General features: G+C 62.3%; 48 protein-coding genes and 1 pseudogene (1 of these 49 cut by a window edge). 23 read left to right on the top strand and 26 right to left on the bottom strand.

Features of this window, described 5'->3' with window-relative positions:
* On the bottom strand, positions 1–189 hold the 5' end (the start) of the coding sequence (locus ACQZ5H_RS31535; RefSeq protein ID WP_449100080.1) for a LacI family DNA-binding transcriptional regulator. The gene continues 831 nt to the left of window position 1, outside the view; the window shows 189 of its 1020 coding nt (coding positions 1–189); its start codon is at positions 187–189; its stop codon lies beyond the left edge, outside the window.
* 133 nt (positions 190–322) lie between these two features.
* Here ACQZ5H_RS31535 and ACQZ5H_RS31530 point away from each other — a divergent pair, with 133 nt between their 5' ends.
* The 6 genes from ACQZ5H_RS31530 to ACQZ5H_RS31505 all read left to right on the top strand — a co-directional run bounded on the left by ACQZ5H_RS31530 (position 323) and on the right by ACQZ5H_RS31505 (position 8002).
* On the top strand, positions 323–2644 hold the full coding sequence (locus ACQZ5H_RS31530; RefSeq protein WP_449100079.1) for a family 78 glycoside hydrolase catalytic domain: 2322 nt from the start codon (positions 323–325) through the stop codon (positions 2642–2644).
* Between the two features lie 67 nt (positions 2645–2711).
* Positions 2712–3986, top strand: a complete 1275-nt coding sequence (locus ACQZ5H_RS31525; RefSeq protein WP_449100078.1) for an ABC transporter substrate-binding protein — start codon at positions 2712–2714, stop codon at positions 3984–3986.
* 66 nt (positions 3987–4052) lie between these two features.
* A complete protein-coding gene (locus ACQZ5H_RS31520) occupies positions 4053–4916 on the top strand; it encodes a carbohydrate ABC transporter permease (RefSeq protein ID WP_112719968.1) in 864 nt (287 codons plus the stop codon).
* 32 nt (positions 4917–4948) lie between these two features.
* Positions 4949–5737 carry a carbohydrate ABC transporter permease gene (locus ACQZ5H_RS31515; RefSeq protein WP_199627788.1) on the top strand — a complete coding sequence of 263 codons (789 nt, stop codon included), beginning with the start codon at positions 4949–4951 and terminating at the stop codon, positions 5735–5737.
* A gap of 3 nt (positions 5738–5740) precedes the next feature.
* Entirely contained in the window at positions 5741–6721 is a 981-nt protein-coding gene (locus ACQZ5H_RS31510; RefSeq protein WP_449100077.1) for an ABC transporter ATP-binding protein, read from the top strand.
* A 312-nt stretch (positions 6722–7033) separates the two neighbouring features.
* Complete coding sequence (locus tag ACQZ5H_RS31505) at positions 7034–8002, top strand: MBL fold metallo-hydrolase (RefSeq protein ID WP_112719971.1); 969 nt, start codon at positions 7034–7036, stop codon at positions 8000–8002.
* A 57-nt stretch (positions 8003–8059) separates the two neighbouring features.
* Here the strand turns inward: ACQZ5H_RS31505 and ACQZ5H_RS31500 are convergent, their stop codons facing one another.
* The 5 genes and pseudogenes from ACQZ5H_RS31500 to ACQZ5H_RS31480 form a co-directional block, all read right to left on the bottom strand.
* Positions 8060–8692 carry a CatB-related O-acetyltransferase gene (locus ACQZ5H_RS31500; protein ID WP_449100076.1) on the bottom strand — a complete coding sequence of 211 codons (633 nt, stop codon included), beginning with the start codon at positions 8690–8692 and terminating at the stop codon, positions 8060–8062.
* 44 nt (positions 8693–8736) lie between these two features.
* A complete protein-coding gene (locus tag ACQZ5H_RS31495) occupies positions 8737–10524 on the bottom strand; it encodes a PAS domain-containing protein (protein WP_449100081.1) in 1788 nt (595 codons plus the stop codon).
* 207 nt (positions 10525–10731) lie between these two features.
* Positions 10732–11337: pseudogene (locus tag ACQZ5H_RS31490) on the bottom strand (PAS domain-containing protein); the annotation flags it as partial.
* A 189-nt stretch (positions 11338–11526) separates the two neighbouring features.
* Positions 11527–11733, bottom strand: coding sequence for a hypothetical protein (locus ACQZ5H_RS31485; protein WP_449100075.1), 207 nt, complete (start codon positions 11731–11733; stop codon positions 11527–11529).
* A 210-nt stretch (positions 11734–11943) separates the two neighbouring features.
* Entirely contained in the window at positions 11944–12387 is a 444-nt protein-coding gene (locus ACQZ5H_RS31480) for an EF-hand domain-containing protein (RefSeq protein ID WP_449100074.1), read from the bottom strand.
* A 232-nt stretch (positions 12388–12619) separates the two neighbouring features.
* On the opposite strand from ACQZ5H_RS31480, the gene ACQZ5H_RS31475 reads away from it, so the two are divergent.
* Both ACQZ5H_RS31475 and ACQZ5H_RS31470 read left to right on the top strand, forming a co-directional pair.
* On the top strand, positions 12620–13363 hold the full coding sequence (locus ACQZ5H_RS31475; RefSeq protein ID WP_112719975.1) for an SDR family oxidoreductase: 744 nt from the start codon (positions 12620–12622) through the stop codon (positions 13361–13363).
* A 90-nt stretch (positions 13364–13453) separates the two neighbouring features.
* Complete coding sequence (locus tag ACQZ5H_RS31470; protein ID WP_199627759.1) at positions 13454–13894, top strand: hypothetical protein; 441 nt, start codon at positions 13454–13456, stop codon at positions 13892–13894.
* 53 nt (positions 13895–13947) lie between these two features.
* Here ACQZ5H_RS31470 and ACQZ5H_RS31465 read toward each other — a convergent pair whose 3' ends face one another.
* Entirely contained in the window at positions 13948–14703 is a 756-nt protein-coding gene (locus ACQZ5H_RS31465; RefSeq protein ID WP_449100073.1) for an SDR family oxidoreductase, read from the bottom strand.
* A 230-nt stretch (positions 14704–14933) separates the two neighbouring features.
* On the opposite strand from ACQZ5H_RS31465, the gene ACQZ5H_RS31460 reads away from it, so the two are divergent.
* The gene (locus ACQZ5H_RS31460; protein ID WP_449100072.1) at positions 14934–15572 is read left to right on the top strand and encodes a response regulator transcription factor; all 639 of its coding nucleotides are present in this window, start codon (positions 14934–14936) and stop codon (positions 15570–15572) included.
* Between the two features lie 374 nt (positions 15573–15946).
* A complete protein-coding gene (locus ACQZ5H_RS31455; protein WP_449100071.1) occupies positions 15947–16711 on the top strand; it encodes an SDR family oxidoreductase in 765 nt (254 codons plus the stop codon).
* Positions 16712–16857: 146 nt separating this feature from the next.
* Here the strand turns inward: ACQZ5H_RS31455 and ACQZ5H_RS31450 are convergent, their stop codons facing one another.
* Positions 16858–17826, bottom strand: coding sequence for an alpha/beta fold hydrolase (locus tag ACQZ5H_RS31450; protein ID WP_449100070.1), 969 nt, complete (start codon positions 17824–17826; stop codon positions 16858–16860).
* Between the two features lie 316 nt (positions 17827–18142).
* Between ACQZ5H_RS31450 and ACQZ5H_RS31445 the strand changes: the two genes are divergently transcribed.
* Positions 18143–18859 (top strand): winged helix-turn-helix domain-containing protein, encoded by a 717-nt coding sequence (locus ACQZ5H_RS31445; protein WP_449100069.1) that lies wholly within the window; start codon positions 18143–18145, stop codon positions 18857–18859.
* A gap of 23 nt (positions 18860–18882) precedes the next feature.
* Here ACQZ5H_RS31445 and ACQZ5H_RS31440 read toward each other — a convergent pair whose 3' ends face one another.
* The 3 genes from ACQZ5H_RS31440 to ACQZ5H_RS31430 form a co-directional block, all read right to left on the bottom strand.
* On the bottom strand, positions 18883–19299 hold the full coding sequence (locus ACQZ5H_RS31440; protein ID WP_130284122.1) for a cupin domain-containing protein: 417 nt from the start codon (positions 19297–19299) through the stop codon (positions 18883–18885).
* 129 nt (positions 19300–19428) lie between these two features.
* Entirely contained in the window at positions 19429–19800 is a 372-nt protein-coding gene (locus tag ACQZ5H_RS31435) for a response regulator transcription factor (RefSeq protein ID WP_449100068.1), read from the bottom strand.
* A 46-nt stretch (positions 19801–19846) separates the two neighbouring features.
* Positions 19847–20485 carry a response regulator transcription factor gene (locus tag ACQZ5H_RS31430; RefSeq protein WP_449100067.1) on the bottom strand — a complete coding sequence of 213 codons (639 nt, stop codon included), beginning with the start codon at positions 20483–20485 and terminating at the stop codon, positions 19847–19849.
* A 492-nt stretch (positions 20486–20977) separates the two neighbouring features.
* Here ACQZ5H_RS31430 and ACQZ5H_RS31425 point away from each other — a divergent pair, with 492 nt between their 5' ends.
* Positions 20978–22444: a mechanosensitive ion channel family protein gene (locus tag ACQZ5H_RS31425; protein WP_112719985.1), complete on the top strand. Its 1467-nt coding sequence runs from the start codon at positions 20978–20980 to the stop codon at positions 22442–22444.
* A 35-nt stretch (positions 22445–22479) separates the two neighbouring features.
* Positions 22480–23367, top strand: coding sequence for a LysR family transcriptional regulator (locus ACQZ5H_RS31420; RefSeq protein WP_449100066.1), 888 nt, complete (start codon positions 22480–22482; stop codon positions 23365–23367).
* Between the two features lie 52 nt (positions 23368–23419).
* Here the strand turns inward: ACQZ5H_RS31420 and ACQZ5H_RS31415 are convergent, their stop codons facing one another.
* Complete coding sequence (locus ACQZ5H_RS31415) at positions 23420–24058, bottom strand: hypothetical protein (RefSeq protein WP_449100065.1); 639 nt, start codon at positions 24056–24058, stop codon at positions 23420–23422.
* A 505-nt stretch (positions 24059–24563) separates the two neighbouring features.
* Here ACQZ5H_RS31415 and ACQZ5H_RS31410 point away from each other — a divergent pair.
* Positions 24564–25043 (top strand): carboxymuconolactone decarboxylase family protein, encoded by a 480-nt coding sequence (locus tag ACQZ5H_RS31410; protein ID WP_449100064.1) that lies wholly within the window; start codon positions 24564–24566, stop codon positions 25041–25043.
* A gap of 63 nt (positions 25044–25106) precedes the next feature.
* Here the strand turns inward: ACQZ5H_RS31410 and ACQZ5H_RS31405 are convergent, their stop codons facing one another.
* From ACQZ5H_RS31405 to ACQZ5H_RS31390, 4 genes are all read right to left on the bottom strand, one after another.
* Complete coding sequence (locus tag ACQZ5H_RS31405; RefSeq protein WP_449100063.1) at positions 25107–26426, bottom strand: HlyD family type I secretion periplasmic adaptor subunit; 1320 nt, start codon at positions 26424–26426, stop codon at positions 25107–25109.
* An 18-nt stretch (positions 26427–26444) separates the two neighbouring features.
* Positions 26445–28922: a calcium-binding protein gene (locus tag ACQZ5H_RS31400; protein ID WP_449100062.1), complete on the bottom strand. Its 2478-nt coding sequence runs from the start codon at positions 28920–28922 to the stop codon at positions 26445–26447.
* The gene (locus ACQZ5H_RS31395; protein ID WP_449100061.1) at positions 28919–30682 is read right to left on the bottom strand and encodes a type I secretion system permease/ATPase; all 1764 of its coding nucleotides are present in this window, start codon (positions 30680–30682) and stop codon (positions 28919–28921) included. The genes ACQZ5H_RS31400 and ACQZ5H_RS31395 overlap by 4 nt, the downstream gene beginning before the upstream one ends.
* Before the next feature lie 70 nt (positions 30683–30752).
* On the bottom strand, positions 30753–39668 hold the full coding sequence (locus ACQZ5H_RS31390) for a peroxidase family protein (protein WP_449100060.1): 8916 nt from the start codon (positions 39666–39668) through the stop codon (positions 30753–30755).
* Positions 39669–39935: 267 nt separating this feature from the next.
* Here ACQZ5H_RS31390 and ACQZ5H_RS31385 point away from each other — a divergent pair, with 267 nt between their 5' ends.
* Positions 39936–41381 carry a sensor histidine kinase gene (locus ACQZ5H_RS31385; RefSeq protein WP_449100059.1) on the top strand — a complete coding sequence of 482 codons (1446 nt, stop codon included), beginning with the start codon at positions 39936–39938 and terminating at the stop codon, positions 41379–41381.
* A 5-nt stretch (positions 41382–41386) separates the two neighbouring features.
* On the opposite strand, the gene ACQZ5H_RS31380 is transcribed toward ACQZ5H_RS31385, so the two are convergent.
* The 7 genes from ACQZ5H_RS31380 to ACQZ5H_RS31350 all read right to left on the bottom strand — a co-directional run bounded on the left by ACQZ5H_RS31380 (position 41387) and on the right by ACQZ5H_RS31350 (position 48953).
* Entirely contained in the window at positions 41387–42046 is a 660-nt protein-coding gene (locus tag ACQZ5H_RS31380) for a response regulator (protein ID WP_112719993.1), read from the bottom strand.
* 350 nt (positions 42047–42396) lie between these two features.
* Positions 42397–43248, bottom strand: coding sequence for a phosphodiesterase (locus tag ACQZ5H_RS31375; protein ID WP_449100058.1), 852 nt, complete (start codon positions 43246–43248; stop codon positions 42397–42399).
* Between the two features lie 34 nt (positions 43249–43282).
* The gene (gene ugpC, locus ACQZ5H_RS31370; protein ID WP_449100057.1) at positions 43283–44362 is read right to left on the bottom strand and encodes a sn-glycerol-3-phosphate ABC transporter ATP-binding protein UgpC; all 1080 of its coding nucleotides are present in this window, start codon (positions 44360–44362) and stop codon (positions 43283–43285) included.
* Between the two features lie 35 nt (positions 44363–44397).
* Positions 44398–45312 (bottom strand): ABC transporter permease subunit, encoded by a 915-nt coding sequence (locus ACQZ5H_RS31365; RefSeq protein WP_112719996.1) that lies wholly within the window; start codon positions 45310–45312, stop codon positions 44398–44400.
* Positions 45309–46220 carry an ABC transporter permease subunit gene (locus ACQZ5H_RS31360; protein ID WP_199627740.1) on the bottom strand — a complete coding sequence of 304 codons (912 nt, stop codon included), beginning with the start codon at positions 46218–46220 and terminating at the stop codon, positions 45309–45311. The genes ACQZ5H_RS31365 and ACQZ5H_RS31360 overlap by 4 nt, the downstream gene beginning before the upstream one ends.
* 85 nt (positions 46221–46305) lie before the next feature.
* Positions 46306–47637: an extracellular solute-binding protein gene (locus ACQZ5H_RS31355; protein WP_199627739.1), complete on the bottom strand. Its 1332-nt coding sequence runs from the start codon at positions 47635–47637 to the stop codon at positions 46306–46308.
* A gap of 134 nt (positions 47638–47771) precedes the next feature.
* Entirely contained in the window at positions 47772–48953 is a 1182-nt protein-coding gene (locus tag ACQZ5H_RS31350) for a PfkB family carbohydrate kinase (protein ID WP_203428137.1), read from the bottom strand.
* Positions 48954–49103: 150 nt separating this feature from the next.
* On the opposite strand from ACQZ5H_RS31350, the gene ACQZ5H_RS31345 reads away from it, so the two are divergent.
* Positions 49104–49985, top strand: coding sequence for an endonuclease/exonuclease/phosphatase family protein (locus ACQZ5H_RS31345; protein WP_449100056.1), 882 nt, complete (start codon positions 49104–49106; stop codon positions 49983–49985).
* Positions 49986–50030: 45 nt separating this feature from the next.
* Here the strand turns inward: ACQZ5H_RS31345 and ACQZ5H_RS31340 are convergent, their stop codons facing one another.
* The 3 genes from ACQZ5H_RS31340 to ACQZ5H_RS31330 form a co-directional block, all read right to left on the bottom strand.
* Positions 50031–50684, bottom strand: a complete 654-nt coding sequence (locus ACQZ5H_RS31340) for a methionine ABC transporter permease (protein WP_413710138.1) — start codon at positions 50682–50684, stop codon at positions 50031–50033.
* The gene (locus ACQZ5H_RS31335; protein ID WP_449100055.1) at positions 50665–51747 is read right to left on the bottom strand and encodes a methionine ABC transporter ATP-binding protein; all 1083 of its coding nucleotides are present in this window, start codon (positions 51745–51747) and stop codon (positions 50665–50667) included. Before ACQZ5H_RS31335 ends, ACQZ5H_RS31340 begins: the two co-directional genes overlap by 20 nt.
* Before the next feature lie 95 nt (positions 51748–51842).
* Positions 51843–52679 carry a MetQ/NlpA family lipoprotein gene (locus ACQZ5H_RS31330; protein WP_449100054.1) on the bottom strand — a complete coding sequence of 279 codons (837 nt, stop codon included), beginning with the start codon at positions 52677–52679 and terminating at the stop codon, positions 51843–51845.
* 236 nt (positions 52680–52915) lie between these two features.
* Between ACQZ5H_RS31330 and ACQZ5H_RS31325 the strand changes: the two genes are divergently transcribed.
* The 7 genes from ACQZ5H_RS31325 (at position 52916) to ACQZ5H_RS31295 (ending at position 56931) form a co-directional block, all read left to right on the top strand.
* Positions 52916–54319, top strand: coding sequence for an FAD/NAD(P)-binding protein (locus ACQZ5H_RS31325; RefSeq protein WP_449100053.1), 1404 nt, complete (start codon positions 52916–52918; stop codon positions 54317–54319).
* A 193-nt stretch (positions 54320–54512) separates the two neighbouring features.
* Positions 54513–55070, top strand: a complete 558-nt coding sequence (gene msuE / locus ACQZ5H_RS31320) for an FMN reductase (RefSeq protein ID WP_112720005.1) — start codon at positions 54513–54515, stop codon at positions 55068–55070.
* A gap of 5 nt (positions 55071–55075) precedes the next feature.
* On the top strand, positions 55076–55243 hold the full coding sequence (locus tag ACQZ5H_RS31315; protein WP_199627732.1) for a hypothetical protein: 168 nt from the start codon (positions 55076–55078) through the stop codon (positions 55241–55243).
* A 24-nt stretch (positions 55244–55267) separates the two neighbouring features.
* Entirely contained in the window at positions 55268–55423 is a 156-nt protein-coding gene (locus ACQZ5H_RS31310) for a hypothetical protein (protein ID WP_162708776.1), read from the top strand.
* Positions 55424–55434: 11 nt separating this feature from the next.
* Positions 55435–55575 carry a hypothetical protein gene (locus ACQZ5H_RS31305; RefSeq protein WP_413710133.1) on the top strand — a complete coding sequence of 47 codons (141 nt, stop codon included), beginning with the start codon at positions 55435–55437 and terminating at the stop codon, positions 55573–55575.
* A gap of 12 nt (positions 55576–55587) precedes the next feature.
* Positions 55588–56184 (top strand): RBBP9/YdeN family alpha/beta hydrolase, encoded by a 597-nt coding sequence (locus tag ACQZ5H_RS31300; RefSeq protein ID WP_413710132.1) that lies wholly within the window; start codon positions 55588–55590, stop codon positions 56182–56184.
* Positions 56185–56271: 87 nt separating this feature from the next.
* Positions 56272–56931 carry a peroxiredoxin gene (locus tag ACQZ5H_RS31295; protein WP_449100052.1) on the top strand — a complete coding sequence of 220 codons (660 nt, stop codon included), beginning with the start codon at positions 56272–56274 and terminating at the stop codon, positions 56929–56931.
* Positions 56932–57124: the final 193 nt, after the last annotated feature.

Raw genomic sequence — 57124 nt, 5'->3', positions numbered from 1 at the left:
GCGTGCGGCGACGGACGGGCGGTAATTCAGCTTCTCGATCGATGTCTCGACCTTCTGCCGCAAGCTTTCGCTGACGCCATAGGCGTTACGCAAAACCTTGGAGACCGCGGCCACCGAAACCCCGGCATCAACCGCCACATCACGGATGGTGATGCGATCCTTCGGTTTGTTAACGTCCTGAAAATCCATGCAGAAATGCTCTCTCTCCGGTGTCGCCGCCGATTATAGGGAAAAAGCCCTTGCCACGCAATTCGATTTGTAGAATGATATACATAGAACGATATACACACCGTGTGGGAGCGCGGTTGGAGGAGAGGTATCAATGAATATCGCGACGCAAGGCACTACCGTGTCCGCTTCAAACGACGTCCGGTCCGGCGCATCGATGATTGCGCCATCCTGCGACGCCGGTCAGGGAAAGGCGGGCAGCTTCGTCTCCGCAACCTTCAACATCGCCACCCTTCCGCGTACAGCTACGCTGCGCATATCGGCGCTCGGCCTCTACCGTGCCTTCATCAACGGCAAGCGGGTCGGTATCGACCTGCTCACGCCCGGCTGGACCTGCTATGACGACCGTATCGCTTACCAGACCTATGAAGTGTCCGATCTTTTGGTCGTCGGCGAAAACCGGATCGAGATCTGGCTTGGCGATGGCTGGTACCGCAGCCAGCTGATGTGGGCCTCCAACCCGATCGTCAATTGCTGGGGAGACCGGGTAGGGGCGCTTGCAGACCTTCGAAGTGGCGACGCCCTCCTTCTGCAGACGGACGCCAGCTGGCAAAGCGGCTTCACGCCTGTTCTTCGCAATGGCATCTATTTCGGTGAGGACTACGATGCGCGGATCAAGGTACGCGATATTGGCGGCGTCGAAATCCTGCCGTTCGACGAGACAAAACTTGTTCCGCACGAAACGGATGCGGTCCGTGAGCTCGCCGCCCGCCCGCCGCTTGACAGCTGTGTGGAGGCCGATGGCCGGACAGTCTATGACTTCGGCCAGAATGCCGGAGCCTATATCCGCATACGCGTGCAAGGCGAAGCCGGTGCGCAGATCCGTGTCGAGCATTCAGAAGTGCTCGGTCCCGACCGTCACTTCGACAATCGGAACTATCGCAGCGCCCGCGCCGAGCTTGTCTATACATTGAGCGGTGACGGAGAAGAATCCTATGCGCCGCTGTTCACCTTCATGGGCTTCCGCTACGCGCGCCTCAGCCTGACGGGACGCGTCGAGGTGCTGGCGATCGAGATGGTGCCGATTTCCTCGGTGCCTGTGGCAGCCGGCGGCTTCACCTGCGGGGTCGATGCTGTCAATCGGCTGGTCGAGAATACGATCTGGTCGCAGCGTTCCAATTTCATCGAGATTCCTACCGATTGCCCTCAACGCGATGAACGGCTTGGCTGGACTGGCGATGCACAGGTTTTCGCCGGAACCGCCTGTTGGCTTGCCGACAGCCAGTCCTTCCTGCGCAAGTATCTTCGCGATGTGATGCATGATCAGCGTCCAAATGGCGCCGTTCCGCACTTCTCCCCCGATCCGACGCGTCTTCACCCGATCACGGATCGCGGCGACTGGGCGGGCTCCACCGGCTGGGGGGATGCGATCGTCATCATTCCGTGGCAGCTCTATCTGCACTACGGCGACAAGGCTGCCCTGGAGGAATGCTTCCCGGCGATGCTGCGGTGGCTCGACTATCTCTGGAACATTTCTGACGGACCGGTCATTCGTCCACCTGCTGTGTGGGGCGAGCATGGATTTACCTTCGGCGACTGGCTGCAGCCGGTAGGCGATAACCGCAAGCCGCGGCCGACCGTCGCCGACGATTGCGCAGCGACACTCTATCACTTCATTTCGACCGAGATCGCGGCGCGGATTGCCCGTGTCATCGGCGAGAATAGTCAAGCGGAGCGGCTGGCGTTGCGGGCTGCCGAGATCAGGCAAGCTTTCAAGCACGAATTCTTCTCGTCATCGGGACGGATCGCCCACAATGATCAGACGTCGTGGGCGTTGGCGTTTCTCTATGGCCTGGTGCCGGCCGAATATGAGGAGGCTGGTCGCGCCTACTTCCGTAAGGTCGCTGAAGAGACCGATGGTGTCATCGGTACTGGCTTCATCGGCACGCCGGCGCTGCTGCCCGCGCTTACACGCCTCGGTATGCTCGACCTTGCTGAAAAGATGTTTCTCAACCGCAAGGTTCCGGGCTGGCTCTACCAGGTCGAGCGCGGCGCGACGACGATCTGGGAGCGCTGGGACGCGCTTGCCGAGGACGGCACGATCTATGATCCCGATATGAACAGTTACAATCACTATGCCTATGGCGCCGTATGCCAGTGGTTGTTCGAGGATGTCGCCGGTATCAAGCCGAGGGAGGAAACCCCGGCATTTCACGAGATACTGTTCGATCCAGCGATTTTGCCGGCGCTGTCACCGGTCTCGGCCTGGCACGACACGGCCCTTGGACGCGTGGAGGTGCAGTGGAGCCTCGAGGCAGGACAGGTCACCTGCAACCTCGCTCTACCCGCCGGCATGACCGCGCGAATGGATGCGACAGCGAAGCGCCGCGCACTGCGCATTGACGGACAGGCCGTCGCTCAGGGAACCTCGGCAACCATCGCCGCCGGCCGGCACGTCATCGAGTTTGCGATCTGACATCGGGTTTGGCCTTGCCACAACCAAAAGCGGAAATGATCCTGGTCTTCAAGAGGAGGAATTGACCATGAGAATGACGAGATACGGCATTGTTGCCGCAAGCATGCTGGGCTTGTCCGCCAGCGCCGCATGGGCCGACGTCACGCTCGGCATTATGATCGACACAAATCCCGAGTCGATCGCGTCCTTCGACGCCGTCTCAAAGGCCTATAGTGAAAAGCACCCGGATGTCACCTTCGACGTCGAGCAGAGAGCCGGCGGATCGGAAGGCGACAATATCGTCAAGACGCGGCTGGCAACCGGCGAGATGCCCGATATTTTCCAATACAATAGCGGCTCGCTGTTCCAGGCGTTGAAGCCGGAGCAGACGATCGCCGACCTATCGGATCTTCCTTCCGCAGCCGGCATATTGGATACGTTCAAGAAGGTCGTCAGCGCCTCCGATGGTCATGTTCGCGGTATTCCGTTCGGGCCGGCCATGGGTGGCGGCATCTTCTATAACAGGAAAATCTATGCCGAGCTTGGCCTTCAGCCGCCGAAGACCTGGGCCGATTTCATCGCCAACAATCAGAAGATCAAGGCGGCCGGCAAGGTTGCGCTGGCGCAGACTTACGGCACGACGTGGACGTCGCAGATCTTCGTGCTGGCAGATTTCTTCAATGTTCAATCCGAGGTTCCGAATTTCGCGACGGACTATACGGCGAACAAGGTGAAGTACGCGACCACGCCGGCCGCACTGCGTGGCTTTGAGCATGTAGAAGAAGTCGCCAAGGCCGGCTTCTTTAATGAGGACTTCGGCGCTGCGACCTTCGACGACGGCATGCGTATGGTATCGACCGGCGAAGCCGCACATTACCCGAGCCTCACCTTCGGCATCGGCAATATCCAGCAGAATTTCCCCGACAACCTGCAGGATGTCGGCTTCTTCGCAGTGCCGGGCAACGATGCAGCCAAGAACGGACTGACCATCTGGATGCCGGCGGCGCTCTATCTCTCGGCAAAGGCAGAACATCTCGAAGAGGCAAAGAAGTTTCTCGATTTCGTCGCCTCGAAGGAAGGCTGCGAGCTGATGGCCAAGGCCGTGCCGTCCGGTCCCTATCTGATCAAGGGCTGCGAACTGCCGAAGGACGTGCCGCAGGCAGTCAGCGATATGCTGCCCTATTTCGAAACCGAGGGCCGCGCGGGTCCGGCGCTCGAGTTCCTTTCGCCGGTAAAGGGCCCGGCGCTCGAACAGATCGCGGTCGAGGTCGGCACCGGAATTCGCTCGGCCAAGGATGCCGCCGCGCTTTATGACCAGGACGTGGAAAAGCAGGCAAAGCAACTCGGCCTGCCGAACTGGTAACGGCTGTAGCCCGCATCCCGCATGGCTTTCGCCGCGGGATGCGGGCCAGATGTTCAAGGAGCCGCCATGGTCGCGCGAAAATCCCCTTATCCGTACTGGTTCGTTCTGCCTGCGGCGGTTGTGTTCACCACGCTCTTTCTGGCGCCCACGATCGCATCCTTCTGGTTCAGCCTGACGCGCTGGGATCTCTTCACCACGCAGTTCATCGGCCTGGAGAATTACAAGCAGTTCTTCCGCGAGCCTTTCCTGATCAAGGGACTGATCAACACGGTCATCTATGCCGTGACGACATCCGCGGCCAAGACCGTGCTCGGCCTGTTGCTTGCCGTGCTGCTGACGTCGGGAATTTGGGCGCAGGGCGCGCTGCGGACGATCATCTTCTTTCCCGTTCTCGTCTCGACCATTGGCGTCGGCATCACCTTTTCCGTTCTGATGCATCCGACCCGCGGCCTGATCAATGTCGCGCTGGCGACGCTCGGCATCCACGGCCCAGGCTGGCTGACGGATCCGGCGCTTGCGCTCTATTCCATCGTCGTCGTCGACGTCTGGAAGGGAGTGGGCCTCGCGACGGTCATCTACATCGCCGGTCTGGCATCTATAAGCCCCGATTATTACGAGGCGGCGCGGATTGACGGCGCGACACGCCGGCAGATGTTCTTCCGTGTCACCGTCCCTCTCTCCAAACCTGCAACAGTGACGGTAGTGACCCTTTCGCTGATCGGCGGTCTGCGCAGTTTCGATTTGATATGGGCGATGACCAAGGGTGGCCCCGGCTTTTCTTCCGACGTTCTGGCAAGCGTCATCTACAAACAGTATCAGGCCGGCTTTTACGGACTCTCGACCGCGGGCAATGTCATTCTTTTCCTCCTGATCGGCCTGATCGTCCTGCCGCTCACTGCCTGGTTCAACCGTAAGGAGATCGACCTGTGACGCGGCGCCAGCTCTATACCGGGATAGTGGCGATGCTCGCCTGCGGCGTGATCTTCGTCATGCCTTTCCTCTTCGTCTTCCTTACCGCCGCCAAGACGCGGCAGGAGGCCCAGGCGCTGACCTTCACGTGGCCCAGCGAATGGCAGCTGTGGCAAAACTTCATGGATGTGATCGAAGCCCGGAACTACATGCTCTTCCTGGCTTATTTCAACTCCACGGTGATCACCGTGGTCGCGGTGACGCTGCTCGTTCTTTTCGGAGCCATGGTCGGTTATGTCGTCCAGCGGCGTCCCTCGCGCTGGAACACGCTGATCTATGGCTTCGTTCTGGCAGGTCTGATGATCCCGCCCGCCGTCGTTCCAACGATCTGGGTGCTGCAGTCGCTCGGTCTCTTCAAGACCATATCCGGCATGATCCTCATCCAGATCGCCTACGGGCTATCGTTCACGATCCTGCTGTTTCGAAGCTTTATCGCCGCCATTCCGCGCGATCTAGATGAGGCGGCAATCGTTGATGGTGCCAAGCCGCTGCAGATTTTCTTCCGTGTTGTTCTGCCGCTGCTTAAGCCGGTCACGGTCACGGTCATCGTCGTCCAGTCGATTGCGATCTTCAACGATTTCACCAACCCGCTCTATTATCTTCCCGGCCGGGAAAACGTCACCGTGCAGCTCACCCTCTATAATTTTCAGGGGCAGTTTCAGACACAGTTCAATCTGCTGTTCATGAACATCCTGCTGGTGACCATTCCGCCGCTCATCGTCTTCATCTTCTTCAACCGGCAGATCGTGGCAGGCATGACGGCCGGCGCCGTGAAAGGGTAATTCATGACAAGTGTCGTCCTTCAGGATGTCCGCAAGAGCTTCGGCAGCCTTGATGTCATCAAGGGCATCGATCTCACGATCGAGGCCGGTGAGTTCTGCGTCTTCGTCGGGCCGTCTGGCTGCGGAAAGTCGACGCTGCTGCGCATGATCTCCGGTCTGGAGACTTCGACTTCGGGAAAGATGTTCATCGACGGCAAGGATGTGACTGCGGCCGAACCATCCGAGCGCGGCATCGCGATGGTGTTTCAGTCTTATGCACTCTATCCGCATCTCACCGTGGCCGAGAACATCGGCTTTGGCCTGTCGCTTGCCCGGCGCCCCAAGGCGGAAATCGCGGAGAAGGTCAAACAGACGGCGGAGACGCTGCAGCTGGCACATCTGCTCGATCGCAAGCCGAAGGCGCTCTCCGGCGGGCAGCGTCAGCGCGTCGCCATCGGGCGTGCGATCATTCGCAACCCGAAGGTTTTCCTGTTCGACGAACCGCTGTCGAACCTTGATGCATCGTTGCGCTCGCAGATGCGCATCGAGTTGACCGAACTTCACGCCAAGCTCGGCGCCACCATGATCTACGTCACCCACGATCAGGTCGAGGCGATGACCATGGCCGACAAGATCGTCGTCCTCAATGGCGGAAAGATCGAACAGGTCGGCTCGCCGATGACCCTCTACAACCAACCGGCCACGCCCTTCGTCGCCGGCTTCATCGGCTCTCCGAAGACGAACCTCTTCGAAGGCGAGACTGCTGCGCAGGAGGGATGTAGGATCTACGGCATTCGCCCTGAGCATCTGACGTTGTCGACGACCGACGGCAAATGGAAAGGCGCGGTTCGCTATGTCGAACGGCTCGGCGCGGATGCGATCGTCTACCTCGATGTCCCCGGCTTGCCGTCACTGGTGGTTCGCACGGATGGGGATCGCAGGCTGGAAATCGGCGAGAAGCTCTTCGCATTACCGGTCGCCGGTAAAGAGGTCAGATTTCAATAGCGGTCAACACCTGCCTGAAGCAGGATCTTTCCATCGCTGAATTTTCGCGCGCAATCCGTCTGAAGCAGTCACGCACTAGAAGGCGGCATGGATTTGCATGGGTGGCGCCCCTCTGCACAGGCCGCCGCCGCATCCCGCACCCCCAAACCTACGTTTGGATTACCGACGCCCCAGACCACCGGTAGAACTGTTGCGGGCCGTCACCCGAGCGCCGTTGCGCGCACAAGCGCTGGTGCAAACTCAAAATTCCGTTGTGGCATAGGTCATACGGAGAGGTGGCCGGCTGGTGTCCAAGCAACATAGGAGTGCGTCATGCCGCAGTCAGATACGAAAACCCGTCCGCCGGGTGCCAAGCAGCTGAAAGTTCCCTCGGAAAACGCCTTTCATCCCGGCCGCAATGGTGCCGGTGAGCTGGTGCCGTCGCGCTATGCGGTGAAGATCGGCGATATAGATGTGATGGTCATTAGCGATGGCGTGCTGCCGCTGCCGACCTCGATGCTGGGTCACAATATCGATCCGGCGGTACGGGCGGATTGGATGGTAAACCAGTTCCTGCCGACGGATGCGTTCGACTGGCCTCTCAACGCGGTGGTCGTGCGCAGCGGCGAGCAGACTATTCTTCTCGATGCCGGACTAGGCCTTGATCCCGACCTGCATCTGCCGCGCGCCGGCCAGCTGGTGAAGCGGCTGGAGGCGGCCGGGATCGATCTCGGGTCGGTGACCGATATCGTGCTCACCCATCTGCATATGGACCATATCGGCGGGCTCGTCGTCGAAGGCGTCAAGGAACGGCTTCGTCCCGACCTGCGCATTCATGCTGCCGCCGCCGAGGCGAAATTCTGGGAGGCGCCGGACTTCTCCCACACCCATATGCCCGACGGCTTCCCGGATGCGCTGAGGGCGACCGCCAAGAAGTTCCTGGCGGAATATGCCGATCATCTGCGTCTTTTCGACGAAGAGCACGAGGTCGCTCCCGGCGTCGTTGCCCGCCGCACCGGTGGCCATACGCCGGGCCATAGCGTCATCCGTATCGCCTCCGGTGATGAGCGGCTGACATTTGCCGGCGATGCCGTCTTCACCGTCGGCTTCGACCAGCCGGACTGGTTCAACGGTTTCGAGCACGATCCGGAAGAGGCGGCGCGCGTGCGCGTCGAGCTCTTGAAGGAGCTTGCGGCAACCGGCGAGCTGCTGGTCGCGACGCACCTGCCGTTCCCGTCCGTCGGCCGCGTGGCTGTCGCGGGAGACGCTTTCCGCTGGGTACCTGTGATCTGGGATTACTGATCGCCGGAACGGATGCTGCGAGGTCTGGCGTGTTGCCAGACCTCGTGTTGCGTCAAGCTAAGCCTCTTTGAGTGCGGCCAGATCGCCGCTTTCGAGCGCGGGCAGGTTGGCTTCGATCTTCTCGATCGGCCAGTCCCACCAGGCAAGGTCCAGCAAATCACGTATCGTCTCGTCGTCGTAGCGCATGCGGATGATCGCTGCCGGATTGCCTCCAACCACCGCATAGGCCGGGATATTGCGCGTGACCACGGATGAGGCGGCGATGATGGCGCCCGGGCCGATCTGAACGCCCGGCATGATCACCGCGTCATGGCCGATCCAGACGTCGTTTCCGACGATGGTGTCCTTCACGGGAAGATCCGTATAGCCGAAGGTTTCCGGCTTGAAGATGCGGAACGGGTAGGTCGTGATGCCCGCCATCGGATGATTGGCGGAGCTCGTCATGAAATAGCTGCCGCGGGCGATCTGCACGAACTTGCCGATGACAAGACGTTCCCGGCTTTCGGCGAAGAGATAGGGCGCAAGGATCTCGGCGGTTTCCGCCAGTTTCCCGTAATGCGTGAAGTAGCTGTAATCGCCGATCTCGATGCGCGGATGGTCGATGACATTCTTCAGATAGAGCGTGGTTCGCGACACTCTTCCATCGGGATGAGTGACCGGGAAGATCAGCGTGGGGTCGAGAAGAGGCATGAGCGGTGTTTTCCGAATGAGCGAAATTTCAAAAGCCGGCCGGTTCAGGTCTCGGCGGGCAGGGTAAAGATGAACGTGGCGCCGAGCGGTTCGTTGTTCTCGGCCCAGAGCTGGCCGGTATGGGATTCGACGATCGAGCGGCAGATCGATAGCCCCATGCCCATTCCCCGTTCCTTTGTGGTGAAGAACGGTTCGAAGATCTTGTCGGGGAACTGGATACCGTAACCCTGGTCGTCGACCTCGATGCGAACCATGTCCTGCGTTGAGCTGACGCGAATGCGCAGCACCTTTTCGGAATAGGCGGATGCCATCGCATCGATGCCGTTGCGCATGAGATTGAAGAGAACCTGCTGGATCTGGATCCGATCGAAGGGAGCCGGCCGCAACCCGGGTTCGCACTGGATATCGATCCGGACGCCGCGCCGTCTCGCCTCTTCGGCGATGAGATTGCGCGCCTCGAAGACGACATCGGCAATCGCCGTATAGTTCCGCTGGTCGGTGGATTGCCTGAACAGAGCACGGATGCGGCTGACGACATCGGCCGCCGAGTTCGCGCTTTGAATGATGCGTTCCAGCGATTTCTGGGCGCGCTCGAGATTGGGCGGATCGGCGTTCAGCCAGCGCTGGCAGGCCGCCGACGAGTTGATCGCGGCCGACAGTGGCTGGTTGACCTCATGGGCGATCGAGGCCGAGAGCTCGGCAAGGCTGGCGGCCTGGCTGGCATGGGCGAGGTGACGCTGGGCAAGGAGAAGGTTTTCCTGGGCGCGGACCTCAGCATCGATATCGAGGCAGATGACATTCCACTGGATGATCTGTCCTTCGGTATTGCGCATCGGCGCCGCGCGGGTCTCGACCCAGCGGTATTCACCATCGAACCGGCGAAGCCGGTGCCTGTTCGCGTAGGGGGCGCCGGTTGCCAGCGAATGCCCATAGCGCTCCTTGACGCTTGCCAGATCCTCGCGGTGAACGTCGGCATCCAGCGTTTCGGCCAATCGGGACTTGTCCTTGCCGTCTAGTTCCTCAAGATCGTATCCGAGGAATTCCCGCAATTGCCGGCTGCGGAACATCGGCTCGCCGTCGGGAGCCGCGCAGTCGATCATCGCCGGCAGGGTTTCGACGAGCTGCCAGAGGAAGCGCTCCCGTTCCTGCAAAGCCTCCTGTGCCATGATCAGGTCATGGATGTCCGAGCTCACGCCGTACCATTGGATAATGCCGCCGCTCTCGTCCCGCAGGGGTTCGGCTCTCGTCTCCGTCCAGCGGTAGCTGCCGTCGGCGCGAAGCTGGCGGTATCGCTGCCGGTAGGGTGCACCGGTCTCGAATGATATCTGGATCGCCTGGCGGGCGGTTTCGCGATCGTCGGGATGGATGACGCTCAGCGATGGTGATCCGTCGGTTGCGGTAATGTCCTCCAGCGTCGCGCCCGTTACCTCAGTAAAGCGCCGGTTCACATAGGTCGGCGTGCCATCGGGCATCGTGCTCCAGATGAGCGCGGGAACGGTATCGATCAATTGCTGCAGCAGGCGCTCGCGTTCGAGAAGCGCGGCCTCCGTCTTTTTGTAGACGTCTATATCCAATGTCGTGCCGTACCAGCCGGTAATCCGGCCCTGGCTGTCGCGTGTGGGGCGTGCCGCTGCCCGATGCCAGACATAGGCGCCGGTGGCGCGCAGGATCCGGTATTCGAAATTCCAGTGTTCGCCGGTCCGCAAGGCGTGGCGCAGGGAATCTCCGACGCGCTTTCGATCGTCCGGATGGGTGCCGCGCTGCCAGCCCTGTTCTCCGCCCTCCAGGAAGGCTTTGCCATCCAGCAACAGGTTCAGGTCCTCGAGAACCATCGCGATCGAGGTCTGCGCCGTCGGCGTGGCATAGGTGAATTGCCCCGAGGCATCCATCGCCCAGGCGCCGCCGTAGAGGCTCTCGATGGTGCGCGCGGCCTTGACGGCTTCGGTGGTCTCGCCGAGAAAATCCGCCGTCGTCCAGTGTTCTCCCTGCCGGGCGATGGCGGGTTCGACAGTGATGCTGGCGCCATTCTCCGGTTCGACCCGAAAATCGACCCAGCGATAGCTGCCGTCCGGCTGAAGCTGGCGGTAACTGCTGACCTGGGGGACGCCATGGAAGAATGCCCTTGCGGTCGCCTGCTCGACCGTCGGGCGATCGTGGGGATGGACCGTCGCCATGTCGGAGAGAGCTTCTGGCTGGTTGAGTTCCGTAGAGGGCGGCTTCGCCATCGACAGCGGGGGTTCGGCGATCGGGATGACCTCGGCATCGATCACCGTGCCATACCAGCCTGTGATCGCTCCGGCGCTGTCAAAGAGCGGCTGCCCGGTGCTGCGCGCCCATCCATAGCCTCCGGTCGCCCGCAGCATCCGGTGCAGGACGCTGTATTGCTCCCCGGTCTGCAGGCAACGCCGCCACATCGCGGCCGCCTCGTCATAGTCTTCAGGATGGATGGCGCGCTTCCAGCCGAAGCTGTCTTCGTTCGAGGCGGCGTTGATATCGTCAAGGGTCAGGCCGAGGAATGTCAGCGCGGCCGGTGTCACGTAGATGAAGGCGCCGTCGGCGTCCGTCGCCCAGGCGTTGCCGACGATGCGCTCGACGGCTTTTGCCGCCTGCAGGGCATCAAGGTCGATCAGAACAGTCGTATCCATCATGCGGGCGGTACCGGACAAACCTGCGGGAATTGCCAAAGAACTGGCATCATCATAATTGACCGCCCCAACCGAGCAATGAGGCGGGCGATCTGCCGCCGGCCCCCGGCTAAATCTCTCTGCTATTCGTCGTCAAATTAGCATGGCTTGGCTCGAAACGGCGACATCCAATCTGAGCTGCATCGCGTATCAGCCGGGCGAACGGATCAGGCTGATGTAGGCGCTCATCATGTCTTCCGCTTCAGTGTCGCCCCAGAGGACGTCGATGACCTTGAACAGGCCGGACCCGTCTGCTGATGGGAACATGACGCGCTGACCGATATCGGGAACCGCAGACCAGATCCGCGTCAGAAACAGCTTGCCATCCAGGAGGAACTGCAGTCTGAACTGCGGCATCCGGTGCGGACCGGCAGCTTGCTCTCGCCTGTAGGTTTCGGAAGACGCGAGGGCCACCGTTGCTTGCCTCTGTACAGCCTGAGGTTTCTGGCCGCGGAACTCGACCTGCGCTCACTTTGCAGCACGAAGCCACCATGCGCATCCTATACAAGGGTTTCATGGGCATGAGGGGCCGCTCAAGAAAGCAGCCCCTTTTTGCGGCTGCGCAGATCAAGCGCGGGTCGGCGGTCTGAAGCGAATGGCGTCAGCTTGCGCCTGGTCGAGGTGACCGATGCCAAGCGGCAGTACCTTTTTCAGCCCTTCGATGACCTCGGATTTGTCGAGCGTCCCTTTGCCGGTCGGGTCGAATTTCTCCCAGCGTTCCTCGGTCGAAACCGGATCGAATATTCTCTTGTCCATGTCGGCAAGGCGCTTCTGGGCCGCCATATATTCATCCTTGCTGACCATTCCGTCGTCGTTGACGTCGGCGTCGTCGATCAGCTGCTGCGCGGTCCGGTCGTAGAGATCGGCCAGCAGTTCCTCGTCGGATTTGACGGCGGGTGCTTTCGGAGGATTGACGGGTTTGAAATCGATCTTCTCGTCAGCGATCGAGGGGGCCTTGTGCCCCTTCGGCATAAAGAGGCTGAAGATAGGGTTTTCGGAGCCTACGCGCATTGTGTCGATCCTTGGTTGGCGTGGTGGGACGCGGCACAATCTGAAAAGCGCGGCTTGCTTCAACCTTGCTGAAAACGTGTATTCAGGCCTTGCGTTACAACTGTAACGCAATTGCTCCGGAGGGCGTTGCAGACCCATTCCGCATTGCCGGGAACACCTCTTGTTCCCGGCAATGGGCTAATCCGCTGGCGCTTCGGCATCTATCTCTGGCCCGATATCAAGGAGATAGACGATGAAAATGCTTCAGGACAAAGTGGCGGTCATTACCGGCGGAAACAGCGGTATCGGCAAGGAAACGGCAAAGCTCTTCGCCCGCCAGGGCGCAAAGGTGGTGATCACCGGCCGGCGGCAGGATGTCGTCGATGCGGCGATCGAAGAGATCGGAAACGGTGCTATCGGCATTTGCGGCGATGTCGCCAGCATCGAGCACCATCGCCGGCTGGCGAACGAGGTTAGCGAACGGTTCGGGGCTGTCGATATCTATATGGCGAATGCCGGTGTCATCAATCTCTCCTCGTCCTCGGTGGTGACGGAAGAGGAATATGACCGCCATTTCGCGGTCAACACGCGCGGCGTCTTCTTCGGCGTGCAGACCATGGCGCCGATCATCCGGGATGGCGGCAGCATCATCGTCACCAGCTCGCTCGCGGCGACGAAGGTTCTGCCGCAGCATACCGTCTATGCCGGATCGAAGGCGGCGCTGGCGGCCTTCGCCAAGAACTGGGCTCTCGAATTCAGGGAACGCAAGATCCGGGTGAATATCCTGACACCCGGGCCGGTCGAAACGGAGATCCTCGGCAAACTCGGCGTCAGCGAGGCGGACCGTCCGGGTTTCGAGCGCCAGATGGCGGGTCTCATTCCGGCCGGACGAATGGGGGCACCGGGAGAGCTGGCGCATGCGGCACTGTTTCTGGCGACCGGATCCTTCGTCAACGGGCTGGAACTCTTCGTCGATGGCGGGATGTCGCTCACCTGACCAGAGGCCGAAAGCCCAAACCTTCGTTTGGGCAGTCTGTACGCTCACCCGGTGTTAGCCTTCTGCTTTATCGAAAGCAGGAGGCAAGAAATGAAAGCGCTCAAATACGCCGTCTTCGTCATGGTCTGGTTCAATGTCCTCCTGGCCGGGTGGCTGGCGGTCTACATGCTCTATGATCCCGAGGGATGGTACTATTTCGTGCCCGGCGTCACGGATACGGGCTTCTTCAACCAGCATTTCATCCGCGACATCGGCATTATCCAGGGCTTTATCGCCCTTGCTTTCGCGGTCGGCTGGTTTCGCGAGGAGCGGCGTATCGAACTCTGGGCGGCGGCGACGCTGTGGCTGATGGCGCATGCCTTCTTCCACCTCTGGGAAGTCGCGGTCGGCATATGCTCGTCGTCGGTCCTTCTTCGCGACTTTCCGGCCGTCAGCATGCCGGCGCTGTTCGGGATCGCCGCAACGGTGTGGGCCTGCAGGCAGAAGTTTCGCACCGGCTATGCCGATGGCGAGGCCCGAGTTTCGATCTAGTCCCTGAGACAGCAAGGCGGCGCCCCAAGCGCCGCCTTCATTGCGTCACGCTGTCAGGCTGCAGCCATGCTTCTCGAGAGCCAGTCGTGAAACGACAGTTTGCCCGATAGCATCTGGTTGACCGGCAGCATGCCATCCCGCGACAGCTCCACACCGAAATACAGAGGTGTGGGCGCTAGGCTGACAGGCCGCGCATCTTCCGTCGCCGTCAGCAATTCCCGAGCCAGATCAGCAAGATCGATTGCTTCCGGCCCGCCAAGCTCGACGATGGCGTTGTGAGGCTCGCCGCTGGCGAGCTTGGCGATCCAGCTTGCAGCCTCATCGGCGGAAACCGGGCGGACGACGAGTGAAGGCAATGCCAGTACACCGTCGACCGCATAGTCGTTGACGATCCCGCTAAAGAACTCGAAGAACTGCGTCGATCGGACGATCGTGTAGGGTAGCCCCGATGAGCGGATCAGGTTTTCCTGCACCAGTTTTGCGCGGAAATAGTCGTTCTCGACAAGCCTGTCAGTGCCGACGGCCGAGAGAGCCATATAGTGCCTGATGCCGGAGGAGCGCGCCGCAGCGAGGATGTTTCTGCCAGCCTGCCGGAAGAAGTCGAGGGCGTTTCCCTGGCCGAAAGAACCGGAATTGGTGACGTCGATCACGATATCGGCGCCAGCGAGCGCCGCTGCCAGGCCTTCGCCGGTATAGGCATTGACGCCGGTTTTCGTCGATGCGGCCACGACATCGAACCCGTCGCGCTCCAGGCCGCGGACGATCTTGGAGCCCATGGCGCCGCTGGCGCCAATCACCGTTGCTCTCATTTCCATCTCCATCCATCTGATATCGATGGATGATAGGCATTTGGTGCCGGTGTTCGACTAAACGAAGTGTTGGGTTGACCTGATCTTGCTGCCCGCCAACCTAAACCAAGGTTTACCCTCACGGCGCATCGCTTCAGTGGTACAAAACCGGCGGCGACATTCGACGCCACCCTGGGCCAGCAAAACCCGGTGCGGAGGATGTTTCCGAACCAGGCAACCGGGGTCATGTCATGCAAAACGTCCAATCCAGCGCAGAGCTCTCCGCCGAGCCGATCGTCTATGTCGTCGACGATGACGAAGACATGCGGGAATCCCTTCTCGATCTTTTCCTGGTCACCAAGAAGCGGGCCAGCGCCTTTTCGAACGGTCCGGAATTCCTGGAGATGGCCGATATCAGTGCGCCGGGCTGCCTCGTCGTTGATCTCAGGATGCCCGGCGGAACCGGACTCGACCTGCAGCAGCATCTCTCGTTGGCGGGAAGCCGTCTGCCGGTGATCTTTCTGACAGGGCATGCCGACATCGCGGCGAGCGTGAAGGCAATGAAGGCGGGCGCCACGGATTTCATCACCAAGCCTTTCGCCTCCCAGGACCTGCTCGATGCGGTGGATCATGCGATCCGTTTGGATTCCGAACGGCGCAAGACGGATGCGGAATACGGGCGCATCCGGGCACTCGCCGACACCCTGACCCCGCGCGAGAAGGAAGTGATGTCGGCGGTGGTCAGCGGGCTGATGAACAAGCAGGTCGCCTATGAGCTCGGCATCAGCGAGATGACGGTGAAGCTTCATCGCATGAGCCTGATGCGCAAGATGCAGAGCCGTTCGCTTGCGGATCTCGTTCGAAAGGCCGAACAGCTTCAGCGCGGCTGAAGTCTGCGGCATCCCGAAAGGGAACCGCCCCCGGGAGGGGAAGGGGCGGTTCCAGAGGGGATGGCTGGGGGGTGGGGAAGGGTACCCCAGGTCGAGGACTGCCATCCACGAGCAGGGCGGGAGGGAACGGCCACCCTGGATCAGCAGCGGCTTGCTGATCCATTTCAGAATATGTGAATGGACCGGTTCCCGTAAGTAAACCTTGGTTGGGGCGGGGCCGATGCCGGGCGGCGCTGCCCCCAACCAACGTTTGTCTATGCCGCCACCGGCAATTCCATAGGCTTGTCCGAGGTCCAGGAAAGGACCTCACGCGGGCCGGCCGGCGCAGCTGCGCGGTCGCGCCTTTCTCGAGAATTCTTCAAAAGGAGCGAGTCATGAAGATCGTCGTTATTGGCGGAACCGGGCTGATCGGTTCGAAATTGGTCAAGCGGCTTCAGGCCAAGGGGCACGAAGTCGTCGCGGCTTCGCCGTCGTCGGGCGTCAACACCATCACCGGTGAGGGGCTTGCCGAGGCGTTTGCCGGTGCACAGGTCGTCGTCGACCTCGCCAACTCGCCGTCTTTCGAGGACAAGGCGGTCATGGAGTTCTTCCAGAAATCGGGGCGCAACCTCATGGCGGCCGAGACGGCAGCCGGCGTCAAGCATCACCTGGCACTTTCCGTGGTCGGCACCGACCGGCTTCCCGAAAGCGGCTATCTGCGCGCAAAGCTGGCGCAGGAGAAGATCATCAAGGAATCCGGCATTCCCTACACGCTGGTCCATTCGACGCAGTTTTTCGAGTTCATGTTCGGCATTGCCCAGTCTGGTGCGCAGGGCGATAAAGTCCATCTTTCGCCGGCCATGATGCAGCCGATCTTCTCGGAAGACGTCGCCGACGCGCTCGTCGATTTCGTTCTCGGCGTGCCGCTCAACAAGACGGTGGAGATTGCCGGCCCCGAGAAGATCCGCATGGCCGATGCCGTCGGCAAATATCTTCGTCAGATCGGTGATGCCCGCGAGATCGTCGTCGACCGCCAGACGCGCTATTTCGGCGCGATCCTTGACGACAGCAGCCTGGTGCCCGCCTCCGCCGCCTGGCTTGGCAAGGTCTCGTATTCCGAATGGGTGAAGACCGCGACGCCGCCGCCGCGGGCGCACTGAGCATCCTCCGGAGGCTCGCGCCTCCGGCATTTCCCGCATTCAACGAAAAGCATCCGGTTCAGCGCCCTGCCGAGCCGGATGCTTTTTCATTGGTGATGTATGCACTTGCGGAAGGACGGGGCGCCGGCGGCAGCGCCCCTTGCCGATCATCCGTTGATGAAGCTCAGGATGTCGGCATTGACGATATCGGCATGGGTCGTCGCCATGCCATGCGGCAGGCCCTTGTAGATCTTCAGCGTCGCCCTCTTCAGAAGCTTCGAAGACAGGACGGCGGAATCCGCCACCGGTACGATCTGGTCGTCTTCGCCGTGGAGCACAAGTGCCGGTACGTCGATGACCTTAAGGTCCTCGGTGAAGTCGGTCTCGGAAAAGGCCTTGATCCCGAGATAGTGGGCGTTGATACCGCCCGCCATACCCTGGCGCCACCAGTTGCGAACGGTCGATTCCTGCAACGTCGCGCCCGGGCGATTAAAGCCGTAGAACGGGCCGCTTGGGAAATCGGTGTAGAACTGGCTTCTGTTGGCCGCCAGCGTCGCCCGCAGCCCGTCGAAGACCTCGATCGGAATGCCGCCGGGATTGGCGGGGGTCTTCAGCATGAGCGGCGGAACCGCACCGATGAGCACGAGCTTGGAGACGCGGCCCTTGCCGTGGCGGGCGACATAGCGCGTCGCCTCGCCGCCGCCGGTCGAGTGGCCGACGTGAACCGCGTTGCGCAGATCGAGATGGTTTGCGACGGCTGCGGCATCGGCCGCATAATGGTCCATGTCATGGCCGCCGCTGACCTGCGCCGAGCGGCCGTGGCCGCGGCGATCATGGGCGACGACGCGGAAGCCCTTGTCGAGGAAGAAGATCATCTGCGCGTCCCAGTCGTCGCTGCTCAGCGGCCAACCGTGATGGAAGACGATCGGCTGCGCGTCCTTTGGACCCCAGTCCTTGTAGAAGATCTCGGTCCCGTCGGCCGATGTCACGTAGTTGCCGCCCGAGCGCTCGGCTGCTACCTTGCCGTTCTTCGCGGCCTCGGCGGGTTGTGCCGTCAGGGTTGCCGCTGCCGCGGCGAGCCCCAACGTGCCCGTCATGATATTCCGGCGCGTCGATGTGATGGAATGAGCATCCATGCTTGTCTCCTAATCAATGAATCGTTGAGATCAAGCCGGTCGACAATAATAATTGCTATTACGATCAGTAATCCGGCAATTTTATTTACGATTTATATTATTGCTTATGAACTATACATTGGTTTTGTTGCCGACAATTTGTGGTGCGTGCGGCGGCAGAGGCGTGCGGCATAGGGCTTTCCGGATGGTAACGGTATGCCGCTCTTGCGAAAACCTATACTGAAGTTAGTGCCGAATACTCGAAAAAACTGGCGGTTATTATTGGCCCAACTTGGCCACCCGCCTATACCTCCGTTGCAACCCGACGGAGAATGCGATGAAGCACGTGGTAGTGCTTGATACCGATGCCCCCGCACGCCATGGCCTCAGCGGCTATCTGGTTGAGGCCGCTTTTCAAGTGAGCGAAGCCGCGTCGTTCCAGGAGCTGCAGCAACTCCTGCCAGGCATCGAACCCGATCTCCTGGTCATCGACGTCAACGCCAATGACGAGTTCGAGATGGTGAGACGGCTGGCGGCCCGCGTGGCAGTGCCGATCGTTATCCTCAGCGGCAGCCGCATAGAAGAAGACGACAAGGTGCGCGGGCTGGAGGCGGGGGCGGCGGATTACATCACCAAGCCGCTCGCGCATCGGGAGTTCGTGGCCCGTCTCCGGGCCGCGATGCGCGAGAAGCCGCTGCCGCGCATGGATCGCGATATGCGATCCTACTCCTTCGCGGGATGCACGCTTTGGGTACGCCAGAGGAACCTCTGCCGGCCCGGCGCCGCCGATGTGAAATTGACGGTGGCGGAGTTCAATCTGCTTGTGGCTTTTCTGCGGGCGCCCCGGAAGGTGCTTTCGCGAGAGCAGTTGCTGGCAGCCAGCCGGGTCAACTCGGAGGAAATCTTCGACAGAAGCCTGGATGCATTGATCCTGCGGCTGAGGCGGAAAGTCGAGCTCGATCCCGCGAACCCGCAGCTGATCAGGACCGCGCGCGGAGCGGGCTACAGGTTCGAGAGCCACGTGATCCTGGACGATAGGCCGCGCCGCCGCTAGCGCGGCAGCGCAGCCCATCGTTGCTATTGCTTGATGTCGGTAACCAGCTGCGTCTCGTCCGTATCGACGACGAAGACAGCCAGCAGCTGCGCCGGCTCGGTATCGCTCGCATTGGCGCTGACACCATGTTTGTCGCCCGGCAGCTCCGAGAAGTTCTCACCCTTGTGATAGACCTTCTCAGGGTCGTCATTCACCTTGCTGCGGATCGCGCCTTCGAGCACGGTCGCATAGATGAAGGCGGAATGGGGGTGGATGTGGGCCGCCGAAGAGCCGCCGGGGCCATATTCCACCAGCACGCCGCGCATGCTCTTGCCGGGTACGTTGGGAAGCGGATGGTCGAAGACAACGGAGATCTTTGCCTTTTTCGTCGTGTCGGCAGCGTTGGTGATCTGCGCTGGCATGATGGCAGCGGTCAAGATCAAGAGGGCTCGGGTGAACATGCTGAACTCCTTTCAGGGTGTAGCGCAGCGCGGCGCACTGATGGCGGCCGCGTTACTCCCGGGATTTAGGCATGAGGTGCTGCGTTGAGCATCTATACGTGCGTTCGGCTTGACGGGCCGGTTGGCGGTTCAGCCGCAATTCGACTTCGAGATGAATTCGAGCAGGCTGGCTGCATCGATCGGCTTTTCAATAAAGCCCGCTGCTCCGCAGGATTGAGCCATTTTCCGCGTATAGCTGTCGGCAAAGGAGGTCATGATACAGACCGGCGGCCCGCCCAGGGCGACGATCTTGCGCAGCAGATCCATGCCGTTCGTGCCCGGCATTTTCAGATCGGCGAGAACGCATTGTACGCGCGCGATGTCGCCGGAGGCGAGGAACGCATCAGCCGATCCGTGGACGACGCTGTCGATGCCCATCGCATCGAAGAAGTCGCGCAACGATTCCCGAAGGAAATGGTCGTCATCGACGATAGCGACTGTGGTGTGGGGGTTGGGCTGCATCGAACCTCAGATCAGGTGATACAAGGGCTTCATGGGAACGCTCAGGTCAGTGAAGAAGTTCGAACTGGCGGACAAGTTCGGCGAGTGACCCGGCCTTCATCTTTCTCATCATGCTGCCTCTGTGGAGTTTGACCATGATCTCGCTGATCCCGAGCTCGAAAGCGATCTGCTTGTTCATCAGCCCGCTTGTGACAAGTCCCATGACCTGCGTCTCGCGCGGGGTGAGGCTCGATGCCCGGTCGCGCACGGTCTGGCGTTTCAGCCGCGCTTGCTGCCGCCCGGCGTCGATCGCGAAGGCCGATTGGATGGCTTCCAGCAGTTCCTCGGTCCTCAGCGGCTTTTGAAGGAAGTCTATGGCGCCAGCCTTCATCGCGTGAACGCTGGTGGCAACGTCGCCATGCGCCGTCATGAAGACGATGGGGACCTGGTATCCCTTGGCATCGAGCTCGCTCTGGAACTCGATGCCGTTGGCGCCGGGCAGCCTGACGTCCAGAAGAATGCAGCCGCCAAGGTCTTGCGGCGCGCGGGCGAAGAAGTCCGCGCCGCTCTCGAAGGCATCGGCCGGCATGTCCAGCGATTGAAACAGGTCCAGCAAGGAAAGCCGCAATTGTTCATCGTCCTCGACGATGTGAACGATCTGCCGAGGCGGCAACACAGGCTCGGCACTTCTGGCAGCGGCTGCCATTGTCAGGTCCTCCAACCGAATAAGGTGGCCAGTTCACCATTCATCCTAATAGGTTCCGCGCCCCAGACAAGTAAACTAACGTTTGCTATCTCATTGCAATTCAACAGGGAAATGCGTCTTTCACAGGCGAACGCACGAGCCTTCCGGCGCGCCACCGCAGGCAACGGCAATCGACCGGCATCACAGAAACCTTACTGCGGCCTTTCGGCAAAGGCGCTGCCAGGCTTCATCAGAATTTCCCGAAGTTATAACGCCTTCGATGCCCCGGACACAGCGGGAAATCCTCCATCAGGCCCGCAAAGACGTTGCATTTGTCATTCTCGGGCATAAGGGCACGCGCGGAAATCGATGATGATGGACGGCAACGCTGCTCATGGAAACCTACCAACAGGTTTAGTAGGCGCCCGCAAACCCCACTGATATTTTCGCGGGCGCCCGCCTGATGTCTGCAGGCTTGCGAGCGGGCAATCCCAATTCTGCAGCGAGAACCTAATGCCGCAACAGACATTCCTGATGTTCGTTCTGATCAATCTTCTGGGCGTGGCGGGGATCGTCATATGGCATCTCCAGGGACGTTCGAGGCCGACGGCGCGCCTCATCGTGCAGATCATCTTCTTCCTGGCAATGACCTTTGCCGTTACGCTTGCCGGACTGAACCCTTTCCGCTTCGACGCCCCGCATCTCGATGGTCTCGGCAGTCTGGTCGTCGCCGCAAAGATCCTCTGGTGGACGCACCTCTCCTGGGCGACGATCGGATTTGTGCGCATCTACATCGTGCTCGACGGCCGCCCGCGCGAGGCGCGCCTGCTGCAGGATCTGATCGTCGCGATCGTCTATCTCGGCGTGCTGCTCTCGATCATGGCCTTTGTCTTCGGTGTCCCGATCGGAACGCTGCTGGCAACCTCCGGCCTCATTGCCGTCATCCTCGGTCTGGCGTTGCAGAATACGCTCGGTGACGTCTTCTCGGGCATCGCGCTCACGCTCGGACGGCCCTACGCCATCGGCGACTGGATCGTGCTTGGCGATGGCACCGAGGGCCGGGTCGTCGCCAGCAACTGGCGCTCGACCTATCTGCTGACCTTCGCCCACAATCTGGTCGTCCTGCCGAACAGCGTGCTCGCCAGGCAGTCGCTGACCAATGTCAGCAAGCCGGATGAAAATCATCAGCTCATGGTGGCGGTCCGGGTTCTGCCGACGCGCCGGCCGCGATTTGTCGCCGATGTGATGCGCGATGTTCTCGGAAGCTGCAATTGCATTCTCCACGAGCCCGCACCGGCCGCCATCGTCGGCAGCATCAGTGCCGCGGCGATCGAGGTGGAGCTTTATTTCCAGGTTGCCGGACCGATGCAGCGAGGTGCTGCACGCAGCGAGGTGATCGATCTGATCTACCGCCATTGCGCCGCCAACGGCCTCTCCCTGGCGGCACCCTTGGGAACGGCATTGCTGGGTGGAGAGCAGATTGCCGCGCTGCCGGAAACCTCCTTCGAAATCCTGCTCAGTTCCAATCCCCAGTTCTCCGAATTGAATGCCGAGGAGCGGGAGGCATTGGCGGCGCTGGCGGTCAAAAGGAGTTTTGGGGCCGGTGAGATCATCGTGGAACAGGGCGGCGTCGCTACCGGGCTGATGGTGGTCCGCACCGGCATCCTCGCCTTCATGCATGACGGCGAGGATGCCCTGCGCCTTGCGCCCGGCGATTGTTTTGGCGCGTTGGAGGTCCTCACCAGCAGGCCGGAGGCCTGTGCCGTCAAGGCACTGACGCGGGCGAGCGTCTACGAAATCCCGAAAGCTGCCTTTGAAGCCCTGATGGGCGAGCGGCCGGAACTGGCGATGAGCCTTTCAAAACGTCTGGCGCAGAAATCTCCGGCAGCGGCCGAGCACAAGGATGTGTCCGCAGCGAAAGCACATGGCAGGACCGACCTCGTCCATGCCATAAGGGCGATGTTCCACACCGCACAGTGAGCCGCATAGCGCGGTCATGAGAGTCACAGCTGAAGATGCAAAGCCTGCTGAATGAAACCGCCGGACTGGTAGCCTTTGTTCGAACGGTGAGGGCAGGGTCCTTCAGCGCTGCCGCGAAAAGCCTGGGCACCACGCCGTCCTCGGTTTCGAAGAGCGTGTCCCGGCTGGAACAGCTGCTTGGTGCCAGCCTCTTCAGGCGCTCGACGCGGCTATTGGCGATGACGCCGGAAGGCGAGGCTTTCTACGAAAGGATTTCGCCACTTCTCGAGGGCATCGACGCTGCCGCCGACGCCACACGATCGCACCTGGAGCCGGCCGGGCATCTGCGTGTCAGCCTGCCGAGTGAACTTGGCCGGATGATCCTGCAGCGCGTCGTCGACGAGTTCATGCCGCGGTATCCGGAAATCTCGCTGGAAATCGGGATGACCGACAGGGCCGTCGATCTTCTGCGCGAAAATTACGACGTGGCCTTCCGGGTTGGCGGCACCGCTCAATCCGGCCTGATGTGCCGGACGCTGGCGCATCTCGACATGGCGATCGTCGCATCGCCTGCCTTTCTCGCCCGTCATCGGAAGATGAGCGCGCCGGGCGATCTGCGCGAGCTGCCATTCGTGCGCTACGTCATTGCTGGCGTGCCCTATCCGATCCCGCTGCCTGACGGGAGCGACCTTGTGCCGCAGGGGAAATTGGATCTCGATTCTGCAACCGCCATTCGCGATGCCGCGGTTTCAGGGGTAGGCGCCGCCTATTTGATCAAACGCATCGTCCAGGACGACATCGATCGCGGCCTGCTTGTCGAACCCTTGCCCGGTATACCGCTCGGCACCGTTCCGCTTCAGGCGATCCATGCGTCGGGCAAGATGCCCAGCCTTCGCCTGCAGGTCTTTACCGATTTCATTGCCTCGATCATGGCCGGATCCTGAACAGGGTGGCCTCGAAAGAGGGGAAATTCCGCCCCTCTTTCGATCCCCTGTCTCAGACATCGGCGGACATTTTGCCCGGCCAGGTGAAGTAGTAGTAATCGCCGCCGACCTTCTCGAAATAGGCATTCCCGCCCGTCTTGGCGTCGATATAGGAACCGTCAGCCGACTTGGCGAAACTGCCGTCGCTCTCGCGCTTCAGGTGATCCTGAAGAAACGTGTTCCAGGACTCGCTATCGCCAGTCTCGATCTTCCCTGCGGATTTGCCGCCGGCGGGGTCGTAGGCGGTGACGGTTTCGCCGGTCGCCGGATTGGTCACCTCCAGCGTTCCGTCCTTCATCGCCTGCATCATCCCCTGGAAATTGACGTAGCTCATCGGGTTGCCGGCTACGCCATCGAGCTTGTCCTTCAAGGCGTTCATGAAGGTCTTCGAGCCGATGAAGCCATCAGGCGCGCGCACGGCGCCGTCCTGCCCGTCAGCGTTGCTCAGATTGTGCAGAGCCTGCAGCAGCACCGAAAGCGAACCGCCATCCAGCCCCGTCGAACTGTGGTCGAGATCGATACCGCCGAGCAGGCGAGAGATAGGGCTCGCTATGGATGAGGCGTTCGAGCTGCTGTTGCCATCTTTGAGAATGCCGAGCGCCAGGTTTGCGCTGTAGCTGCGTGCGAGTGCGAGTGAGAGTGCTGAGATCATCGGAATCTTCCTGTCTGACGTTGCTCGTAGCCGATGCGTTTTTCAGCATCGCCACGACGATCGAAATGGATTTGCCGGCGGCATAAAATGACGGCCACAACCAGCTCTCATGGCTGAAGTGGCGGTCCTCAAAACCGGCCGCGCAAGCCGAAGAGAATTGCCTGCGCAACCCAAGCGCTAGGAATGGCGGCTTGCTTGAGGCTTGCGATAAACGATGCCCTGAACGGTCTGGCTGCGTCTGGGCGCGCTGAAAATATGATAACTATTTCAATAAAATAGATATCGAAGTCTGCGGCGTTCTGCTGCGGAATACATAGGCTCTCGTTACAACTGCAATACGATCGAGCTGCTGGACGGCGGGGTGCGGTGGACGCCATCAAGTCCTCGGCCCCTAACAGATGTATAGCTGTTCACGCCTCGCCCGCTCGATCACCATCGATCCGTTCCACGAGGCGGATTTCGCATCCGCCCGGCGATTTCAATCCTTAGAAACGGATGAAAACTCATGACACAGCGACTGAATTTCGCTCAACTCTCCCCCGAGCTCTTCAAGGGCCTGATGACGCTCAGCAACGATGCCAAGAAGGGTGCGATCGAACAGTCCATCCTCGATCTGGTCGACATTCGCGCCTCCCAGATCAACGGCTGCGCCTTCTGCCTCGACATGCATTCGAAGGAAGCGACGATCCACGGTGAGCGCCCGCTGCGCCTCTACCACATCGCCGCCTGGCGAGAATCGACGCTGTTCAGCCCGCGCGAGCGTGCCGCTCTCGCCTGGACTGAAGCCGTCACCAAGCTCCCCGAAGGCGGCGTCCCTGACGAGCTCTACGAAAAGGTGCGCGGCCAGCTCTCCGAAAAGGAAATCTCCGACCTGACCTTCCAGATCATGGCAATCAACGCCTGGAACCGCGCCAGCATCGCCTTCAAGGCCGTCCCCGGCTCCGCCGACAAGGCCTTCGGTCTCGGCAAGGCCGGATTGGAGTAAGGCGTGACGCGGCGGGCGATGCAGTAGGGGCATCGCCCGCTGGGCAGGCCCGGGAAAGCAGCCTCACTCCTCCCGAAACGCACGGCTGAACTGATCCGTCAGCGGCTTTGTGAAAAACGACATCGCCGTCCGCTCCTGTGTCGAGATGAAGACTTCGACCGGCATGCCGGGCAGGAGTTTGTGGTTGCCGAGCCTGGCGAGTTCGGTGGAGGAGACGGCGATGTCGGCTAAGTAGAAGATCTGGCCGGTTGACGGGTCGGTGCTGGTGGCGGCGGAGACGTAGGCGATGCTTCCGGAGAGCTCCGGCGTCGAGCGCTGGTTGAAGGCCGAGAAGCGCATGCGGGTGTCCTGGCCGATCGAGACCTGGTCGATATCGGTCGGCGCCAGGCGGGCCTCGATCTTCAGCGCGGCATCGGCGGGGACGAGGGTGAGCAGCTTTTCGGCAGGCGTGATGACGCCGCCGATCGTGTGGACGAAGAGCTCGTTGACGGTGCCTGAAAGAGGAGCGCGGATGTCGGTGCGGGCGAGGCGGTCCTCGACGGCGATGCGGCGTTCCCTCAGTTCCGAAATCTTCGGCTCGACGATGCCGAGTTCGCGCTGGGCCTCGGTGCGGGCGGCCTCGTCGATGGCGATGATCTGGACCTGGATTTCGCTCATGCGGGCGCGGGAGCGGGCGATATTGGCCTGGATCTCGCCGCTCTCGCCGGTCAGCTTGGCGATCTCGCGGTCGATGAAATATTTGCGGGACGTGTCGATCAGCTTCCTGTCGGCCAGTCCCTTGATCTTGTCATGCTCGGTCTGGACCAGTTCGAGCTCGCCAGCCTTGGCGTCGCGCTGGGCGATCAGCCCCTTCAATTCTTCCTCGAGCTGCGAGATGCCATATTGCAGCTGCTGTTTCTGGTTCTGCCGGTTGCGGCGGTTGCCGTCGAACATCTTCTGTTCGCCGGTGGCGACCAGCGGGAATTCGCCGAGGATGGCCTCGAGCTCCGCCGGGTAGGCGATGGCCTCCACATTGTCGCGCTCGGCGACCAGCCGTGCCTGGCGGGCGGTGAGTTCGACGAGTTGGGTGCGGACGATCGAGAGCTCGGCGCGGGTCTGGGCGTCGTCGAGGCGCAGCATGATCTGCCCCTTGCTGACCTGATCGCCTTCCTTGACAGCGATTTCGCTGACGATGCCGCCGTCGCGATGCTGGATCGATTTCAGGTTCCGGTCGACCTTCATCACTCCCGAGGCGATGATCGCACCCCTGAGCTGCGTGGTCGCCGCCCAGCCGCCGGCACCGGCAAAGAGCAGCAGGCCGAGGGCGATACCGGCGGTGATGCGGGTCGCCACCGGGAACATGTTGTTGGTTTCGGCCGACGGCCTCTGCTGGTCCTGGTTCATCGCTTGTCTCCCCCGTCTCTACACACTCTCGACGATGACAAGCAGATGGTGACCCGTGAGATTGATGGTCATCTCGTAATGCTCGTCCTTGTCCATATCGACTTCGATCAGCGTCTGGCTGAGCTCGTCCGTTCCCTCGTGCCGGACGCGGATCGGCAGCGGCGTGGCATCAGCCTTGTCGCCGTAGATGTCCTCGAAGCGCTCCTCGATGCCGTCGAGCACGTCCTCGAAGATCTTGTATTTGGAGATGTCGATGCGATCGCCGACCATGAAATCGAGGATCTGGTGGACGACATCGGCGCTGCTTTCGCCGGCGGGGACGGTGAATTCGAACGTATCGTTTCCATCGCCGCCCGAGATGACGGCGGCGGTCAGTCCCGCCCGGATGACATCTTCGCCGGAGCCGGCGACGGCCTTTTCGAAGCCCTCGATAATGTCCTGGCCGACTTCGAAACCGGTCGCCTTGCCGCTTTCGAGATCGATCAGCACGCCATGGGCGGTCTGCGAATAATCGATCGTGTCGTCGCCATCGCCGCCGTCGAAGACGTCGTCGGCTTCATCGGCCCGCGCTTCGACCGTGTCATCGCCATCGCCTGCGAAGAGAAATTCCTCGCCGTCGCCATCGCGCAGGACGTCGTCGCCGTCGCCGGTCTTGATCACCTCAAAATTGCTGATGCTGTCCGTGCCGATTTCGGCGCCGCTGGCATTGGCGGCGACGAGATCGACGACGACGGAGAGGACCGCCGCGGAATAGTCGAGCGTATCGACGCCTTCGCCGCCGTCATAGCTGTCGGCAGCCCAGTCGAAATCGCCGGTGACGGTGTCGTTTCCTTCGCCGCCATTGACGAGATCGGTACCGGCGCCGCCGCTTATCTCGTCATCGCCGGCATTGCCATGCAGCTCGTCGGCGCCATCGCTGCCGGTGAGCGTATCGTCTCCTGATCCGGCGCGGACGATCTCGAAATCGGTGACGGTGTCGCAGCCGATCTCGCTGCTTTCGGCCTCGCCGGAGACGAGGTCGATCGCGACGGCCTCGGCAAGGGCGGAATAGTCGAGCGTATCGGTTCCGGCGCCGCCGTCATAGATGTCGTCGGCCTGGTCGGCATCGCCGGTGACGGTATCATCGCCATCCTCGGCCTTGACCGTATCGGCGCCCTGGCCGCCGCTCAGCACATCGCGGCCGGTCCCGCCTGCGAGGTGATCGTCGCCGGCGCTGCCGAGGACAACGTCGTCGCCGTCGCCGCCATCGAGGCGGTCGTTGCCGTCTTCGCCGTCGATGATGTCGTTTCCGGCATCGCCATAGAGCTGGTCGGCACCATCGCCGCCACGCAGCAGATCGGCATCGCCGCCGCCGCTGAGGAGGTCGTCGCCGGCCTCGCCGAAGAGGCTGTCCCGGCCGTCTTCGCCATAGAGCCGGTCGTTTCCGGCGCCGCCCCAGATATGGTCGTCGCCGAGGCCGCCAAGCACGATGTCGTTGCCATTGCCGGCAAAGATCGTGTCATTGCCGCTGCCGCCGAGGATGTGGTCGTTGCCGTCTCCGGCGCTGATCACGTCGTTGCCGCTGCGGGCATCGATATTGTCATTGCCGGCGAGGCCTTCGATATCGTCGGCGCATGCAGTTCCGGCGATCAGGTCGTCGCCCGATGTGCCGGTGATCGGTGGTGCCTTGACGACGGAGAAATGCGCCGTCTGCGAGACCAGGGCACGGCCGTCGCTGATCATGTAGGTGATGGTGACCGGGCCGAGACCGGCGGCGTCGAAGCTCCAGCCGCTGGCGGTCTGGACGAGTTTTCCCGAGGACACGGCAATATCCTTGATCGACAGCAGGTCGCCATCGGGATCAATGCTGCCGCGCAGCAGATCGGCAAGGCCAATCAGCGCCAGGCCGCAGCCGGAGATATCGGCGAGTGTCACCGGGCCGTTGGTACGCGGAGCGCGGTTGACCGGTTTCGCCGTTGGTTCTGCGTTCGAAGAACGATCAGCGCCGCCTGCGCGCGGGCCGGGATCCGGCTGGACCTGGCGCGGCCCGGTCCAGGCATTGTCGTTGGAGGCGTGGAAGGAGGCGGAGACGCCGCCGAAACTCTTCAGCAGGGACAGGCTCGGCAGGTTCAGCCGGTTGAACTCGATGGCGTCGGAATCGGTGAGCGCATAGCTGACCCGGTTCTTGTGGCCGGAGAGCACGACGCCACCCGGTTTGCCGCCGGAGTAGGAGCCGCCGATCTCTTCGTCGGGCATGCGGACCACGGCGCCCGCGGTCTCGACGTCGATCGGCGGCAGATCGCCTTCGTCGCTGGCGGGGCGGCGCGGATCGGGCTCGCCGCCGCGTGGGGCTTCCTGCGGGCTCCCGAGTGCGCTTTTCAGATAGAGCGCAAAGCCCGTCAGCAGCAGGGAAAGGAAGACCGGGACGCGGGACAGCTTGTCGTCACTTTTCAGGACGTAGCGGTCGTGCGGGTCTTCTTCGGTCTTTGCGGTTTTGGTGCCTTTGACCTCGATCATTCTGACATCCTCGCGGTGATGCGTGATCCAAGCTGCGTCATGGCGGCCGGCCGGCTGCCGGTTTCGGCGGCTGCGGGCTTGAGGATCTCGTCCTTGGGTCCGAAGGCCACCATCTTTCCGCTCTGGATGACGGCGACCATATCGACTGCGGCCAATGCGCTTGGCCGGTGAGCGATGACGATGGCAATGCCGCCGCGGGCGCGCACGGCCTTGATCGTCTGGGTCAGCGCCGCTTCCCCCTCGCCATCGAGGTTGGAGTTCGGCTCATCCATGACGACGATGAAGGGATTGCGGTAGAGTGCGCGGGCAAGGCCGATGCGCTGGCGCTGCCCCGCCGAGAGCGAGACGCCCTGTGGCCCGAGAGCCGTGCGATAGCCCTCCGGCATGCGCACGATCATTTCGTGGATGCCGGTTGTCTGGGCTGAATCGACGATCGCCCGGGCATCGACCTGCGGCTCGAGCCGCGAGATGTTTTCCTCGATCGAGGCATCCAGCAGCGCGACATCCTGCGGCAGGTAGCCGATATGCTGGCCGAGATCGTCGTCCGACCACTGGGTCAGTTCGGCGTCATCGAGCCGGACACTGCCGCGCAGCGTCGGCCAGACGCCGGTGAGTGCCCGGGCGAGCGTCGTCTTGCCGCCGCCGCTCGGGCCGATGATGCCGAGCGCCTGCCCGGCGGCAACCTCGAAGCTGACCTCGCTGAGCAGCACGCGGCCGGAGCCGGGGGCGGCGATGGTGATCTTCTCGACCTTCAACGAGCGGCTGGGGGCGGGAAGCGCCATCGGCGGCTCGGCGCCGGCAAGCGCGATCACGGTTTCCTTCAGTCGCAGAAATGCGGTGCGGGCGGCGACGAAGCCTTTCCAGTTGCCGATCGCCAGATCGACAGGGGCGAGCGCCCGGGCGGAGGCAACGGAGGCGGCGATGATGGCGCCTGCCGAAAGCTCGCCCTTGATCGTCAGCCAGGCGCCGAGACCGAGCACGGCCGATTGCAGGATCATGCGCAGCACGCGGGAGATCGCCCCGAAGGTGCCGCTGATGTCGTTGGTGCGGGTCTGCAGTTCGAGATGATCCTGGTTGGCGCGATTGAAGCGCTCGACGGCCCGCCCGGCAAAGCCCATGGCCTTGAGGATATCGGCATTGCGGGCGTTGGAATCGGCAATCGCGTTGCGCTCGATGCCGGATTTGTGCGTGGCGCTCGCCAGCCGCCGGGTCATCAGCTCGGTGATGATCGTCAGCATGGAGAGCACGAAGGCGCCGGCGAAGGTCAGCGCACCCAGATAGGGATGCAGCATGTAGACGAAGATGAGATAGAGCGGCATCCAGGGCAGATCGAAGAGCGCCACCGGGCCCTGACTGCCGAGGAAGGAGCGCACGGTATCGACATCCCGGCCGCGCTCCAGCGCTTCGGCCGTCGAGAAGCCGAAACGCGGCATGTCGATTGCCACCTGATGGGCGAGCGGGGCAAGACGGCTGTCGAGCCGGGCGCCCATGCGCACCAGGATTTGCGAGCGGATGATGTCGAAGAGGCCCTGGAAGAGGTAGAGGCCGATGGCGAGCGCCGAGAGGCCGAGCAGCGTCGGGACACTGCCGCTCGTCAGCGCACGGTCGTAGATCTGCAGCATGTAGAAGGAGCCGGTCAGTGCGAGAATATTGATGGCGCCGGAGGTGAAGAAGAGGAACACGAAAATCCCTCTCAATCCGGATGTCAGCTTCTCGACCTGTTTGCGCTTGGCTCCGGTCAGCGGGTTCTTGGGGCGCATGTCGTTCACCACTTCTTTGATGACAGGAATTCAGGTGCGCCGGGTTTTCCGGCGCACCTGACGTTTCGGATCAGAGATTGAAATCCGAAGTGGTGAGGTTGTGGTTCCCCTTGATGCTGAGGCGCAGCTCGGCGCTGCTGTCGCCATTGACGCTGCCCTGGACGACCGTGTAGTCGCCATCGGCGCGGACTTCATGCGTGACGATCAGCTGTGCGGCGCCTGTCAGCGTCGAACCGTTGACCAGCGTGAAGGCCTGGTTGCCGGCAAGGCCGCCATTGGCGTCGGTGGCGCTGAGATCGATCTTGTCGCCGGGCTGGAAGCCGATAATGGTGTCGCCATCGGCATCCTTTTCGGAGAGGAAGACGAACCTGTCGTTTCCGGCGCCGCCGTCGAGAATGTTGGCGGCGGCATTGGCGGTGATCGTGTCGTTGCCGGAGCCGGTGACGACATTCTCCATGCCCCAGAGCGTATCGGTGCCGGATTGCGTGCTGGAGGCGCTGCCCCGGCCCATGAAGCCGCTGCCGAGATCGACATTCAGATTGGCGGTGATCGCCGCCAGATCCAGCGTGTCGCTGCCGGCGTCACCGTAATAGGTGTCGTCGCCGTCACCCGCTTCGGCCACGAAGAGATCGTTGCCGTCCCCGCCATGGGCGGTATCGTTGCCCGTACCGGTCTGGATCATGTCGTCGCCGGCATCGCCGAAGACGCGGTCGGATCCGGCGTCGCCATAGAGCATGTCGTTGCCATCGCCGCCCAGCAGATCGTCGTTTCCGGCGCCGCCGAAGACCATGTCGCTGCCGCCTTCGGCATTGAGGAAGTCGTCGCCATCATCGCCGCGGATGATATCGGCACCGGCGCCGCCGGTTGCCACGTCATTGCCCGCGAAGCCGACGATCGTTTCGCCATTCGCCGTACCGAGGAGAACGTCGCCTGCTGCGGTGCCGGCGATCATGGCGCCTGTCGTTGCTGCCGGCGGGGTTGGAGTGGTCGGCGGTGTCGGCACCGGCGGTGTGCCGGCATCGTCTTCTTCCTCTTCGGCCGCCGCACCCTCACCATTGAACTGCGGCAGCCCGCCTTCGCTGGTGAACTGGATGCTGTGCTCGCCATTGGTCATCGTCGTCACGCCGTTTGCCCCGGTCGTGATCTCGTAGTCAGCGGCGGTCGTGCCGGCGGCGAGCTCGATGACATCCTGCGGACGCAGCGTGCCGATGATCGTGTCGTTGCCGCCGTTGGAGCGGAAGACGATGCGGTGGGCGGAACCAAGCGCCGAGATATCGATCGTATCGTCGCCTGCGTCGCCATCGATGGTGATGGTGTTGAGACGCAGGCTGGTCGTCGAGAAGTCGCCGACGATATTGAAGCTGTCGGCCCCTGCGCTGCCGGATGTGCCGGAGGGATCGACACCGTTGATGCGGATTTCCTCGATCTCGCTGAGTTCCGCGATGACGGAGGCATTGTTGCTGCCGTTGCGGGTGACGACGATTTCGGTCGCGGCATTGAGGTTTGCCGCGACATTACCCGCGACCGCCAGCCAGGCTGCCCTGGTGTAGATCGTGTAGGCCTCGGCCGTGGCATTGCCGTTGATGACGAAGGTGTCGCCTGCGGCTCCTTCCGTTCCGCCATTGACGATATCGCGGCCATCGGTGGCGCCGGAAGCATTAGCATTCCAGATAACGGTGTCGTCGCCGGCGTCGCCGTTGATGGTGTCGACGCCAAGGCTTCCGGTGGCGGTGATCGTCAGACTGTCGATGTTGACGCTGTCGCCGGTTTCGAGGCTCGAGGCCACGAAGCGGATGGCGGCATTGGCGGTGAATGGTCCGGTGCCGAACAGGCTGAGGTCGATCGTTCTGGTCGGCACGGTGTTGGTTCCATCGTTGATGGTATCGACCTGGACGAAGGTCACCCCGTCACGGGAGAAGAACACCCCGATCGAGTCATCGCCCGTATCCAGCCCGCTCTCGACGATCGAGTAGCTGAGCGTAGCGGTGGTCGCACCGGCGAGATCCACGCTGCGCTGGATTTGCGCCCCGTTGAAATCACCGCCGTTGCCGCCGATGAACTGCAGGACATTGTTGTTGCCGGCGTCGATGCGGATCTGGCCCGTAGCGACACCACCGCTGTCCCCGCTCTCGATCCAGTCGGGATCCCAGGTGGTCGTGCCATTGGTGTTGCCCTGGCTCTGAGTTTCGAAATTGTCGGCATAGTTCACAGACGTGATGCCAAGGCCGCCGCTGAGCGTGTCGTTGCCGTCGCCGCCATTGAGGGTATCCGCACCCGAACCGCCGTTGACCACGTCGTTGCCGCCATTCGCGTTGACTGTGTCATTGCCGCCGAGCGCGTTGATCGTCTCGGATGTGGTTCCCACTCCGTTGAGCGTGTTGGCGGCTTCGGTCCCGGTGATCGTGCTCGTCGGAGCTGCCGCCGCCAGCGTGAAGTCCGTGGCATCGATGGCCCCCGTGTTGCTCCCGTTGATCAGGATCGTACCCTGGATAGTCGAAGACGCTCCGTTCTCCCGGATGGTAATGAGCGTGTTGGCGCCGGAGGCGGATTCGAATACGCGGTTGGCGAAGTTTGCCGCCGTGATCCCGAGCCCGCTGAGGTCGATCTTGTCCTGGTTGGCTGCGGTGCCTCCGGCGCTGTCGAAGCTGTTGATGGTGTCAGCGCCGAAGCCTGGTGCGTTGTAGACAATGGTGTTGAAGCCACCACCAACATCGATGGTGTCGTCGCCTGCCCCGCCGATGATCGTATCGTTGTCGTCGCCGCCACTGATCGTGTCGTTGCCGTCGCCGCCATCAAGCAGGTCATTGCCGTCATCGCCATTGAGCGTGTCGTTGCCACCAGCGCCGAACAGCTGGTTGGCTCCGCCATTGCCGTTGATGACGTTGTTGAGAGTGTTGCCGGTGCCCCTGACAGCAGCGCCGTTGAGGTCCAGATTTTCGAGATTGGCGCCGAGCGTATAGTCGATGTCGGATTCGACGCGATCGGTGCCGCCGACGAGGAGATCCGCTGACGTTTCCGTCACGACGTCACCGGCCTCATCGACCTGATAGATGTCGTTGCCGTCACCACCGATCATCGTGTCGGCGCCGAGGCTGCCGTTGAGCGTGTCATTGCCGGCGAGGCCGCTCAGCGTGTCGGCGAGATCGCCGCCAGTGATGATATTGTTACCCGCATTGCCGGTGCCGACGAACTGGCTGGCATCGGCGCCAAGGAAGGTCAGGTTTTCGACATTGGCCATCGCCGCGATCGAAAGTTCGGCGAGGAAGGTCTCGACCGTATCCGTGCCTTCACCTGTGGCTTCGACAACGACGTCGAGCAAGTCGTCGACGCCGTAGGTATCGTCGCCCACGCCGCCGACCATCGTGTCGGCGCCGATCGCGCCTTCGAAATCGTCGAGGGCTGCATTCAGACGGTTGTCGAGATCATCGTTGCCGGTGCCGCCGACCAGAAGATCGTCGCCGAGACCGCCGACAAGATCGTCATTGTCGCCGCCGCCGAAGATCAGGTCGTTACCGCTGCCGCCGGTGATGGCGTCATTATCAGTGTTTTCACCGGCAATGAGGTTGTTGATCGTCGAGGCAGACAGATTGACGGTGCGTGTACCGCCCGTCGGGTCTGCCCGGCTGATGGCATAGTCGCCGACCAGCTGGTAGCCATTGAAGAAGGCGCCGTTGAAGTTGATGAGTTCGACGCCGGTTTCCGCATTGGCGCCATCGAAGTGGTTGGCGACGGTAATCCTCTGGGCTACCGAGCTAGCGCCATTCGGCAGACTGTAGTCGATGACGAGATCGCCATCGTTGTTGGTGCCGTTATTGTCCACCACATTCAGCGCGGAGATGGTGTAGATCGGCAGGCCATCCACATCGGTTCCGGTGACTGGCGCCAGGATCGAGATCTTGTCCGCGGTGCCGCCGCTGGTGGCCGAGACGCCTTCATTGATGACGTCGGTGCCGTCGCCGAGCGAGAAGGAATAGGTGTCGTTGCCGAGGCCACCGTTGAGGGTATCTACGCCGACATTGGCTGCAGGCACTGTTGCGGTGATCAGCACGTTGTCGATATAGAAATTGTCACCGTTATCCCAATTGCTTCCGTCTCCTGTGGTGCGGAAGCGGATGGCCGATGTCGCGCCAATCTGGCTGGCACTCAGGGTGGCAGCAAAATTGCCCGCGCCGTTTGTCGTAGTGCTACCCAGTATCCCACCAAAGCTACCGGTGGTGAGTGTTTCCCAAAGGCCGCTCACAACATTAAGCGCTTCGACAATCACGCTCTGGTCCGCGCCAAGATCGTCGTCCTCATAGTTGAAGGTGAGCACTGCCGACGTTGCGCCCGTCAAATTGACGGCGCGTTGGATAATTTCACCTCCATCAACATTCTGATTGAAGCGCAGGCGGCCGCCGTTGATATCGATGTCGCCGTTAGCAGCCGGATTTGCGCCCCCACCGCCACCGCCGTCATTGGTTTCTGTCCAGCCTCCGTTGAAATTGGCGCTGCCGGCATTGCTGGTATATGTCTGAGCGCCGAAGGTATCGGAATAGGTATTCGTCGCCGTTGTGCCGCCAGCACCACCAACGAGAATATCGTCCCCGGCGAACCCGTTCAGCGTATCTGCCCCGGCAAGGCCGAGGATCAGATCGTCGGTCGCGGTTCCGTTCAGCGGCACGTCGCTATTCGCTGTCCCGACAATGATGTTGAGTGCGCCGCCCGTGGCAAACTCCACCTTCTCGATGTTACGCAGCCGGTCGCTGCCGTCGATTGCGTCTTCGACCGCATGGGTGACGATGACCTGCCCGTCCGTGGTGGCCGAGAAGGCGTATTCGCCGCGGTCGCCGCGGAAGATGGCGGTGTCGGTATCGGCGAGGTTGTCCGCGCCGGCCGTGGTGATTTCGCGGATGATCTGCAGCTGGCCGGGGTTGATCCTGCCTTCGAACATCCAGGCAGCGAGCGTCTTGGTAACAGACGCACCGTTGACGACAAGCGTGACGAGGCTCGTCATGCTCTTGATGTTGGGATTGCCGGCAATTTCCGTTCCGGTCGGGCCGTTGTCATTGAAGCCACTCATGATGCCGATGCGGACGTTCAGCCACTTGTCGCCATCGATGATGTCGTCGCCGCCATTGCCCTGGATCCTGTCGCTGCCGTCACCGCCGAGGATGATGTCTCCACCGGCAAAGGAGGTGACGCCCGCCCCGAGGACGGCCTGCAGGCCTGAGATCAGGGCGATGCCCTGGGCATCGAGCACGCTGCCGAGATAGCCGCTGGCGCCGCCGTTGTTGAGGCTCGCGCGGTCGGCCGCCACGTCTTCGGTGCCGCCGAGCTCGTCGGCGAACCTGGTGCCTGACAGGCCTTCCATCGACTCGTATTCGTCGAGGGCGGCGTTCTGCGGCAGGGTCGGAGCCTCGTCGAAGACGATCGGGCGCGACAGGTCGGCATTCACGCCGAGCGTATTGTCCTTGTAGGTCGCCCAGTCGAAACCGGACATGCCGGCCATCTTGCCGCGGCCGGCACTGCCGACCATGATGTCGTCGCCGCCTTCGCCGATGAACTCGTCGAAGCCGCCGTCGCCGAGGAAGACGTCGTTTCCGTCGATGCCGTCATGGGCGAAGATTTCGTCGAAGTTGTCGCCGGGGGCGCCGTCGAAGGTCCCGGTTTCGATCCAGTCGTCGCCCTCGTTGCCGAGGATGCGTTCGGCATTCTTGTTGCCGTAGATGAAGTCGTTGCCGGTGCCGGCGAAGACTTCCGAGCCCATGTCGGTGCCGAGGAAGATGAAGTCCTGGCCGTCATTGCCCATCACAAGGTCGAGGCCCGGGCCGGCATGCACGACGTCGTGGCCCTTGCCGGCCTTGATGTTGTCGTCACCGCCGCTGTCGACGATGATGTCGTGGCCATCGCCGCCATTGATGATGTCGTTGCCGAAACCACCTTCCAGCCGGTCGTTGCCGGCGTCGCCGAAGAGCGTGTCGTCGCCGATGCCGGCGATAAGCGTGTCGTCACCGTTGGTGCCGCCGAGGACTACGTGGTCGCCGCCGGTGTAGCGGAGGTAGTTGGCGTCGGCGCCGGCGGTGGCCGGATTGTCGCGAATGACGAGAGGCGTCAGCAGGCTGGTGCCGAGAGGATCGATGCCGCGGTTGTCGGCGCTTTCATTGACCACCGTATTCGGATCGTCCTCCAGGATGCCGTCAGCGCCGGCATCTTCGCCAAGGCCGGGATTGTATTGCTTGGTACGGTCGACTTCGAGAATGAGGCCGGGCGTCGAGAAGACGTCGGACGGCAGATGCGTCGCGTCGGTATTGCGCATGATCATCGCGGCGAAGGAGTTGTTTTCCATTTCACCGAAGAGGTGCAGTCCGTCGAGGCGTTGCAGATAGTAGAAGCGGTCGCCGTTCTGCAGCTTTTCCATCTGCACTTCGAAGACGAAGTTGAAGGTCGAGCCGAGCATGCCGCCGAAGGGCATGATCTGTTCGGCAAGGCCGCCGATCCAGAGATCGACGTTTTCAAGGCCGCCAAGCGAGCCGCCGGCATAGGCGCCTGTAGCGTTCAGGAAGTCGAGCCGGTCTGTCGGCACGACGACCCCGCCCGTGGAGACGCCGGTGATGATGGTGAGCGCCGCGTCGCGCTTTTCCTGTAGCGTATCGGCTCCGGTGATCAGCTCATGTGTGCCATAGGCGGCGATGAAGTTGATAATCGATGCCTCGTGCTTGAGGTGACCAGCGAAGTCGACCCAGCTCTCATAGGGCTTGAGCAGCGAGTCCTCGTTTGTGGCCTCATAGAAGGTGCGCCGCGCCTCGTTCAATGAGGGCACCCCGGTGTCGCGTCCGCGGGCGAGGTTGATCGTTGCAAGATCGAGCGGCAGGCCGAGCAGGTTGTTGCGCAGCGCCGTCGTGACGAACTCGTCAATCTCGTTGCCGACCTGCCGGGTCATGCCGCGGACAATGGCACCAGCCGCAATGTCGTCGGTGATCGAGTGAGCAACGCCGGTGTCGCCGCCGTCGAAGGCGAGCGGATTGAGGAAGCCTTCGATCAGGCCGATATGATCTTCGTTGAACGACGGATCGAAGCGGTCGATCGACTCGGTCAGCATCGAATGGCCGAAGCGGTAGACGACGTGAGCGAACTCGGCGACGATCGACGGGTCGATGGTGGTGTCGAAGCCATCCGGCACCAGGAAGACGTTGATATTCGGCTGGATCTTGCGCGCGAACTCTTCGAAGACGAGATGCTGGTACTGCATCTCGGTGCCGAACTTGGCTGCCTGGAACAGGCGCTCGCCATCCCAGACCAGTGTTGCGATCTGTGCGGGCGTCGGCAGGGCAACCAGATCGACTTCCAGCCATTCGTTGATGAAGGTCAGATCGTTGCTCGCCAGCACCGTGTCCTTGGTGTGCTGGACGAGCCGGTTGTGCTCGGCATGGAAGACATGGTGGACGGCGGTCAGGCCGATATTTTCGTTGACGCGGCCGTCGCCGGCGATGAAGTGCGCGTCCAGCAACTCGTTATCATATTCGGTATCGCCATTGCCCGGGTTGCCGAGGCCGATGGTGATGTCGCCATCGGCGATCTTGCCGATCGGCACAGCTTCGTGCGCGATGTCGGCGAGGAACGCGCTGGCGGTGCGGATGGCGCCCGTCGTCGAGACGCCTTGTCCGCCGTTGGCGGCCGGATTGCCTTCGAGTACGACGTCATCGGCCGTGTTGGGGATGCCGTCGGCGCCGATCCCGAGGATGATCTGCGGGAAGCCGTTCGGACCGGGAATGAAATTGCCGTAGGGGTCAGTGCGCAGCAGCGGCACGGCGCCGACGTCCGCGTCCGTCAGGTTGATGCCGAGCAGCGTCTTCGCCTGAGCTTTCACTTCGCCCCAGGTGGCCATGCCGCCATTTGCGCCCTCGATCAGCTTGCCGGTCGCCACGGGGTCGCCCGCGGCATTGAGCTGATACTGGCGCAGGAAGACCTGGTGCGATGCATGTGAGGCATAGGTCTGGTTCTGGTCAACATAAGAGGTCGTGGTGTTGACGGGGCGCACGTCGTCGGTGGTGCCCATGATGCCGTCTGCGCCGGGCGAAACCGTGGCGCGGGTCAGCACCATGAAGTTTGTATGGCTGCCTTCGACATAGAGCGGATCATCGGGCGCCAGAGGGATGAACACCGTGCCGCTGCCGCCCTTGTTGATCAGGTCGAGGCCGTGATCGAAGAACTGGCCGAACAGGGTGAACCAGGAATTGAACGGTGCGGAGAGACCTTCATCCGGCGCGACGGCGGGGAGGTAGACATTGTCGCCCTGCATGGTGATGCCGAAGGGCTCAAGCGCCGTGTCGCGCACCGTGCGGGCCTCTTCGAGAGCGCTTACTGTCAAGGCATGGGCTGCCGTGGCCTCCGCCAATTCATCCAGCGCTGTCTGCTCTTCCGGGGTCGGCGTGTTGTTGGGATCGCCATCGCCGAGCGCATCGGCCGCAGCCTTCGCGTTCTGCATCGCGACGCGCGCCTGGTATTCTGCATCCGAAGCCGGCTTGAACGTCTGGTAGATCGCCGTAACCAAGGGGAGATCAGTCATCGGACTTGCGGCGCCGGCCCGCTCAAGTGCGGTCAGGATCGCGGCCGGATTGCCGAGGGTCTGATCGACGAGCAGGTTGGAAATCGTGCGGAGGCTGGAATCGAAGACCAGCGAATTGGGATTGTTCGATGGGTTGTAGTTGGGTGCCGTCGGCATCGCCGGAGCCGGACCGTTCGGGCCGTCGGGATCGAAGGGCGTGCCATCAGCGGGCCGGTAGATCGGCGACATCAGTTCAGGGAACTCGGCACCTGCGGCGCCCCACATTTCCTGGCCGGGCAGGAGGTGGTTGTAACTGCCATCGACCGTGCGCAGGCCCCAGGCGACGTTGTACGCCGGGATCAAGCCGTCTTCGCCGTAGAGCGTGGCTCCCGCGGAATGCGCCTCCGCAATCTTGATCTGCGCCAAGATGAAATCGAGATCCGAGCGAATATAGGTGACCATGTTACTCTCCCCTCCGATTGCATTGGAAACGTTATCGTTTCGCCAATGCTTGATCCCCAGTGTGAAATCGCAGGGCTATTCCGGTCGCCTTCCGGTTTTTACTGTGCGGTCATGCCGCGAGCGCAAAAATCCGGTGGAAAGTGAACGGCATTATCTGCGATGATCAGATGATGTCTTCGGGGGAGGCCATGGCATAGTTCCAAAGGTCCGGAGACGTCTAAAGACTTTGGTCTTCAGGGGGCCGGGACTTTCGACCCGGGAGGAAATGTGACTTACGTCCCGTACAAAAAAGAGCCGGGCGGCGGTGTGTCCGGCATTTCCAGGGTGTGGCAACGCCTTGATCTGACAAAGCAATTTCTGATCGTTGCCGGGCTCGTCATCTGTTGCTCGATGGCGCTTCTCGGCGAGTGGCTGAGCGGGCGGATCGCTGCGAACCAGCTCAGAAGCCGGGCCGAGTCCGGGGCGCTCTACATGGAGGGGTTCCTTGCCCGCCATGTCGACGGACCGGCGAGCGACCCCAAGGTCTCGGCGGCCCGGCAGCTCGAACTGGACGATCTCCTGATCGGCACCGATCTCGCAAGGCGGGTCGAGGGCTTCAGGATCTGGCGGCATGATGGACTGGTCATTTACAGCACCAACAAGCAGCTGATCGGCCAGAAATTCCCGTCCGAGGACATCGACCGCGCTTTTGCCGGGCAGGTCGTGGCGCAGCTGGAGGACAGCCATGACGACGGCGAGGAGGATGGGCCGCCGACACGGCGGCCGCTGATCGAGATCTACGCGCCGATCTACGAGCCTGATACCCATGAGGTGATCGCGGTCGGTGAGCTCTATGAGGAAGCGGCCGATTTCATCGTCCAGCGCAACCGGGTGCAGCAGCAGACCTGGGCGATCGTCGGGGCGACGACGCTGGCAATCATGGCGCTCTTGTTCCTGATCGTGCGGCGCGCCAGCCGTACGATCGCCTATCAGCGGATGATCCTGAAGACGCAGCTGACCCAGGCGCAGGCCCTGGCGCGGCAGAATACCGAGCTGCGCAAGGCGGCTGACCGGGCGCGCATGGATGCCAGCAAGTCGAACGAGCAGCTGTTGAACCGGATCGGCGCCGATCTGCATGATGGCCCGGTGCAGCTGCTCAGCCTGCTGATCCTGAAGCTCAGCGGCGGGGCGTCAGGGCTGCCGAAGGCGGCGCTCGAGCACCTGCCGGATATCAGGGGCGCCGAGCTTGCGCCGGCGCATCTTGCCCGGCTGGTGCTGAACGAGCTGCGCGAGCTCTCGACCGGGCTGGTCATGCCGGAGATCGAGCATATGCCGCTGGAGGCGGCGCTGCGCAATGCGGTGGAGCAGCATGAATATGCGACGGGCTCGAAGGTGTCGGCCGACTACGAGGCGTTGCCGGAGCGCGTCGCCCATCCTCTGAAGATCTGTCTTTACAGGGTGGTGCAGGAGGGGCTGAACAATGCGTTTCGCCACGGCGGCGGGCAGGGGCAGCATGTCTCGGCTTCGGCCGATCTTTCGGCGATCACCGTCGTCATCACCGATGAAGGTCCCGGTCTTTCGGCGCCGAGCGCCACGTCGAGCCACCGCCCGCTCGGGCTGCAGGGCATCCGCAACCGTGTGGAAGCCTTCGGCGGCAGCGTCGAAATCCGGGCGCGGCAGGGGTCGGGAACGGAGTTGAAGGTGATCGTGCCGATGGAGGGAAACGGCATCTAGGCAGTCTAATGGCGCGGCAGCGCCTCTCCGCCGCCTTCGAGCTTCTGCGCGGCAATCAGCACTTCCAGGCGATTGCGGGCATTCAGCTTCTGCATCAGGATCGTCATGTAGTTCTTGACGGTCTTCTCGCCGATGTTGAGGCCGGTTGCGATCTGCTTGTTGGTGAAGCCGCGCAGCAGCATGCCGATGATCTGCCCTTCGCGGATGCTGAGCTTCACATCGCCGCCCGCCTTCTTGCGCAGCGAGGCGATCTTCAGCTCCTCGATCACCTTGCAGGCGAAGGCCGGGGTGATGAACATGTCGCCGCGATGGACGGCGGCGATCGCCTGGATCAGCTCCTGGATGCTGCTGCCTTTCAGCACATAGCCGCTGGCGCCGGCATTGAGCGCACGCACGGCATAGTCGCTGCCGGTATTGGCGGTGAAGACCAGGATTCTCGTGCGGATTTTCTCAACCAGCTTGGCGATCGCGTCGAAGATATTGCCGGGCATCATCAGGTCGACGATGAAAACATCGGGCGCGCATTTCAGCCCGATCTCCAGCGCATCATCGGCACTCGATCCTGTGGCGGCGACCGTAAACTTCGGATGGCTTTTCAGGATTTCACTCAATCCCGCCAGCATTACCGGGTGGTCGTCTATGAGTGCCAATGAAATCTTGCTCATTTTACGCACCATCTACAACTTACATAGAATAATTTATAGGATCAAACCAATATAGTGTCCATCTAGTCCATTAGGACTACATTGGAAGTCGTAATATCGCTTACGATGGATGTTTTATTCTATGCTATCTATTTGTCATAACTTGCAATTGGTTCGCAATTGCATCTGTGACCTTGTCTGCTCGACATGCCCGGCAAAGCCGCCCTTTTGGGGTGGGTGGCGTGGTTCGATGCGGTGTTTCGCTCGAAATAATTTACTATCAATGCGTGTATCGGTAGATTTCGTGCACGCCGATTTCTCGGCCGCAAATGCGTCGCGAGCCAGGCCGCCCCGGCTCGCGACTTATGCGGTCAGGCCTCGCTCTTGACCGGCATATTCTCCGCCATCGTCCGCTTGAAGCCGCCACCGCCGCCCATGCCGGGAGTGATGATCACGGGATAGAGGTAGAGGAAGTCGTGGAAGTGGACGACGGTCGTCGGGCCGTCGGCGAGGGTCACGGCATATTCTGCCGGGCCCGAGCGGTCGGGATGCTTCATGCCGCTGAGATTGAGGCCGGCCTGGTGGTTCAGGCCGTAGCTCATCGACATCGGGATGCCGTGCCAGGAGCCGGCGATCGGGCGGTGGACATGGCCGAAATACATGTGACGGATGGCCGGATGCGTCTTGAGCACGGCGAGCAGCGGCTCGTCGTCCACCATGCGGATCCGGTCGACGCCCATGCCGATGTCGAAGGGCGGGTGGTGGAAGAAGAGGTAGACGGGCTTGTCCAGCGCCTCGGCAAGGCGGTCCTTCAGCCAGCTGAGGCGGGCCTCGTCCATATGGCCGGTATGTTTGCCATGCTCCACGGTGTCGAGCATGATCAGGCGGCAGCTGTCGTAGTCGATCACCGACTGCACGAAGCCGTTGTCGTCGACGGGCTGATCGGGGAAAATCGAGCGGAAGTTATCGCGATTGTCGTGATTGCCGATCATCAGGCGGTAGGGGATGACGGTTTCCTGGTCGAGGATATCGCGCAGCAGCGCATAGGCTTCCGGCTCGCCGCGATGGGTCAGGTCGCCGCTGAAGATCAGCCATTCGGCATCTGCCTGGTTGGCGCGGATATCGCGCAGCGCCTGGCGCAGGCGCACTTCCGGATCGGTATCGAACAGCGCGCCGCCCGGCGGCATCAGGTGCACGTCGGTCAGCTGGATGAATTTGGGCATATCAGTCTCCTTATGATTTCGTGATTTTATCGTTTCAGGCTGCCGCGCTTTTCGGCTGCAATTCCATCAGGCGGCCGTCGCTGCCAAAGAAATGGAGGTGTTCGGAGGGCAGGCTGACCGGGAGTGTGGTGCCGACGGCCTGCTTGTCGCTGGCGGGCAGCAGGGCGGCCATGCCCGTCTGGCCGATCCGCAAATGCACCTGGCGGCCGTTTCCGAGTTCCTCGACGAACTCCACCGGCAGATTGGCGCCCCGGCCGATCTGCACATGCTCGGGCCGGATGCCGGCGACGATCTCGCTGCCGGGTGCTGCGGGCACGGCGCCGCCAAGCGGGATGCGCATCTCGCCGCCAAGCACCACGCCGCAGCCGCTGTCATCGACGACGGCCGGGATCAGGTTCATCGGCGGGGAGCCGAGGAAGCTCGCGACGAAGGCGGTTGCCGGGCGCTCGTAGATATCGGCAGGCTTGCCGATCTGCTCGATGCGGCCCTTGTTCATGACGATCAGGATGTCGGCAAGCGTCATCGCCTCGATCTGGTCATGGGTGACGAACAGGCTGGTGACGCCCTGCTTGCGGTGCAGGCGCTTGATCTCGAGCCGCATCTGGGTGCGCAGCTTGGCGTCGAGGTTGGAGAGCGGCTCGTCGAAGAGGAAAACCTTGGGTTCGCGGATGATGGCGCGGCCCATGGCGACGCGCTGGCGCTGGCCGCCGGAGAGCTGGCCGGGCTTGCGCTGCAGGTAATCCTCGAGCTGCAGGGTGCGGGCGACCTCGGCGACGCGGCGGTCGATCTCGGCGCGCTTGACGCCTGCGACCACCAGCGAATAGCCGAGGTTCTGAGCAACCGACATATGCGGGTAGAGCGCGTAGTTCTGGAACACCATCGCGACATCGCGCTGGCGCGGTTCCAGCGTCTCGACGCGGCGGCCGGCGATCTCGATCTCGCCGCCGGAGGCACGCTCCAGCCCGGCAAGCAGCCTGAGCAGCGTGGACTTGCCGCAACCGGATGGACCGAGGATGACGGCGAAGGCGCCGCGGTCGATCTGCAGGTTGAGACTGTGGAGCACCTGCGTCGCGCCGAAGGACTTGGTGATGTTGGAAAATTGGATTTCGGCCATGTTAAATATCCTTGCTTTTAGTCAGCCGCAGGCGGCTACTTTTCCGAGTTGACCAGGCCCTTGACGAACCAGCGCTGGGCGAAAACCACCACGGCGACCGGCGGCAGCATGACGAGCAGGGCGCCGGCCAGGATGACGTTCCAGTCCGAAGCGCCATCGGGTCCGGGCTGCATGAAGGTCAGCCCGATGGTCAGCGTGCGGTATTCGGAACCAGATGTGACGAGGAGCGGCCAGAGATACTGGTTCCAGCCGAAGACGAACATGATGACGGCAAGGGCCGCGATGTTGGTGCGCGACAGCGGCAGAAGCACATCCCAGAGGAAGCGCAGTGCCCCGGAACCATCCATCTTCGCCGCTTCCGTCAGCTCGTCGGGGATGGTCAGGAAGAACTGGCGGAACAGGAAGGTGCCGGTTGCCGTGGCGATCAGCGGCAGGGTCAGGCCGGCATAGGAATTGATCAGGCTCCAGTTGAGATCGACGCGGATGCCGGATGCGGTCTGGATCAGCCAGGCAAGGCCCGTCCATTCCAGGATCCGCTGCAGCGGCAGCAGCACGTTCGAGGCGACTTCGTAGGTCGGCACGATGCGCACTTCGAGCGGCAGCATCAGGGTGATGAAGATCATCCAGAAGGCGATGCCGCGGAAGCGGAAACGGAAGTAGACGAGGCTGAAGGCGGTGATCATGGCGATGACGATCTTGCCGACCATGATGATCGTCGCCGAGATCAGCGAGTTCATATAGAGCGTCGAGAAGCCGCCTTTTTCCCAAGCGGCGGCCATGTTGACCAGCAGCTGGTCGTCGGGCAGCAGCGGCTTCGGGAATTCCGCCATGCGCTCCAGCGGCAGCGTCGCGGTGATGAACGACACATAGATCGGGAAGCACATCAGCAGCGTTGCGGTGATCAGCACGGCATGGGTGACGAAATTGAGGATCGGGGTTTTCTCGATCATTCGCTTGCCTCCCCCTTGTCGGAACCGGCGTAGTGGACCTTGCGCTCGACGAAGCGGAACTGCAGCAGCGTCACCGAGATGACGAGCGCCATCAGGATCAGCGATTGTGCCGAGGACGAGGAGAGGTCGAGGCCGACGAAGCCGTCCTTGTAGATCTTGTAGACCATCGTCTGCGTGGCGTTGCCGGGGCCGCCCTGGGTCATGACGTTGATGATACCGAAGCCTTCGGTGAAGGAGGTCGTGACGTTGAGGACCAGCAGCAGGAAGAAGGTCGGCGAGATCAGCGGGAAGACCAGGTCGAAGAAGCGGCGCACCGGTCCGGCGCCATCCATGGCGGCGGCTTCGACGAGGCTGTTGGGGATTGCCTGCAGGCCGGCCAGAAAGAACACGAAATTGAAGGTGATCGAGGTCCAGCTAGAGGCGACGATGACCATGATCAGCGCGTCGCCGCCATTCAGCGACGGGTTCCAGAAGCCCGGATACCACTGGTTGACGATGCCCATGAAGCCGATCTGCGGCTGGAAGATATATTGCCAGGCGACGGCCGCGACGGGTGCCGCGACCGCATAGGGCCACATGATCGCGGTCTTGTAGATAATCGTGCCGCGCAGGCCCCGGTCGGCGAAGACGGCGAAGATCAGCCCGAGACCGAGCGCAATCACCGTCGTCGAAACCGACATGATCAGCGTGTTGCGGATGGCGCTGTGATAGACCGGGCTGACGGCGATCTCGGCGATGTTGCGAAGACCGACCCAGACGGCATCGCCGCCGAAAGGCGGTTCGAGCGTGAAGGACCAGAACAGGGCCTGGCCGGTCGGCCAGTAGAAGAACAGGAAGATGATCAGCAGCTGCGGACCTATCAGCAGGTAAGGCAGCCACCGCTCTTCGAAGACGACGCGTTTAATCATGTGATGCTCGGCCAGAAACTATGGGGAGCTTGCCCGGATCGCATGGGGACCCGGGCAAGCGTGCTCGTGATCGTGCAATGCCGGATCAGGGCAGGGTGGCGCCCGGATAGGTGTCAGCAAAGCGCTTCAGCAGCTGGTTGCTGCGGTCGGTCGCGGTATCGAGCGCCTGCTGCATCGTCACCTGGTTGTTGAGAGCCTTCTGGATCTCTTCGGTGATGATGTTGCGGATTTCGACATAGTTGCCGAGGCGGACGCCCTTGGAGAGCGGCGTCGGGGTGGCGCGGGTCAGGCTCTTCACGGCGAGATCGCGGTTGACCTTGCCCTTCTGCTGGTAATAGCCCTCGGCGACGAGGTCGTTATAGGCCGACTTGGTGACCGGGATATAGCCGGTGCCGTCGGACCAGAGCTTCTGCTGCTCGGGCTGGGCGATGAACTGGTAGAAGGCGCCAACGGCCTTGTACTCTTCCTTCGAGAAGCCCTTCATCGTCCACAGTGCTGCGCCGCCGACAAGGCTGTTGATCGGCGTCACGTCCTTGTTGTGCGGCAGCTGGGCGACGGTCCAGTTGGTGCCCTTGGCGGTCGCCAGTTCATCGGTCGTGGTGAAGCCGGCGATCGAGTCGAAGAAGATCGCGCACTGACCGTTGACGAACATGTCGCGGCGGGTGTCGATATTCGGCTCGTACTTGGCGAGACCTTCGTCGAACCAGCGCTTCTGGCGCTCCATGTGCTTGACGAACAGAGTCTTGTTGATCTCGAGCTGGGCGTCGAGGCCGTCATAGCCGTTATTCTGCGTCGCGACCGGAATGTTGTGGATCGCCGAGAACTGCTCCATGTCGGACCAGAGGTCGATCGACCAGCCGATCGGGCACTTCGAGCCAGCCTTGTCGCGCAGGGCAACCAGCAGCTTGTCGAAATCTTCCCAGGTCTCGGGGAAGCTCGTGTAACCGGCGGCCTTCAGCTGGTCGGTGTTGTAATAGACCATCGCCGTCGAGGAATTGAACGGGAAGGCCCAGAGCTTGCCGTCGCGGCCTGCATAATAGTTGCCGATGACGGGGAAATAGTCGTCCCAGTTGATCTTCAGACCGACGTCCTCAGCCAGCTGATAGGCGGGAACCACGGCGCCCGAGAGCATCATCGTGCCGGTGGCGCGGTCGACGACCTGCAGGATGTGCGGCGGCTTGCCGGCGCGAACCGCGGCCATCGCCTTCTGGAAGATCTCGTCGTAGGTGCCCTCGCGGGTGCAGTTGATGTGGTACTGGTCCTGGCTCTGGTTGAAGCGATCGCACTGGGCCATCACTTCCTTCTGCAGGCGGCCCGAAAGGCCGAACCACATGTTGATCTCAGTCTTGGCGCTGGCCGGTGCGGCACCGGTGAGCACCGCAAGCGTGGCGGCGGCGGCAAATGCAGCTTTGAACATCCCTATCTCCAAAATCGTTTGTGCGGCGGCCGGTTGGTCGGGCCGTCCGGGAACGGTGCGACCGAGTACCGTGAAAACGTTTCATCGGGATGACGGATATATGTCCGATTGGTGACTGCTGCAGATTTTTGCGGTCAGGAATTGGGCTGGCTGGAGAGGCTTGCAAGGCCGGTTGCGATGAGATCGGCGGTCACCGTGACGGTGTTTACGCCAATCGCGGCAATGGAATAGGAGGCGCCGACGGCTGCCCAGCGCGTTGCCGTCAGGGCATCCGCGGTGTTGAGGAATACCGCCAGGAAGATGCCGACGAAAACATCGCCGGCGCCGGTGACGTCGACGGGATCAACGGCCAATGCTGGAACGCAGACCGGCGCCTTGCCCGGCTGGATGAGAACGGAGCCGCTGGCGCCCATGGTCAGCACGATGCTGGCACCGCCGTCCGCCGCGTGGCGGGACAGCGTATCGGCAAGCTCGCCGTCATCGACATCGGTGCCCACGAGCTGGCGGGCGGCCGAGCGGCTCATGAAGATGAAGTCGCAACTTCTACGCAGCGTGCCGAAGGCGGCCGGTGTCTGCCAGTGTGCAGGAAGGCCGGTCGTGTCGATGGTGACGAGATCCGGGCGTGAGGCGCCGGTCAGGTGGAGTTCGTCAAGCAGGCCGACGCGGAAGCCTTCGAGATGCAGGCAGTGCTGGCCCTGACGCGCCGCGGCCGCATTGAAATAGTCGCGAATGCGCGGGATCGGCAGCGATAGCGGCTCATTGAGGATCGTTCGGCGGCCGCCCGCCTCGACGATGACGACGCTGCGCGAGAGCCTGCCGCCGGTGACGCGTTCGATGGCGTCGACGTTGAGGCCGCATTCCAGCAGTTCGGCCAGCGCCCAGTCGCTTTCGGGGTCGTCGCCGAGCGAGGAGATCAGATCGACGGCCACCGGGAAGTCGCCGCCGAGCCGGCTTGCGGCGATCGCCACATTCGCTGCGGGTCCGCCGACCGACCTGTGGATCAGCTTGGCGGAGACGCGGCTGCCGGCCGGCGGCATTTCCTCGGTGAGGATGGAATGATCGATGCTGACATAGCCGATGGCAGTCAGCCGAGGGGCGCCTTGCGGCAATGGCGCTCCCTTGCGGGCGCGTTCCGTCTGGCCGACGAGCGAGCGGGCGACCGAGCTCGGGCGGTAGCCGAGCCTCTGGATCGCATCGAAAACGGCAAGGCGGTTTTCCTCGGTGACCGCCTTGTTGCCGTTGACGACACGGCTGACGGTGCCGATCGAAACGCGCGCCAGGCGCGCGACGTCCTTGATGGTTGCGCGATTTTTCATGGCTGGGATGGGCTCATCTGAGCAGAGGAAAGAAGCTTCATTGAATCGTCATCGAATGGTGTCGGAAGTTTCACATTCTTGGCCTAGTTCGTCGCGCGCAATGAAACGTTTTCACGACGTCCGGCGCAACTCAAATTTAAGCGAGGATCCATGCTAATCACAACTTATAACATCCAGTATACCCGCGGCCAGGACGACCGCTACGACCTGGAACGTATTGTCGATACCGTCAAGGACAGCGACATCATCGCATTGCAGGAAGTCGAGAATTATTGGGACCGTTCCGGCAATATCAGCCAGTCGGAGGCGATTGCCCGTCTGCTGCCGGATCACTATTTCGTCTGGGGCCCGACCGTCGACGTGCTGAAGGTCTCCGATGCCGAGGGCAAGCGCCCGACGGATCACAAGCGCCGCCAGTTCGGCAACATGATCCTGTCGCGCCACCCGATCCTGTCCACCCGCAATCACATGTATCCGAAGTTCACTGCGCCCGGCCCGCATACGATCCAGCGCGGCGCGATCGAGGCACTGATCCAGACCCCATCAGGTCCGGTACGTTTCTACTCGACCCATCTCGACCATCTCGCCAGCCGTCACCGCATGGTGCAGCTGCAGGAGCTGGTGAAGGTGTCCAACCGTGCCTTCGAGGACGGCCCGGCGATCGGTGGCCGCGAAATCGTGCCGTCCTGGCGCGAAGAGCCGGTGCTGCCCGACATGCCGCGCGAAGCGATCCTTCTCGGCGACTTCAATTTCGAGCCGACCTCGCCGGAATACGAGTGGATCTGCGGCGCCGTGAACCAGTGGCATGGCCGCCTGCCGGATGCATCCGGCTTCGTCGATGCCTACGTTGCCGCCGGTGGTGCGGAAGACGAGGGCCACACGCTCTACCGCGACATCGCCGCCAAGGCCGGCATCCGGATCGACTATTGCTTCGTGCCTGCCTGGCTCTCCAGCCGGATCAGCAAGTGCTGGGTCGACGAGCAGGCGACCGGTTCGGATCACCAGCCGCTGCAGGTCGAGATCGATCTCTAAGGCGAACTGGCGGCCGGGCAGCTTTCATGCCCGGCCGCCCCGATCTCAGCGATGGTCCAGCCGCTCCACCAGACGGTCGCCGAACCACTGGATGCCGCAGACCAGCACGATGAGGACGATGACGACGGCGATCATCACCGAGGTCTCGAAGCGCTGGTAGCCGTAGCGGATGGCGAGGTCGCCGAGGCCGCCGGCGCCGATGGCGCCTGCCATGGCGGAGGCGCCGATGAGGGTCACCAGCGTCACGGTGAAGCCGGCGACGATGCCGGGCAGGGCTTCGGGCACCAGCACTTCGCGGATGATCGTCCAGCGATTGCCGCCCATGGCGCGGACCGCGTCGATCAGGCCGCGGTCGACCTCGCGGAGCGACACTTCGGCGATGCGGGCGTAGTAAGGGGTTGCGGCGATCGCCAGCGGCACGATCGCCGCCCAGGTGCCGAGCGCGGTGCCGACGATCAGCCGGGTCAGCGGGATCAGTGCCACCAGCAGGATGATGAAGGGGACCGAGCGGAAGCCGTTGATGACGGCGCCGAGCGTGCGGTTGATCCAGAGATTTTCGGCAATGCCGCCGCGCGCCGTCAGCACCAGGGCGAGCCCGAGCGGCAGGCCGGCCACCAGCGAGATGATGCCGGATGCGCCGGTCATCAGCACGGTTTCCCAAAGCGACCGCAGCAGCAGGTCAAGCATGATCGGTGTCATAGCCGAGTACCTCCACCCGCGCCGAGCGGGCCGTCAGAAATTGTGCCACCTGATCCTGCAGACCGGGATCGCGGGCCGGGACGGCGATGAAGAAGCGCGCCACCGGCTGGTTCTGGATATGGTCGATGCCGCCATGAACGAGGCGGAAGGAATGCGGCAGCGCTGCCGAAAGATCGGTAAACAGCGCACCCTGCGCTTCCGGTCCGGCGAGATCGACACTGAGGATCGCCTCGCTGCCTGTCTCGGTCGAGAGCCTGGCGGCGATATGCTCGGGGAGCTGCGGGCGGATGCTGCCGAGCAGGCTTCGGGTGATTGCGGTCTGCGGGTTGCCGAACACCGACCAGACCTGGCCTTCCTCGACGATCTTTCCGGCATCGATGACGGCGACGCGGTCGGCAATGCTGCGGATCACTTCCATCTCGTGGGTGATCAGCACCACGGTCAGGCCGAGCTTGCGGTTGATGTCCTTCAAGAGCGACAGGATCGAGCGCGTCGTTTCCGGGTCGAGCGCCGATGTCGCTTCGTCGGAGAGCAGCAGGGCGGGGCGGGCGGCAAGGGCGCGGGCGATGCCGACGCGCTGTTTCTGACCGCCGGAGAGCGAGGCGGGATAGGCCTTCGCCTTGTCCGAAAGGCCGACGAGATCGAGCAGTTCGCGGGCGCGCTTCAGGCGTTCGGCCTTCGCCACGCCTTCGATCTTCAGGGGCAGCGCGATGTTCTCCTCGACCGTCTTGGCGGAGAGCAGATTGAAATGCTGAAAGATCATGCCGATGCGACGGCGCAGCGGCTGCAGTTCCTGCTCGGCCAGCCCGGCAATATCGCGGCCGTCAATATGGATCTCGCCGCTATCGGCGCGCTCCAGCCCGTTCAGGCAGCGGATCAGCGTCGACTTGCCGGCGCCGCTGCGGCCGATGATGCCGAAAATCTCGCCCTTGCGAACGGTCAGCGAAATGCCGTCGAGCGCCGGCGTCTCGCCGAAGCGGCGCCGGACACCGGAAAGGCGGATGATATCCGCGGCGGCTTCGGATTTCGCCCCGATCGCCGCGGCGGAAACGAATGAATTCATGAGATTATCCTCTGCAAACGCTCAAGGCGGCCCGGACAAGGAACGTCCGGACCGCCCTGGCTTCGCGCCCTTTCCCCCAGGCGCGGATGTCGGTTTTAGTAGGCGCTCAGCCCCGTGCCCTTGTAGACCTTGTCGAACTCGGCCTTGACGGCGTCGTTCTGGTAGGAGGAGACCAGCGTCTTCACCCAGTCCGCATCCTTGTTGTCTTCCTTGACGGCGATGAAGTTGCGGTAGGGGTTGTCGGAGATCGGTTCCTGGGCGATGCGCTCTTTCGGCGACAGGCCGCTCTTCAGTGCCCAGTCGGTGTTGACGACGGCGGCATCGAGATCGTCGATCGAGCGGCCGACGATGCCGGCATCGAGTTCCTTGATTTCGAGCTTCTTCGGGTTCCCGGTGATATCGGCGATGGTGGCGAGAATACCGGTGCCGTCCTTCAGCTTGATCAGCCCCTCGTTCTGCAGGACGCGCAGCGCCCGGCCTTCGTTGGACGGATCGTTCGGCAGGCCGACGATGGCGCCTTCGGGAATCTCGGAAACGGCCTTGTACTTCTTCGTATAGAGGCCGATCGGCCAGACGCCGGTATAGCCGACGCGGACGATGTGGTAGCCGTGGGTCTTGATCTGGTTGTCGAGATAGGGCTGGTGCTGGAAGGCGTTGGCGTCGATTTCGCCGCGCTCGAGCGCCTCGTTCGGCTGGGTATAGTCGTTGAAGGTGATGGTCTCGATCTTGAGACCCTTCTTCTCCGCTTCGGCGGTCACGACGCGCCAGACGTCTTCGTCCTCGCCGCTCATGATGCCGACCTTGATGGATTTTTCGGCGGCGACCGAGGGAAGGGGTGCGGCAAAGGTTGCGAGCGCGAGGGCCGAAACGGCGAGCGCTGCGAGGCTCGCCCGGCGCGTCAGCGTCACTGCTGAGAAGGTCTTGTTGTTCATTTTGTTTGTCCCGTCTTGGTGATGAGATTGATCTCGAAACGGGGAAAGCATGTCAGATCGGAGCACCGCCTTCGAAGTACGCCCGTCTCTTCTCGAAAGCGGCGCGGGAAAAGTCTTGCCGGTCTGCCCGATCTCTTCCGAATAAAATTCTATAATGTTTATAGACTATATTGGTTGTGCCGCGGCGCGAACCGTCCTATTTCGAAATGAAGAGTGGATCTGGATGCGAGTGCGAGATGACAGCCGGTGGCGGAAAATCGAAGGTCGTGGCGATCATCGGCGGCGGCGTTTCCGGCGCCGGCGTGGCGCTGCATCTGGCTGACACGCTGCCTGCCGGTATCGCCGAGATCATCGTCTTCGAACCGCGCGAGGAGCTCGGCCGCGGCCTGGCCTATGATACGGAAGACCCGGCACATCGCATCAACGTGCCCGCGGCACGGATGAGCCTCTTTCCTGACAGGCCGGAGGATTTCCTAGAATGGATCGCTTCGACCGGTGCCGTCAGCCGCGATCCCGAAGCAGCGCGGCCGGATGGCAATCTCTTTCCGCAGCGGCGGCTGTTTGGCGCCTATGCCGCCTCGCGCCTGCGACCGGCTATCGAGGCCGGCCGCATCCTTCACCAGCGCGCGACGGTGACCGGGGTCGAGAAGACTGATGATGGCTGGCTGGTCTCCGACAGTACCGGCATCGAGACGCGGGCCGACTTGCTGGTGATCGCCACGACGCATCCGTCACCGTCTCCGCCGCGCGGGCTGCAGGCGGTGCTGGCCGGTCACCCGCGCTATGTCGCCGATTCCACAGTACCGGGTGCTCTCGACAATATAGAGCCGGATGACCGGGTGCTGATCGTCGGCAACGGGCTGACGGCGGCCGATATCGTCGCCTCGCTCACTCTCTCCGGCCATCGCGGGCCGATCACCTCCGTCTCGCGCCGCGGCTTGCGCTCGCGCGGACATGCGGCGACGGCGCAGGATCCGTTCGGCGATTTTACCGCGCGGCCGGCGAAGGCGGCTTCGGAATTGCTGCACAGCATCCGTCAGGCGATCGCGCAGGCCGCCGGAGAAGGGGTCAGCTGGCATGCGGTGATCGATGAAGTGCGTGGTCATGGACGGCTGATCTGGCAGGGGCTTCCGCTGGCTGAACGCCAGCGCATCGTCCGCCATTTGAGACCGTTCTGGGACGTGCACCGTTTCCGGGTCGCGCCGCAGGTCGAGGATGTGCTGGAGCGGGCGATCGGCGAGGGGCGGCTGACGATTGCCGCCGGTTCGGTCGCCGATGCCGAGCGGGACGGCGAAGAGATTCGCGTGACGCTGCGGCTGCGCGACGGCAGCCGACCGGTGAAAAGCTTCGATGCCGTCGTGGTCACGACGGGGCCGGCGCATGGCGGCATCCTGCAGAGCCAGTTCTGGCTCTCCGAGCTCGGCGATGCCGGTATCCTGGAGCTCGATCCGACAGGGCTCGGCATTGCCTGCAACGAGCGCTCCGAAGCGATCGGCCGGAGCGGCGACTCCGATCCCTCGCTGCTGATCGCCGGGCCGCTGGCACGCGGCACTTTCGGTGAGCTGATGGGCCTTCCGCAGGTCACCGAGCACTCGGTCTTTGTGGCCGGCGAGCTGCATCGCAAGCTGACTGGCGTCTGACGCCGTAGACTTTCCCTCGATCATTTCAGACTGATCGCGCCGTTCCCACCGCCGCGGCCAATCCCCTGCGCGTTGCCCGCAAGGCCGCAACCTGAGGGACCGAATTTCCCCACCGCTCTCCAGAATGGAATTCCATTCCTTTAGTGCACTAAATTTATAGAGAATATTTAATGCAAGATCAAAGGAGAGAGACATGCCCCTTCGCCTCGTCGGTATCGCCGGTAGCTTCAACCGCCCGTCCAAGACGCACGCGCTTGTCAGCCACGTCGCGGATCTCGCCTCCAGGCGCTACGGTTTCTCTTCGAAGGTTTACGACCTCCACGATGTCGGGCCGTCACTCGGGTCGTCGCTCTGGCGCAAGGAATTGGACGCCCAGGCAGCCGGCGTCATCGACGATATCGTCAATGCCGATGTGCTGGTTGTCGGGTCGCCGACCTACAAGGGCTCCTATCCCGGTCATTTCAAGCATCTGATCGACCTGATCGAGCCGCATGAACTGCGCGCCAAGCCGATCATCATCACCGCGACCGGTGGCGGCGACCGCCATGCGCTGATGGTCGAGCATCAGCTCAGGCCGCTGTTCGGCTTCTTCATGGCCCATACGCTGCCGACTGCGATCTATGCAGCCGACCGAGATTTCGCCGATTACAAGGTGACCTCCGAGCAGCTCTCCGGCCGCATCGGCTTCGCCATCGACGAGCTCGCCGCCTTCTTCCCCTCGCAGCACAGCAGCCTGCAGGCGGCGGAGTGAATGCTATGAGCGGCGCTCCCGGCACGATGGCGCAGGAACTCTGGAATGTCGTCGATTTCGCCCGCCGCTACCGGCTTCCGGTTCGCGAACAGAACCGGCTGCTGATGCTTTTCGGCCCGGTGGCGCGTGCCGAAGAGCTGCTTGCCAATGCGAGACGCAACCAATCGATCTGACACCCTGACAAGGAGAACCGGATTATGAGGCTTGTATTCGAATTCCTGTCACTGCTGCGCCAGGGGCTCAGCCATCCGCAGCCGCTCACTGAAGCTCTGCCTCTCGATGACGATCGCGAGCCGAGCGCCCGCGACTACGAATTCTACTATTGGAGCCCGGCGCCCGGGCCCTGGTATTGAGGAGCCTCGTCATGGCTGTATTCGATGACCGCCGCCCGGCGCCGCCTTCGCCATCCGGCCGGATCCTGCGCACCGGCGCCGATCTTGCCGCACCCGCAGCTGCGGCATTTTCCTTCGCGCTGCTCTTCGCCATCACGCTCGGCATTCTCTAGATCGGAGACGACATGACGCCGGTTCTCATCGTGCCCGGACTTTTCGGATCGGAAGAGGCGCATTGGCAGAGCGCCTGGCTGAAGGATCACCCCGAAAGCCGTCTTGTCAGACAGGAAAACTGGGACCGCCCGCGCGTCACCGAATGGCTCGATGCCCTCGAAGCCGAGCTGGAGCGGGCAGGCGAGGCCTATATCGTCGCCCACAGCCTCGGATCCGTGCTCGCCGCCCGTCTTGCCGGGCGTCCGGCGGCCCGGCGGGTGAAAGGCGCGCTGCTGGTGGCGCCCTGCGATCTCGACGTGACCGACAAGCTGCATCCCGGCAGTATCGGCTTTGGGACGATGCCGACGGAGCGGCTGCCGTTTCCAAGCATCCTCGTCGGCAGCCTCAACGATCACTACATGTCGCTGGAGAGGCTCACCTATTTCGCGCGGCTCTGGGGCAGCGACCTGCGCAATGCCGGGCTTGCCGGGCATATCAATGTCGCCAGCGGATATGGCCGCTGGCCGGGTGGCTATCGGCTGTTCGATATCCTCAAACACAAGACGCGGCATCTTGAGAAAATACCCCAAAGAAAGCATTCACCTGGCCGGGAAGTTCCACTAGCTTAGCCGCGCAAATTCCACCTCCCGGCTAGGTATCGCGGCCTTCCCAGCCGCGCGACCCCGCCGGTCCTGTCGTCACAAAGGTCATATGTCATGAGTCTCCGTATCAACGATGTCGCCCCTGATTTCCGCGCCGACACCAGCCAGGGTCCCATCCAGTTCCACGACTGGATCGGTAACGGCTGGGCCGTGCTCTTCTCGCATCCGAAGAACTTTACGCCTGTCTGCACGACCGAGCTCGGCACGATGGCGGGTCTCGAAGGCGAGTTCCGCAAACGCGGCGTGAAGATCATCGGCATCTCCGTCGATCCGGTCGAAAGCCACGCCAAGTGGAAGGGCGACATCAAGACGGCCACCGGCTTCGACGTCGAATATCCGCTGATCGGCGACAAGGACCTGAAGGTCGCCAAGCTCTACGACATGCTGCCCGCCGGCGCCGGCGACAGCTCGGAAGGCCGCACGCCCGCCGACAACGCCACGGTGCGCTCGGTCTTCGTCATCGGCCCGGACAAGAAGATCAAGCTGATCCTCACCTATCCGATGACGACAGGCCGCAACTTCAACGAAATCCTGCGCGCCATCGATTCCATCCAGCTGACGGCCAAGCACCAGGTCGCGACGCCCGCCAACTGGCAACAGGGCGACGACGTGATCATCACGGCAGCCGTTTCCAACGAGGATGCGATCGCCCGGTTCGGGTCTTTCGATACGGTGCTGCCGTATCTGCGCAAGACGAAGCAGCCGGCTGCTTGAGGGGTTGAGGGGCGTCTGGTGGGCGTGGCCCCCTCATCCGCCCTTCGGGCACCTTCTCCCCGTTGGGGAGAAGGGAATGTCGAGGATGCTGCTCGCGCCAACTTCCCCTTGTAACTTCCCTTTATCCGCTATCGAGGCTGTAATGCCTATCGCGGTGGCGAGCGAGAGACCGAGGCCCCTCTGGGACACCAAG

The organism is Rhizobium sp. 21-4511-3d (assembly GCF_053522545.1).
This window is presented reverse-complemented; position numbering and strand designations above follow the sequence as displayed.

Coding starts and splice junctions, on each gene's coding strand:
- ACQZ5H_RS31425 (WP_112719985.1), top strand. CDS start 20,978: ATGCCGCAACAGACATTCCTGATGTTCGTTCTGATCAATCTTCTGGGC.
- ACQZ5H_RS31350 (WP_203428137.1), bottom strand. CDS start 48,953: ATGAAAAATCGCGCAACCATCAAGGACGTCGCGCGCCTGGCGCGCGTT.
- ACQZ5H_RS31525 (WP_449100078.1), top strand. CDS start 2,712: ATGAGAATGACGAGATACGGCATTGTTGCCGCAAGCATGCTGGGCTTG.
- ACQZ5H_RS31505 (WP_112719971.1), top strand. CDS start 7,034: ATGCCGCAGTCAGATACGAAAACCCGTCCGCCGGGTGCCAAGCAGCTG.
- ACQZ5H_RS31395 (WP_449100061.1), bottom strand. CDS start 30,682: ATGCGCCCCAAGAACCCGCTGACCGGAGCCAAGCGCAAACAGGTCGAG.
- ACQZ5H_RS31300 (WP_413710132.1), top strand. CDS start 55,588: ATGACGCCGGTTCTCATCGTGCCCGGACTTTTCGGATCGGAAGAGGCG.
- ACQZ5H_RS31500 (WP_449100076.1), bottom strand. CDS start 8,692: ATGCCTCTTCTCGACCCCACGCTGATCTTCCCGGTCACTCATCCCGAT.
- ACQZ5H_RS31530 (WP_449100079.1), top strand. CDS start 323: ATGAATATCGCGACGCAAGGCACTACCGTGTCCGCTTCAAACGACGTC.
- ACQZ5H_RS31410 (WP_449100064.1), top strand. CDS start 24,564: ATGACACAGCGACTGAATTTCGCTCAACTCTCCCCCGAGCTCTTCAAG.
- ACQZ5H_RS31480 (WP_449100074.1), bottom strand. CDS start 12,387: ATGCGCGTAGGCTCCGAAAACCCTATCTTCAGCCTCTTTATGCCGAAG.
- ACQZ5H_RS31345 (WP_449100056.1), top strand. CDS start 49,104: ATGCTAATCACAACTTATAACATCCAGTATACCCGCGGCCAGGACGAC.
- ACQZ5H_RS31365 (WP_112719996.1), bottom strand. CDS start 45,312: ATGATCGAGAAAACCCCGATCCTCAATTTCGTCACCCATGCCGTGCTG.
- ACQZ5H_RS31390 (WP_449100060.1), bottom strand. CDS start 39,668: ATGGTCACCTATATTCGCTCGGATCTCGATTTCATCTTGGCGCAGATC.
- ACQZ5H_RS31375 (WP_449100058.1), bottom strand. CDS start 43,248: ATGCCCAAATTCATCCAGCTGACCGACGTGCACCTGATGCCGCCGGGC.
- ACQZ5H_RS31435 (WP_449100068.1), bottom strand. CDS start 19,800: ATGCAGCCCAACCCCCACACCACAGTCGCTATCGTCGATGACGACCAT.
- ACQZ5H_RS31460 (WP_449100072.1), top strand. CDS start 14,934: ATGCAAAACGTCCAATCCAGCGCAGAGCTCTCCGCCGAGCCGATCGTC.
- ACQZ5H_RS31515 (WP_199627788.1), top strand. CDS start 4,949: ATGCTCGCCTGCGGCGTGATCTTCGTCATGCCTTTCCTCTTCGTCTTC.
- ACQZ5H_RS31380 (WP_112719993.1), bottom strand. CDS start 42,046: ATGAGCAAGATTTCATTGGCACTCATAGACGACCACCCGGTAATGCTG.
- ACQZ5H_RS31455 (WP_449100071.1), top strand. CDS start 15,947: ATGAAGATCGTCGTTATTGGCGGAACCGGGCTGATCGGTTCGAAATTG.
- ACQZ5H_RS31315 (WP_199627732.1), top strand. CDS start 55,076: ATGAGCGGCGCTCCCGGCACGATGGCGCAGGAACTCTGGAATGTCGTC.
- msuE (WP_112720005.1), top strand. CDS start 54,513: ATGCCCCTTCGCCTCGTCGGTATCGCCGGTAGCTTCAACCGCCCGTCC.
- ACQZ5H_RS31340 (WP_413710138.1), bottom strand. CDS start 50,684: ATGACACCGATCATGCTTGACCTGCTGCTGCGGTCGCTTTGGGAAACC.
- ugpC (WP_449100057.1), bottom strand. CDS start 44,362: ATGGCCGAAATCCAATTTTCCAACATCACCAAGTCCTTCGGCGCGACG.
- ACQZ5H_RS31400 (WP_449100062.1), bottom strand. CDS start 28,922: ATGATCGAGGTCAAAGGCACCAAAACCGCAAAGACCGAAGAAGACCCG.
- ACQZ5H_RS31470 (WP_199627759.1), top strand. CDS start 13,454: ATGAAAGCGCTCAAATACGCCGTCTTCGTCATGGTCTGGTTCAATGTC.
- ACQZ5H_RS31430 (WP_449100067.1), bottom strand. CDS start 20,485: ATGGCAGCCGCTGCCAGAAGTGCCGAGCCTGTGTTGCCGCCTCGGCAG.
- ACQZ5H_RS31305 (WP_413710133.1), top strand. CDS start 55,435: ATGGCTGTATTCGATGACCGCCGCCCGGCGCCGCCTTCGCCATCCGGC.
- ACQZ5H_RS31295 (WP_449100052.1), top strand. CDS start 56,272: ATGAGTCTCCGTATCAACGATGTCGCCCCTGATTTCCGCGCCGACACC.
- ACQZ5H_RS31325 (WP_449100053.1), top strand. CDS start 52,916: ATGACAGCCGGTGGCGGAAAATCGAAGGTCGTGGCGATCATCGGCGGC.
- ACQZ5H_RS31485 (WP_449100075.1), bottom strand. CDS start 11,733: ATGCCGCAGTTCAGACTGCAGTTCCTCCTGGATGGCAAGCTGTTTCTG.
- ACQZ5H_RS31420 (WP_449100066.1), top strand. CDS start 22,480: ATGCAAAGCCTGCTGAATGAAACCGCCGGACTGGTAGCCTTTGTTCGA.
- ACQZ5H_RS31440 (WP_130284122.1), bottom strand. CDS start 19,299: ATGTTCACCCGAGCCCTCTTGATCTTGACCGCTGCCATCATGCCAGCG.
- ACQZ5H_RS31450 (WP_449100070.1), bottom strand. CDS start 17,826: ATGGATGCTCATTCCATCACATCGACGCGCCGGAATATCATGACGGGC.
- ACQZ5H_RS31520 (WP_112719968.1), top strand. CDS start 4,053: ATGGTCGCGCGAAAATCCCCTTATCCGTACTGGTTCGTTCTGCCTGCG.
- ACQZ5H_RS31330 (WP_449100054.1), bottom strand. CDS start 52,679: ATGAACAACAAGACCTTCTCAGCAGTGACGCTGACGCGCCGGGCGAGC.
- ACQZ5H_RS31445 (WP_449100069.1), top strand. CDS start 18,143: ATGAAGCACGTGGTAGTGCTTGATACCGATGCCCCCGCACGCCATGGC.
- ACQZ5H_RS31360 (WP_199627740.1), bottom strand. CDS start 46,220: ATGATTAAACGCGTCGTCTTCGAAGAGCGGTGGCTGCCTTACCTGCTG.
- ACQZ5H_RS31310 (WP_162708776.1), top strand. CDS start 55,268: ATGAGGCTTGTATTCGAATTCCTGTCACTGCTGCGCCAGGGGCTCAGC.
- ACQZ5H_RS31475 (WP_112719975.1), top strand. CDS start 12,620: ATGAAAATGCTTCAGGACAAAGTGGCGGTCATTACCGGCGGAAACAGC.
- ACQZ5H_RS31465 (WP_449100073.1), bottom strand. CDS start 14,703: ATGAGAGCAACGGTGATTGGCGCCAGCGGCGCCATGGGCTCCAAGATC.
- ACQZ5H_RS31405 (WP_449100063.1), bottom strand. CDS start 26,426: ATGAACCAGGACCAGCAGAGGCCGTCGGCCGAAACCAACAACATGTTC.
- ACQZ5H_RS31335 (WP_449100055.1), bottom strand. CDS start 51,747: ATGAATTCATTCGTTTCCGCCGCGGCGATCGGGGCGAAATCCGAAGCC.
- ACQZ5H_RS31415 (WP_449100065.1), bottom strand. CDS start 24,058: ATGATCTCAGCACTCTCACTCGCACTCGCACGCAGCTACAGCGCAAAC.
- ACQZ5H_RS31355 (WP_199627739.1), bottom strand. CDS start 47,637: ATGTTCAAAGCTGCATTTGCCGCCGCCGCCACGCTTGCGGTGCTCACC.
- ACQZ5H_RS31510 (WP_449100077.1), top strand. CDS start 5,741: ATGACAAGTGTCGTCCTTCAGGATGTCCGCAAGAGCTTCGGCAGCCTT.
- ACQZ5H_RS31495 (WP_449100081.1), bottom strand. CDS start 10,524: ATGGTTCTCGAGGACCTGAACCTGTTGCTGGATGGCAAAGCCTTCCTG.